The sequence below is a fragment of the Polynucleobacter sp. IMCC 29146 genome (genome assembly GCF_021395195.1).
GTDB lineage: Bacteria > Pseudomonadota > Gammaproteobacteria > Burkholderiales > Burkholderiaceae > Polynucleobacter.
The window spans coordinates 1-40,793 of the sequence record NZ_JAJVCR010000011.1; the positions used below are offsets into that span (position 1 = coordinate 1).

General features: G+C 42.0%; 42 protein-coding genes and 1 pseudogene. 33 read left to right on the forward strand and 10 right to left on the reverse strand.

Features of this window, described 5'->3' with window-relative positions; translation table 11 throughout:
• Positions 1-66 precede the first annotated feature (66 nt).
• Positions 67-231, forward strand: coding sequence for a hypothetical protein (locus LZT22_RS11170; protein ID WP_233925325.1), 165 nt, complete (start codon positions 67-69; stop codon positions 229-231).
• Between the two features lie 42 nt (positions 232-273).
• Here LZT22_RS11170 and LZT22_RS11175 read toward each other — a convergent pair whose 3' ends face one another.
• Positions 274-969 (reverse strand): SDR family NAD(P)-dependent oxidoreductase, encoded by a 696-nt coding sequence (locus LZT22_RS11175; RefSeq protein ID WP_233925326.1) that lies wholly within the window; start codon positions 967-969, stop codon positions 274-276.
• 91 nt (positions 970-1,060) lie between these two features.
• On the opposite strand from LZT22_RS11175, the gene LZT22_RS11180 reads away from it, so the two are divergent.
• From LZT22_RS11180 to LZT22_RS11205, 6 genes are all read left to right on the forward strand, one after another.
• Positions 1,061-1,465: a thiol-disulfide oxidoreductase DCC family protein gene (locus LZT22_RS11180; RefSeq protein WP_233925327.1), complete on the forward strand. Its 405-nt coding sequence runs from the start codon at positions 1,061-1,063 to the stop codon at positions 1,463-1,465.
• Positions 1,466-1,551: 86 nt separating this feature from the next.
• Entirely contained in the window at positions 1,552-1,836 is a 285-nt protein-coding gene (locus tag LZT22_RS11185; RefSeq protein WP_233925328.1) for a DUF427 domain-containing protein, read from the forward strand.
• 10 nt (positions 1,837-1,846) lie between these two features.
• Positions 1,847-2,419: an SRPBCC family protein gene (locus LZT22_RS11190; protein WP_233925367.1), complete on the forward strand. Its 573-nt coding sequence runs from the start codon at positions 1,847-1,849 to the stop codon at positions 2,417-2,419.
• Positions 2,420-2,539: 120 nt separating this feature from the next.
• Entirely contained in the window at positions 2,540-3,079 is a 540-nt protein-coding gene (locus LZT22_RS11195; protein WP_233925329.1) for an OmpA family protein, read from the forward strand.
• A 29-nt stretch (positions 3,080-3,108) separates the two neighbouring features.
• Positions 3,109-3,507 (forward strand): hypothetical protein, encoded by a 399-nt coding sequence (locus LZT22_RS11200; RefSeq protein ID WP_233925330.1) that lies wholly within the window; start codon positions 3,109-3,111, stop codon positions 3,505-3,507.
• An 88-nt stretch (positions 3,508-3,595) separates the two neighbouring features.
• On the forward strand, positions 3,596-4,663 hold the full coding sequence (locus tag LZT22_RS11205) for an asparaginase (RefSeq protein WP_233925331.1): 1,068 nt from the start codon (positions 3,596-3,598) through the stop codon (positions 4,661-4,663).
• Positions 4,664-4,841: 178 nt separating this feature from the next.
• On the opposite strand, the gene LZT22_RS11210 is transcribed toward LZT22_RS11205, so the two are convergent.
• Positions 4,842-5,504, reverse strand: coding sequence for a hypothetical protein (locus LZT22_RS11210; RefSeq protein WP_233925332.1), 663 nt, complete (start codon positions 5,502-5,504; stop codon positions 4,842-4,844).
• Entirely contained in the window at positions 5,501-5,842 is a 342-nt protein-coding gene (locus LZT22_RS11215) for an NIPSNAP family protein (RefSeq protein ID WP_233925333.1), read from the reverse strand. The genes LZT22_RS11210 and LZT22_RS11215 overlap by 4 nt, the downstream gene beginning before the upstream one ends.
• 222 nt (positions 5,843-6,064) lie before the next feature.
• Between LZT22_RS11215 and LZT22_RS11220 the strand changes: the two genes are divergently transcribed.
• Genes LZT22_RS11220 through LZT22_RS11230 form a run of 3 tightly spaced genes read left to right on the forward strand, consistent with a single transcriptional unit; the run spans position 6,065 to position 8,312 of the window.
• Positions 6,065-6,796 (forward strand): SDR family oxidoreductase, encoded by a 732-nt coding sequence (locus tag LZT22_RS11220; protein ID WP_233925334.1) that lies wholly within the window; start codon positions 6,065-6,067, stop codon positions 6,794-6,796.
• Positions 6,797-6,818: 22 nt separating this feature from the next.
• Positions 6,819-7,307 carry a heme-binding protein gene (locus tag LZT22_RS11225; protein WP_233925335.1) on the forward strand — a complete coding sequence of 163 codons (489 nt, stop codon included), beginning with the start codon at positions 6,819-6,821 and terminating at the stop codon, positions 7,305-7,307.
• A 12-nt stretch (positions 7,308-7,319) separates the two neighbouring features.
• Positions 7,320-8,312 carry a tripartite tricarboxylate transporter substrate binding protein gene (locus tag LZT22_RS11230; RefSeq protein ID WP_233925337.1) on the forward strand — a complete coding sequence of 331 codons (993 nt, stop codon included), beginning with the start codon at positions 7,320-7,322 and terminating at the stop codon, positions 8,310-8,312.
• Between the two features lie 18 nt (positions 8,313-8,330).
• Here the strand turns inward: LZT22_RS11230 and LZT22_RS11235 are convergent, their stop codons facing one another.
• On the reverse strand, positions 8,331-8,663 hold the full coding sequence (locus tag LZT22_RS11235) for a LysR substrate-binding domain-containing protein (protein ID WP_233925338.1): 333 nt from the start codon (positions 8,661-8,663) through the stop codon (positions 8,331-8,333).
• Between LZT22_RS11235 and LZT22_RS11240 the strand changes: the two genes are divergently transcribed.
• The 15 genes from LZT22_RS11240 (at position 8,644) to LZT22_RS11310 (ending at position 27,410) form a co-directional block, all read left to right on the forward strand.
• Complete coding sequence (locus tag LZT22_RS11240) at positions 8,644-8,892, forward strand: nitroreductase family protein (RefSeq protein ID WP_370635225.1); 249 nt, start codon at positions 8,644-8,646, stop codon at positions 8,890-8,892. The two genes, LZT22_RS11235 and LZT22_RS11240, sit on opposite strands and share 20 nt — an antisense overlap.
• Positions 8,893-8,991: 99 nt before the next feature.
• Positions 8,992-9,234, forward strand: a complete 243-nt coding sequence (locus tag LZT22_RS11245; RefSeq protein ID WP_233925340.1) for a nuclear transport factor 2 family protein — start codon at positions 8,992-8,994, stop codon at positions 9,232-9,234.
• Positions 9,235-9,481: 247 nt separating this feature from the next.
• The gene (locus LZT22_RS11250) at positions 9,482-10,636 is read left to right on the forward strand and encodes an NnrS family protein (protein WP_233925341.1); all 1,155 of its coding nucleotides are present in this window, start codon (positions 9,482-9,484) and stop codon (positions 10,634-10,636) included.
• Positions 10,633-11,853 (forward strand): nitronate monooxygenase family protein, encoded by a 1,221-nt coding sequence (locus LZT22_RS11255; protein WP_233925342.1) that lies wholly within the window; start codon positions 10,633-10,635, stop codon positions 11,851-11,853. Before LZT22_RS11250 ends, LZT22_RS11255 begins: the two co-directional genes overlap by 4 nt.
• Complete coding sequence (locus LZT22_RS11260) at positions 11,840-14,251, forward strand: adenosylcobalamin-dependent ribonucleoside-diphosphate reductase (protein ID WP_233925343.1); 2,412 nt, start codon at positions 11,840-11,842, stop codon at positions 14,249-14,251. Before LZT22_RS11255 ends, LZT22_RS11260 begins: the two co-directional genes overlap by 14 nt.
• Before the next feature lie 11 nt (positions 14,252-14,262).
• A complete protein-coding gene (locus tag LZT22_RS11265; RefSeq protein WP_233925344.1) occupies positions 14,263-16,128 on the forward strand; it encodes a type IV pili methyl-accepting chemotaxis transducer N-terminal domain-containing protein in 1,866 nt (621 codons plus the stop codon).
• A 15-nt stretch (positions 16,129-16,143) separates the two neighbouring features.
• On the forward strand, positions 16,144-16,806 hold the full coding sequence (locus LZT22_RS11270; RefSeq protein WP_233925345.1) for a response regulator: 663 nt from the start codon (positions 16,144-16,146) through the stop codon (positions 16,804-16,806).
• A 124-nt stretch (positions 16,807-16,930) separates the two neighbouring features.
• Positions 16,931-18,196, forward strand: a complete 1,266-nt coding sequence (locus tag LZT22_RS11275) for a nitrate/nitrite transporter (RefSeq protein ID WP_233925346.1) — start codon at positions 16,931-16,933, stop codon at positions 18,194-18,196.
• A gap of 22 nt (positions 18,197-18,218) precedes the next feature.
• Entirely contained in the window at positions 18,219-19,601 is a 1,383-nt protein-coding gene (locus LZT22_RS11280) for a NarK family nitrate/nitrite MFS transporter (protein WP_233925347.1), read from the forward strand.
• A gap of 20 nt (positions 19,602-19,621) precedes the next feature.
• Positions 19,622-23,395, forward strand: coding sequence for a nitrate reductase subunit alpha (locus tag LZT22_RS11285; RefSeq protein WP_233925348.1), 3,774 nt, complete (start codon positions 19,622-19,624; stop codon positions 23,393-23,395).
• A gap of 14 nt (positions 23,396-23,409) precedes the next feature.
• Positions 23,410-24,933, forward strand: a complete 1,524-nt coding sequence (gene narH / locus LZT22_RS11290) for a nitrate reductase subunit beta (RefSeq protein WP_233925349.1) — start codon at positions 23,410-23,412, stop codon at positions 24,931-24,933.
• Between the two features lie 10 nt (positions 24,934-24,943).
• Positions 24,944-25,621, forward strand: a complete 678-nt coding sequence (narJ, locus tag LZT22_RS11295) for a nitrate reductase molybdenum cofactor assembly chaperone (protein ID WP_233925350.1) — start codon at positions 24,944-24,946, stop codon at positions 25,619-25,621.
• Entirely contained in the window at positions 25,618-26,319 is a 702-nt protein-coding gene (narI, locus tag LZT22_RS11300) for a respiratory nitrate reductase subunit gamma (RefSeq protein ID WP_233925351.1), read from the forward strand. Before narJ ends, narI begins: the two co-directional genes overlap by 4 nt.
• 35 nt (positions 26,320-26,354) lie before the next feature.
• A complete protein-coding gene (locus tag LZT22_RS11305) occupies positions 26,355-26,942 on the forward strand; it encodes a nitroreductase (RefSeq protein ID WP_233925352.1) in 588 nt (195 codons plus the stop codon).
• A 99-nt stretch (positions 26,943-27,041) separates the two neighbouring features.
• Positions 27,042-27,410: a nuclear transport factor 2 family protein gene (locus LZT22_RS11310; RefSeq protein ID WP_233925353.1), complete on the forward strand. Its 369-nt coding sequence runs from the start codon at positions 27,042-27,044 to the stop codon at positions 27,408-27,410.
• Here the strand turns inward: LZT22_RS11310 and LZT22_RS11315 are convergent.
• From LZT22_RS11315 to LZT22_RS11325, 3 genes are read right to left on the reverse strand one after another with little or no spacing between them, the layout of a single operon-like run.
• Entirely contained in the window at positions 27,407-27,889 is a 483-nt protein-coding gene (locus LZT22_RS11315) for a cupin domain-containing protein (protein ID WP_233925354.1), read from the reverse strand. The genes LZT22_RS11310 and LZT22_RS11315 overlap by 4 nt on opposite strands.
• 35 nt (positions 27,890-27,924) lie before the next feature.
• Positions 27,925-29,127, reverse strand: coding sequence for an ammonium transporter (locus tag LZT22_RS11320; RefSeq protein ID WP_233925355.1), 1,203 nt, complete (start codon positions 29,125-29,127; stop codon positions 27,925-27,927).
• An 11-nt stretch (positions 29,128-29,138) separates the two neighbouring features.
• Positions 29,139-30,245 (reverse strand): alpha/beta fold hydrolase, encoded by a 1,107-nt coding sequence (locus tag LZT22_RS11325; protein ID WP_233925356.1) that lies wholly within the window; start codon positions 30,243-30,245, stop codon positions 29,139-29,141.
• Between the two features lie 152 nt (positions 30,246-30,397).
• Here LZT22_RS11325 and LZT22_RS11330 point away from each other — a divergent pair, with 152 nt between their 5' ends.
• From LZT22_RS11330 to LZT22_RS11350, 5 genes are read left to right on the forward strand one after another with little or no spacing between them, the layout of a single operon-like run.
• The gene (locus LZT22_RS11330) at positions 30,398-30,760 is read left to right on the forward strand and encodes a hypothetical protein (RefSeq protein WP_233925357.1); all 363 of its coding nucleotides are present in this window, start codon (positions 30,398-30,400) and stop codon (positions 30,758-30,760) included.
• A gap of 50 nt (positions 30,761-30,810) precedes the next feature.
• Positions 30,811-32,082 carry an MFS transporter gene (locus tag LZT22_RS11335; RefSeq protein ID WP_233925358.1) on the forward strand — a complete coding sequence of 424 codons (1,272 nt, stop codon included), beginning with the start codon at positions 30,811-30,813 and terminating at the stop codon, positions 32,080-32,082.
• A 2-nt stretch (positions 32,083-32,084) separates the two neighbouring features.
• Positions 32,085-33,266 carry a CaiB/BaiF CoA-transferase family protein gene (locus LZT22_RS11340; protein ID WP_233925359.1) on the forward strand — a complete coding sequence of 394 codons (1,182 nt, stop codon included), beginning with the start codon at positions 32,085-32,087 and terminating at the stop codon, positions 33,264-33,266.
• 15 nt (positions 33,267-33,281) lie between these two features.
• Positions 33,282-34,064 (forward strand): enoyl-CoA hydratase, encoded by a 783-nt coding sequence (locus LZT22_RS11345; RefSeq protein WP_233925360.1) that lies wholly within the window; start codon positions 33,282-33,284, stop codon positions 34,062-34,064.
• Positions 34,065-35,036: a tripartite tricarboxylate transporter substrate binding protein gene (locus LZT22_RS11350; RefSeq protein ID WP_233925361.1), complete on the forward strand. Its 972-nt coding sequence runs from the start codon at positions 34,065-34,067 to the stop codon at positions 35,034-35,036.
• On the opposite strand, the gene LZT22_RS11355 is transcribed toward LZT22_RS11350, so the two are convergent.
• Positions 35,037-36,734 (reverse strand): thiamine pyrophosphate-binding protein, encoded by a 1,698-nt coding sequence (locus LZT22_RS11355; protein ID WP_233925362.1) that lies wholly within the window; start codon positions 36,732-36,734, stop codon positions 35,037-35,039.
• A 1-nt stretch (position 36,735) separates the two neighbouring features.
• On the reverse strand, positions 36,736-37,728 hold the full coding sequence (locus LZT22_RS11360; protein WP_233925363.1) for a tripartite tricarboxylate transporter substrate binding protein: 993 nt from the start codon (positions 37,726-37,728) through the stop codon (positions 36,736-36,738).
• Positions 37,729-37,831: 103 nt separating this feature from the next.
• Between LZT22_RS11360 and LZT22_RS11365 the strand changes: the two genes are divergently transcribed.
• The 3 genes from LZT22_RS11365 (at position 37,832) to LZT22_RS11375 (ending at position 40,603) form a co-directional block, all read left to right on the forward strand.
• Complete coding sequence (locus tag LZT22_RS11365) at positions 37,832-38,767, forward strand: hypothetical protein (RefSeq protein ID WP_233925364.1); 936 nt, start codon at positions 37,832-37,834, stop codon at positions 38,765-38,767.
• Positions 38,768-38,839: 72 nt separating this feature from the next.
• A protein-coding gene (locus LZT22_RS11370; RefSeq protein ID WP_233925365.1) for an IS3 family transposase occupies positions 38,840-39,981 on the forward strand; the annotation gives its coding sequence in 2 pieces (ribosomal slippage) (positions 38,840-39,107 and positions 39,107-39,981; 1,143 coding nt in all).
• Positions 39,982-40,174: 193 nt separating this feature from the next.
• Positions 40,175-40,603, forward strand: a complete 429-nt coding sequence (locus LZT22_RS11375) for a CHRD domain-containing protein (RefSeq protein WP_233925366.1) — start codon at positions 40,175-40,177, stop codon at positions 40,601-40,603.
• Positions 40,604-40,668: 65 nt separating this feature from the next.
• On the opposite strand, the pseudogene LZT22_RS11380 reads toward LZT22_RS11375, so the two are convergent.
• Positions 40,669-40,793, reverse strand: a pseudogene (locus LZT22_RS11380) (IS30 family transposase); the annotation flags it as partial.

Here is a 40,793-nt window from a genome sequence, read left to right on the forward strand (position 1 = left end):
TCAGCCAAAAGTGGAGTATGCCCATCAGAGATTGGAAGGGTGCATTAAATCAGTTTAGTATTAAGTATGAGGAGAGAATCCCTCTGTAGTAAACGAACCCCGTTTACACAAAATATGGGACACCCTCGGCATTCTTGGAAATTAGTCGGCTCTGCACCATGGAAACGTGCCTATATTGTCCTTGCACCAGGCGCAGCGGTTGCCTTTAAAGCCAATAAAGCACAGCAGTAAAAAAAGATTTAGCAGGCTTGAATTTCCATCTTGCTTTACTATTTACCAGGGTAGCCTTTCTCCTGAATAAGAAAGAAAGCTGCCAGAGTCTTCTTTGGTAGCGCTTTCTAAGACATGAAACATATCCTTGACGGCATCATCTGCATTCCTGCCAATTTCTTGGCCACGAAATGGTTTCGATAGATTGGAATTGACAGTACCAGGATGTAAGACGATCATAGCAATATTTGGCTTTGTTCTTTTGAGTTCAATGGCCGCTGTTTTAATCAACATATTTAATGCTGCTTTAGAAGCACGATAGCTATACCAGCCCCCAAGCCGATTATCTTCAATACTGCCAACTTTAGCCGAGAGGGTAGCCATTACGCTATTTTGTGGATCCAACAGTTTTGAGAAGTTTTTGATGGTTAATGCTGGGCCAATGGCATTAATATTCATTAGCTCATTTAATTGAGCATGATTCAAGTCAGCCAATTTCTTTTCAGGCATCCATTTTTCAGAATGTAATAAGCCAATTGTATTAATAATGAGCTGAAATGGCCCTAGGGCAGCAAGACTGTGGGCAGAAGATTCAATCGTTTCTGGTAGACGATAGTCAATAGGGTAAATAGAGTGACGGCTGATGCCCTCCACCTTTGCACAAGCAGGATTATTTTCAAGCAGCCTCATAAAAGCAGAGCCGATAGTTCCAGATGAGCCAATGACTAAAGCGCGGAATGGTTTAGGCAGTAATCCCATGGCGTCCTATTGAGGGTATTGATTTATCTTCTAAAAATTAAGCATGATATGCCTGCAAGCAGCTTTAGTAAATTGGTCTTACACTTACTGAATGTCAAAAAAATTGCAAACACTTACCTTATTTTATGATGGTAAATGCCCCTTATGTCAGGCAGAAATTCGTTTTTTATCCAGCCGAAATGAAGCAGGCCTCTTAAATTTTATTGATATTCATTCCACTCGATATGATCCTCTTAGTATTGGCGTTACGTGCGAACAAGCATTGGCAGCAATGTACGCTCAATATGAAGATGGGTCAATCATTCATGGAGTTGCTGTTTTCCCCGAGGCTTATTGCCGGGCACGCTTATCTTTTTTAGCTTGGTTATTCTCCAGAAAAACACTTCAGCCCAGCCTAAAGGTAGCCTATCGGTTTTTTGCTAGAAATAGACATCAAATTTCTAAATTATTTGGACCAAGTGCATTGTGGCTGGTGAATTTGAAAATTAATAGATAGTCCTTGGGAAGCGGCTAAACAGACCAAGATAGGCAAATTCAACCAGCAATAGTAATTCGATTTATCCTCAATAAAAAAGGTAAGTGATGAAAGCAATTTGGAATAAGACAATCTTGGCAGACTCAAATCAGACTATTGTGGTGGAGGGTAATTATTACTTCCCATCTACGGCATTAAATATGGAATTTTTTAAGAAATCAGATAAAAAAACAGTTTGCTCTTGGAAAGGTACTGCTAGTTATTATGATATTGAGGCAAATGGCCAAGTCAATAAAGATGCTGCTTGGTATTATGCTGAGCCAAAGGCGGCGGCTAATAATATCGCAGGATATATTGCTTTTTGGAAGGGTGTTGAGGTACGAGATATTTAACTTGAAGTTAATGCACTTAAAATTATTTAGTTTCTTCGCAGCAACTTTTTTTTTAATATCAAGTCATGCTCAAGACAGCACTAATCCTTATGATGTAAAAGTGACAGTTACCTCCTTAGGAGGACGCTTGCAAATCAGCGCTACTTATGCAGTACCAATTAATATGTGTAGTGCTTACACATTCCTTACCGACTATGAAGCCTCAAAAAATATTCCTGGTATTGTTGATGCGCAGATCATTTCACGAACTGCCAATAAAGTTCGCGTATACAGGGCGATAGAGGAAGAGATTCTTTTTTTTCAGGTTGAGCTGAAATCCTTGGTTGAATATACCGAGACCCCATATCAATTAATTAGTTTCGAACAAATTAGTGGCGATGCTAAATTCTATAAAGGCACGTGGAGACTTGTATCTGAGAAAGATAAAACAGTCATCAAATACGATAGCTTAGTTGAGCTAGATTCAGTAGTGCCATCTTTTGTAATTGCTTATTTTATAAAAAATAACATTCGTAGCCGCCTTGAGGCAATGGCTAAGAAGGCAACTCAACATAAAATTGTCGATATGGCAAACTGTAAATAGCTTGATTTCATAATCTTAGCCAAGATACTGCAAATTTGACTTGCGCATTTGCTATACTCAAAAAGACAGTTATAAAGAATCAATTGACTTTATTTGAGTCATCAACAAAGAAAGAATGGTATGAATTTACTTCAAAAGTATTTACTTTTAATTTGTACAGCAAGCCTTGGATTATTGGCTGGCTGTGTAACTCAACAAAGTTATAACCAGCTTGACGGGGCTTATAGTCAATTACAGCAGGCGTTTCAAGGCGATGAAGTGGAAATTCGTAAGTTACAAGGTGAATTACGCATCACCATTAAAGATAAAATCCTCTTTCCAGAAGGCGGATATCGTTTGAATAGTAAGGCTGATGCAGTGTTAGCCAAAATGGCACCAACCTTATCGGGTTTTAAAAATACGAAAGTTGTTGTACGGGGATATACCGATAATGTGCCAATTGGGGCAGGCCTCAAAAAAGAAGGCATAGAAACAAATCTTGATCTCTCTTCAAGACGTGCCGACAATGTGGTTGATTACCTCATCAAAAAAGGCGTTAGCCCTGGTTTAATTTCTGCGCAAGGTATGGGTGAAGCTAGCCCTATGGCGCCAAATGATACCGCCGATGGTCGTGCACAAAACCGCCGTATTGAAGTTACCTTAGTTGGCCCAGGTACCTAATCTCCAGTTTTTTTAATTAAGGATTAAAAATGAGTTATCAATTTAAAGTAGTAGCTGCCGTAGTTACTGGTCTTCTTTTGGCTGCTTGCTCAGGGATGCCAGATGTTAAAACCCCATCAGCAGATTTTATTAAAATCAATAACGGTATCTTGACTAGTAGTTATGGCAAAACTATCTATACTTTTGATAAAGATCAGGCTAATTCAGGTAAATCTGAATGCGTAGCCACTTGCGCTGATAACTGGCCGCCTGTATACGTTGAGTCGGGCATTAAAGTTTCAGGAGATTTCTCCGTTATTACTCGTAGTGATGGACAAAAGCAGCTGGCCTACAAAGGGAAGCCTTTATACTTTTTTGCCAAAGATAAAAATCCTGGCGATAAAACAGGTGATGGAGTAAACAATATCTGGCATACAGTAAGCCCTTAAGGTTACTCTTGACCTAGAGCCCCCAACAGTTGGACCTCAAGTCTAACCAAGGGGGCGTTTTTATGTGCAATTTTTTTGCTAATGGCGTATGAACACTAAGCCTTTAAATGCCGAACAATCTCCCCATATTTTAGTTTTAGGAATGGGAGGGACGATTGCTGGGCTAGCACCAAACCCAGAAGTAAATCCGTTGGCTTATGAGGCGGGTCAAATTGAAATTGGTGATTTGTTAACAAAAATTGAGCAAATGTTCCCTCAAGGTCTTCGTATTATTTCTAGGCAGATTGCAAATATTAACAGTAGTAATTTAAGTGAATCCTTGTTAACGGAATTAGGTGAGCAGGTTAAAAAGGCGCTAGCAAGTTCTACGCTAATAGGCATAGTTATTACGCATGGCACAGATACAATCGAAGAAAGCGGTATATTTTTACAAGCTACTTGTGGCAAGTATGCTGAAAAGCTGGGAAAGCGGGTTGTCCTTACAGGGGCGATGTTGCCGTCGAATGCGGCTGGTGCAGATGGACCAGAAAATTTACTCAACGCAATTCAATGGGCATACACGGCGATTGATAACTGTCCAGGGGGTGTATTCGCAGTCTTTGCAGGTAAGGTCTGTATGGCGCGTGATTTAGCAAAACGACATAGTAGTGCCCTAGCTGCACCCTTGCTAGACTCGCCCTCTAGCTCCGTCTCGTTAATTAATCCTTCATGGCTATCCACAGTAAGAGCAGCACAAGCAGTATTAGTAGACGATTTACCTATCCCCCAAGTTCAGGAGTGGCCTTGGGTTGAGATTTTGACAAGCCATGCAGGCGCACGCGCCGACCTTGTTCAATTGTGTATTAATGCTGGGGTAAGAGGATTAGTTCTTGCAGGAACAGGTCAGGGTGGGTTTAATAAGGCATGGCAAGACTCGGTTAATCAAGCAATTGCCGCAGGGGTTGCGATCGTTCGAGCCACCAGAACTGGCGCTGGTATCATTCGGCCCAACATACCCGCACAAGATCCTGAGGGCTGCATTGCTGCTGGAAGCCTATCACCCCCAAAGGCGAGGATTGTTTTACAGCTAGCACTCAATGCGGCAAAAGTGAGTCAGGCTGAAGCAGAATCTTTTCGGCCAAGATGGCAAGATTACTTTGCACTACAGACATACTAGTGCACTGCAAATACCAAATTTAATAAGAGCTAAGAGAGTTACTGCCTGCATTCGGTATCTGATTTCTGAAGTCATCATCCATCCCGCCATCTTTACTGAAATTGCTCGCACACCCCGTGAACAAATTTGCAAAAAAAAGAGCAATGATTATTTTCCGCATATGCTTTTCCTTTAGAGTTTAATGTTGTATTAATTCGTCAATAAAAATCTGGTAACGCTGACTCTTGGGTTTATTCATATCTTCAGAATTCACATATTCAATGGATGTTTTTCCACCAATTAACCCTCTCGGCAAAATCATGACCCTTGCAAACGCTGAGGCTAAGGTCTTATCGGTGGCAGCATAAACTGCATCAGGGCCAGCCTCAAACCAGGCGCTCAAGGGTTGATGAGTATGGATATTGCCGAGGGTATGAATTTGGATAGAACCAAATAGTAAACAGCGAATACCCCCACCCAGATGTCGATGAGTCAGCGCCTCGCCTTCAGGAGGAAAATCGACTCTATCACAGCGAATAATGTACTGACTTAAATCACCTAACGCCATCTTGGCCGCTAAGAGTAGAGTACTTTGTGACGCTTGAATTTTATTAGAATTATCAACTTCATTAACCAGTTCCCAGCGCAACATGATTGCGTCAGCACTTCCACCACCCAAGGAAAATGATTCTGGAATAGAAAGGGCGCTATTCTGCGATAGAGTGAGCCTTGTAGAGACGCCATTTTTGATGGCTATACTTCCCTCAACTATATATATGGCTCGAGCATAGGTTGAGTTCAATTCGATCGATGCTGACTTTGCAGTTAGCTGATCAAGATAAAGTCGTAATTCGTAATTCATTTTGTAGCTTTTAATTGCTGCTCAAGCCACTGCGCAAAAAAGGGTGCTGGTTTTAAAATTCGGGTTTCTTGTACCAGCATCAGTGGCCTAATTTTAGGCAGATAAGCCTGCCAATGAGGGTCAAGCGCCAAAACGCCCCGTCTTTTTTCTCGATCTGCGGCGTCTTGGTATGCCCAGAGGTGAATTACCGTATTTTGCGGGCCAGTATCTACAGTGTAATAACCCACATTACAACCCAAAATATTTAATTGTATTGACCGACCTTCATCTTCATAAAGCTTAAGATACTCGGCAACTTTGCCGTGATGTAATGTATAGATTCGCTCTTCGACAATCATTTAGCTTCCTTTTATAATTAATACTTAATGAAATCCAACTTCTAGTTTTGACCGGAATCACGACACTAATCAGCAGAGTATATTAATTTTAGGTTGCAGATGGTAAATTTGAGTCAATTTAGCTGTAATCTATTAAAATTAAAGAATACTTAATTTTCACACTATTCTAGTGGTATGTACGGCATATCAATTTATTCTTATCTATAACCTATTTAGCATGAAATGAGCAAGACTAAAAATATCCTCATCTCGGGTGGAAGCGGCGGCATCGGCAGAGCTATTGCACGTAGAGTAATTGAGGATGGCTATAGCGTTATTAATTTAGATCAAGTACCCCCGAAAGAATTACTTGCTAGCGAAACATTTCATCGAGTCGACTTAACTGACGCCAAAGCAACTCAGGGGTTAATTGCAGACTTGCTGAAGACCACCAGCATATTACGCTTAGTAAATAACGCCGGTATTATTCGTCCCGGCGCCCTTGAGGATGTTAGTCTTGATGATTTTAATGCCGTGATGGACTTAAATCTGAAGGCACCGATGCTATTGGCTCAAAGTCTGATGCCGGCGATGCGCACTGCTCAATTTGGGCGAATTATTAACATTGCTAGTAGAGCGGCACTAGGCAAAGAAGAGCGCACGGCTTATGCTGCTAGCAAAGCTGGCCTGCTCGGAATGACGCGCACCTGGGCGCTTGAAATGGCCCACTTTGGTATTACGGTAAATGCCATTGGACCAGGGCCTATAGCTACTGAATTATTTACTTTGGGTAATCATCCTGACCATCCTAAAACAAAAAAAATTATTGCCAATATTCCAGTGAAGAGAATGGGTGAGCCAGAAGATGTTGCGCACGCTGTTGCACTATTTTTGGATGACCGCGCTAGCTTTATTACCGGACAAGTACTCTATGTTTGTGGTGGCATTACAGTTGGTCTTAGTAACGCAGCTTAATAATCCTTTATAAAGAACCATTATGGAAGAAAAACTGATTTCAATTTATTCAAGTCTAGACTTGGAAATAGCGGATAGCATTATTAATGCAGCAATTAAAATACGTGCAGCTAATGGAATTTTGCCGCAGGCGATTGCTGTCCTGGATTCGGGAGGGCAACTTGTGGCATTTAAACGTGAAAATGGCTGCGGTATCATGCGCTTCGATATTGCGCTTGGTAAAGCTTGGGCAGCTCTTGGCATGGGCATGTCAACTCGCCAAATTAGAGATCGCTTAGCGAATCGCCCCGTTTTTCTAAATGCTTTAGGAGGCGCGGCGGGTGGGCGGTTTATTCCAGTTCCAGGGGGTGTACTGATCTTAAATCAGCAGAGAATAGCCATAGGGGCTGTTGGCATTAGTGGCGATACCTCAGATAAAGACGAGTATTGCGCAATTGAAGCGATTAAATTATCTACGCTACTCGCTGAACCAGCCGAGCCGTCACCCGACTGGAATAGTAGTCAACTTTAATTGAGAAGCAAGATGAACTTAAGCAAAATATTTTTTTCAATAATGAGTTTATTTTTGTTTAGTACAAATTTTTTATCTGGTACTTCACAAGCACAAAATACCTACCCTACTAAGCCAATCCGTTTGGTTGTTCCATTTCCAGCTGGTGGACCAACCGACCAGTTTGCAAGGTTATATGCCCAATCGCTAGGGGTTCAGCTTGGGGTATCAGTAGTGGTTGATAACAAAAGTGGTGCTAGTGGTGCCATTGGTTCGCTTGAAGTAAAAAACAGCAATCCTGATGGCTATACCCTATTATTCGGCACTGCCTCTACGCATGTTCTTTATAGCCTGATCAATCCTAAGCCGCAATATGATTCGATCAAAGATTTTGTTGAAATTGCTGTGGTTGGTGATGCCCCCATTGTTTTTGCTGTAAGCCCCACCACTACTGGTACCTTCAAAGAGCTACTAGAATTTGCAAAACTGAATCCAGGTAAATTGCAATATGGCTCTGCAGGCGAGGGAACCTATCTACATATCGTTGGGGAGAGATTGAAATATGAATTGGGCGGCCTACAAATTCAACATATTCCATTCAGAGGAAGCGCGCAATCAATACCAGCATTGATGGGCAGCCAAATTAATATGACAGTCGATACATTGGGTTCTGTAATTAATCAACATCGAGCAGGAAAGCTAAGAATTGTCGCTATTGCAACTTCTAAGCGCTCGGCTTTATTGCCCGATGTGCCAACAGTGAGTGAGGCTACAGGCCTGAAAGATTTTCAAGCGGCTTTATGGAATATTGTCTCTGCACCGCATGGGCTTTCGCCTGAAATTACTAATAAATTAATCAATGCAAGTACGAAGGTACTTTCTGAGCCAGCCCTGATTGAAAAATTGACTACCCTTTCGATTCAGCCGATTAATAATATTACTGGGATAAAAGCGACTGCATTTATTGCGAAAGAGTTAGTGAGTTTGCGTCCAGTTGTGCAAGCGGCAAACCTGAAGAAAGAGTAATTGAACTACTGCATAGCTTTATAAGCAGATGCTATGAACTCCACAGGGTTTGATCATTGTCTCAGAGCCTACTGTTTGGCGTACGACCTCAGCCAATAATTGGGCTGCTGGCGAGGGCTCTTTCCCTTCAGGGAAAACAATGCCTAAACGCCGAGAGACTAGTGGGTTTTGAATGGGGCGCACTGCTAATGCAGTATTGCTTGGGCCAGGACAAAGCATTGACGGTAAAACGGTTACACCTAGCCCTGCTTCGACTAAACCTAATAAGGTGTGAACTTGCGTAGTTTCATAAACAATTTTTAAGTCAATACCAAGGGGCTCGGACCATTCAGTGCCCTTAAGTGAACGCATTATTTCTGCTGGATGTGCTATTCAAAATATCTTTCTAATGGCACATGCAATGGGCTTTGGAGCCAGTCCAACGAGTGGTAAGTCGATGTATATGCAGCCTATTCGTGATTTATTTGGCCTTAGTGTGGATGAAGATCCTTTATGTTTTATCAATATTGGCACACCGGATCGGTCGATGCCACAAAAACTACGAATGCAACCTACAGAGTTTGTCTCAATACTGAATTAGTCTTGCGCAAGAAATCATATTGGCGTAAGAAATAATTTATTTTTTAGTTTATAGTTATTATTCATCATGATTAATAATTTACCTTAAGGTAATGAGACTATGGAAATTAATATTGCTACAGAAGGCGAGCGCCTCTATCGTCAGTTATTAGCTGAAATTACCGCCTGCAACTGGCCAGCGGTGGAAGCAATGTTTGCCCCCGGATTTCAATCAGTTCATTCTGATGGAGCACGTGATAGAGCTACCGAAATTCAAATGATTAAAAACGAAAAGATTGGCAAGTGTACGGTAAGTGATTTCAAAGTAACTCAGGTAGCAAACCTGAAGAAAGACTCAGTGTAGTTTGGCTGGCCCAAGGATTTCAATTACTTTAGTGTTTTTAGCTTTACCATTACAAAAGAGTAATAAATCTAGCTAGTTATTTGATCTAGCGCAAAAAGATCGCTTTTTTTATAGGGTATAAACCCTATACTTAAGAATAGTTCTATAGAGCTATTTCATTTCTCCATTAATAAGTTGAGAATGCTGGCATTGCTTGTGATGCTGCAGCGCAGTAAGCCTATTTATAAAATTGATTGGAGTATATAAGGTGAGAAGCAGAACGCCCCCAATTTTTTCCTTGGGGTTTAGACCTTTTTATTTATTTGCCGCTTTATGGTCTGCGTTAGCGTTATTTGAGTGGCTTTTAGAATTAAATGGATATGGCATACGAAGGCAGCAATTAATTGTGGGCATGCAATGGCATGCTCATGAAATGCTGTTTGGCTTTGCCGCTACTGTCATTACTGGTTTTTCTTTAACAGCCGTTCGAGCCTGGACTGGTTTAGAAACCCCCACAGGCCTCTCTTTGGCTTTGCTAGTTCTTTTGTGGCTTTTAGGTCGCATTGGCCCTCTTTTAAACCCATTTTTTGCTATTTTTGATATCGCATTTCTTCCGGTAATTGCAATTGTAATTGGGCGGTTAATTTATCAACGTCGAATGCTTAGAAATCTTTTTCTACCGCTGACCATTTTAGTATTAGGTTTCTTGAATGGACTTTTTTATTTAGCGGCTTTAGGTTATATATCAATCGATCCAAACCCTTTACTTTTTACTGCCTTGTATTTAATTACCATGATTGAAGTCATGATTGGCGGCAGAGTAATACCAAGCTTTACTGCAAATACGGTTCCTGGAATTCAGCAATTTCGTCATCCCACTTTAGCCAAAGCAACATTATTATTTACCGCGATATCATTTTTAACTCTTGCATTTTTTACGCCAAATATTATTTCAGCTGCCTTATGTTTTATAACTGCTACGCTACATGCCATTTTACTGTGGGGCTGGCGACCACTTGAAACTAAAAATAAACCAATCTTGTGGATATTACATATCTCATATGCTTGGCTGGTGCTTGGCTTTTCTTTATTAGGCATTTACTCGCTTAAATTAGTCTCGATCTATCCGGCCTTGCATGCATTTGGGATTGGGGCTACTGGCGGTTTAATTATTGGCATGATTACGCGCACAGCACTTGGCCATACTGGCAGACCATTGGTTGCTGGCAAGATCGAACATGCATGTTACTTATTAGTGCCTTGTGCTGCTACTTTTTGGTTAATAGCTCATCTGGCACCAAGTTATTTATTTAATCCCTTACTGGCAATATCGGGTGCTTGTTGGTGTTTGGCTTTTTTGCTGTATTTGCATAAATACTCTCCAATAATGTTTTCTGCAGACTTTATTAAAGCTGCTAAATGAATCCTTTAATACCGCAATCATCTGATCATCTGCTTGCATCAAGTGGGCTTAAAAGCTTGACAATAAAAGGCAAAACTATTTTACCGATAGTACAGGGTGGCATGGGTGTTGGAGTTTCAGCTCATCGCTTAGCTGGCGCAGTTGCAAAATTAGGCGGCATGGGAACCATTTCTTCAATTGATCTACGCCGCTTACATCCAGATTTAATGGATCTGACCCAACATCTTCTCCCTTCAGCAATAAGTAAAAAGGCTATAAATCAAGCCAACCTTGAGGCCTTGAAAAGAGAAATTAAGATGGCTCAAGAGGGTTCGAGTAGTTTCGGACTTATCGCAGTTAATGTTATGCGCGCTGTTAATGAATATGAGGCTTATGTTGCTTGTGCTTTAGAGAGCGGTGTTGATGCGATTGTGGTTGGCGCGGGGTTGCCGCTTGACCTGCCAGATCTAGCCGCTGGTTATCCAGCCACAGCATTAATCCCAATCTTATCGGAGGCTAGGGGTGTGCAAATATTGGTAAAAAAATGGGAGAAAAAAGGGCGCTTGCCAGATGCAATTGTGATTGAAAACCCTAAATTAGCTGGAGGTCATCTGGGGGCCTCTTCAGTTGCCGATATTAATAATCCTAAATTTGATTTTGAACATGTTATTCCTCAGGTAATCAATTTTTTTAAAACGATGGGGATAGAGGGTCAAATTCCTTTAATTGCTGCAGGTGGAATCAGTAATTTACAGGACATTCAAAAACTACAGTCCATGGGAGTATCAGGCGTTCAGTTGGGCACAGCCTTTGCGGTAACGATAGAGGGAGATGCAGATCAAGCATTTAAAAAAGTATTGGCAGGGTCAAAGCCTGAAGAGCTGGTTGAGTTTTTAAGTGTTGCCGGCTTACCTGCACGTGCGGTAATGACGCCTTGGTTAAAAAATTATATGAAAGCCGAGGCCAAGTTAAAAAATAAGGCACGTAAAAAGCCAAGATGCACAATGATATTTGATTGTTTGCATGATTGCGGCTTAAGAGACGGTAATGCTGCTTGGGGACAATTTTGTATAGATAAAGTTCTTGGGAGTGCATTAACGGGAGATACCCAAAAAGGCTTATTTTTTAGAGGGGCTGGAATATTACCCTTCGGCGATCAAATTCGTTCAGTGGCTGATTTATTTAATTGGCTGTTATTAGAAGTAATGCCCAAGATAGATAACTATGCAACAAATTAGTATTGATGTTTTAAAGGAAAAATACCTTAAGCCTGGCGAAGAGGATGCTGAGGCTATTTTTAAAAGGGTAGCTATGGGTTTGGCTGCTGTTGAATTACCAGCATTACAAAAAAAAATAGAAGCCCTTTTTCTGAAAAATATGCTAGCGGGAGCAATCGGCGCTGGTCGAATTATGAGTGCTGGCGGAACCGGTATTCAATCAACCTTAATTAATTGTTTTGTGCAGCCAGTTGGTGATTGTATTCAGGATTTTGATGAAGATGGATTTCCAGGAATATATGAGGCATTAAAACAAGCCGCAGAAACTATGCGTCGTGGCGGTGGAGTTGGCTATGATTTTTCGCGCATTCGGCCAAAAGGTGCCGAGGTAAAAGGCACTGCATCATTTGCTTCTGGTCCTTGTAGTTATATCAATGTATTTGATCAATCTTGTTCTACTGTTGAAAGTGCAGGCTCGCGGCGGGGTGCACAAATGGGAGTTCTAAAAATAGATCATCCCGATATTTTTGAGTTTATTAATGCTAAGCGAACCCCTGGGCGCTGGAATAATTTTAATGTTTCTGTGGGTGTTTCTGATGAATTTATGCGCGCAGTTGAAAGAGACAGTTTATGGGATTTAGTTCATAAAGCTAAGCCAAGCGATAAAAATATTACCAAAGAATTTCATCAACGTGCAGATGGGCTTTGGGTTTATCAAACAATCAAGGCAAAAGAAATTTGGCACCTGGTGATGGAATCCGCATATGATTTTGCTGAACCTGGGATTTTATTTTTAGATAATATTAATAGTGATAATAATTTAAGTTATTGTGAATCTATTGAAGCTACGAATCCATGTGGCGAACAACCCTTACCACCATATGGATGTTGTGATTTAGGCCCAATAATTTTGCCTCGCTTCGTTATTAATCCATTTGGATTTGCTGGAACTGCATCGTTTGATTACCCTGGATTTATTGAGGCAGTAAAAATTCAAGTAAGAATGCTGGATAACGTACTAGACGTAACTTATTGGCCTCTAAAAGAACAAGCTATTGAGGCCCAATCAAAACGTCGGATTGGTGTTGGTTTTACGGGTCTTGGGGATGCCTTGATAATGCTTAAATTAGCTTATAACAGTAACACCGGTAGATCTGAGGCGGCAAATATCGCAAAACATTTACGCGACGCCGCATATCAAGCTTCAGTCGATTTGGCAAAAGAAAAAGGTGCTTTTCCTGCTTTAGATATTGAGCAGTATTTGGGCGGAGCAAATTTTGCTAACCGTTTAGATAGCAATTTAAAAACCGAGATTCGAAAATTTGGAATTCGGAACAGTCACCTGCTTTCAATTGCCCCAACCGGAACAGTCAGTCTGGCTTTTGCTGATAATGCTTCCAATGGAATTGAGCCACCATTTTCTTGGGCTTATCAGCGCAAAAAAAGAGAGGCTGATGGATCAACCAGGGAGTACTCAGTAGAAGATCATGCATGGCGAGTTTTTAAAGAAATGGGGGGAGATATAAATGCTTTACCAGACTACTTTATTACCGCCTTAACAATGTCTGCGGAAGATCATATTGCCATGATGGAGGTAGTGCAGCCCTATATTGATACAGCCATATCAAAAACAGTTAATGTGCCTGCCGATTATCCGTTCGCAAGCTTTGTAAATTTATATTTGAAGGCGTGGCAATCAAATTTAAAAGGCCTGGCAACCTACCGGCCAAATTCAATTTTAGGTTCAGTTTTGCATGTGAATGAAACTGAGCCAGAAGAGATACCAATAACAACTCAAGGTGTATCTAACTTGGGAGGTAATCCATCAAAAAAAGTAGTTGATCGCCGACCCAATGGCGAGTTACCAGCTGTAGCTGAAAAAATTAATTACTGGACTCAAGATGGTCAAAAAACGCTATATTTAATTATTTCATTTTTAAACGTACATGGGTTTGTTAATGGAGAAGAAGTTCAATCAGAGCGAGCTATTGAATTTTTTATGCCAGTAGGCCAAAGTGGTGAATCGCAACAATGGATTACTTCAAGTATGCGCCTTCTTTCATTGGCTGCACGCGGTGGATTTCTAGTAAGAGCGCTAGGAGATATGCGTAAAGTTGCATGGGATCGCGGACCAGTTCGCTTGGGAACTAGGAAAAAAGATGATGGTATCGAGGTGCCAATGTGGCATGACTCTGAAGTATCAGCAGTTGCATTTGCCATTGAAAACATTTTGATAAGGCGTGGTGTTGCACAATTTAATGCACATACTGATATTCAGATTAGTAATGAGACAGCTGAATTAAATACTTCAGGAATGATGAGGGGAAAAAAATGCCCTGAATGTGGGGCGCACGCATTAATTAAAAAAGATGGCTGTGAATATTGCACTAATTGTGGATTTATCGGAGCTTGTGGATAAGATAATTAAAAATGCAAAACGAATTTACCCTCAAACATAAATTAGTCATTATTGGCACAGCACTCTTAGTGCTAGCAATGATATCTATTAGCTTTACTTTGTGGGTAACTTGGAAGCTTGAAGGTGGGGCAGCGGCAATAAATGAGGCAGGTAGAATGCGAATGCAAACTTATCAGCTAACTCTCTTAATTAATGAAAATGAGTCAAAGCTAGCGGCGCAACTAGAGCAAAAATTTGACAATAGCATGCAAGTGTTGAGGTTGGGAGACCCATCTAGGCCTTTATTCGTACCTTGGAATCAGGCAAATACGGCAGTTTTTTTAAATATTCAAGCACAATGGAATGATATTAAACATGGCCTTGCTTTACAGCAGGCCAATGTACTTTCCGTCCAGAATATTGATCGCTTTATCTTTAGCATTGATCGCTTTGTAGGCCTGATCGAGGGAGAGGTTGATTACTGGACTGGGCTATTGCATTTATTTCAATTTGGGATGTTAGCCATTTCTTTGATGGCAACTCTAGTCATAATGTATGTTGGCTATTCTGTTATTTTAGATCCTGTAGCTAAGTTACGCATTGGGTTTGATGAAGTTAGGTCAGGCAAATTAAAAACCCATGTACAAATTGATGCCCAGGATGAATTTGGAGATTTGGCTAAAGGTTTTAATGCCATGACTGAAAATTTAAATGATCTATATGAAAGCCTGGAAGCAAAAGTACGCGAGAAAACTATGCACTTGCAAGAACGCCAAGAAAGATTAGCTGCCATATATGATTTAAGTTCTTTCGTTTCGAGTGAAAATAATTTAGAGAATCTGGCAAAAGGTTTTGCTGATCGTGTGTCATTAATTAGTCATGCAGCAGCAATTGCTATTCGGTGGACCGATGAAGCTAATAAGCGTTATTTTTTATTATCTGGAACAAATTTACCGGATTCAATTTTGGCTGGTGAGCAGTGCATGAATGCAGGTGAATGCCACTGTGGAAACTCTACAGGTATACAAGATATTAAGGTAATTAAATTTAACCTGAACGAGGAGAGGGATCGATTTTGCGTTAAAGCAGGCTTTCAATCTCTTATTACTGTGCCTATACTTTTTCAGCAAAAGTTATTGGGGGAAATTGATTTATTTTATGCTGAATCATGCATTATTGATCATGAGCAATATGCTTTACTTGAAACGCTGGCCAATCATTTGGCTGGGGCAATGGAAGCTCTTCGAATCAAGGCCTTAGAGAAGGAGGCTGCCATTTCTGATGAACGTAGTCTCTTAGCTAGAGAGCTTCATGATTCGATTGCACAATCATTAGCATTTTTAAAAATTCAAGCTAGTCTATTACGCGATGAAATATCAACATTGCAAATGCCAAATGTCAAAGCAATTTTGAATGAACTAGATGAGGGTTTGAGGGAAAGTTATAGTGATGTGCGCGAACTTTTATTGCACTATAGAACTAGAACAAATGTTGAAGATATTGAATCGGCTATTAAGACTACGTTGCAAAAATTTGAGCACCAATTTGGCATTCAAGTAAACCTTAAAATGTATGGTCAGGGATTACCCTTGGCGCCTGATGTGCAAATTCAAGTGCTACATATTATTCAAGAGGCTTTATCCAACATTAGAAAGCATGCTAAAGCGGAAACTGTTACCCTAACGGTAAGGCAAAATCCGATTTGGTCTTTTGAAGTTATAGATGATGGTATTGGTTTTTTAATTGATTTAGATAAATTGGATAGTACCCATGTAGGGATGAGTATCATGAGAGAACGGGCCAGTAAAATTAATGCCGAAGTAACTATTTCTTCTTCTCCAAATGGCGGCTCGAGGGTTTTTTTACGTTTACCTAACTTGGCTTCAATGAGTGCTTAATTAAATAATAATTAATTGGAAAAAATTAGCATACTTGTAGTTGATGACCATACTCTTTTTAGAAGGGGGTTAATTTCTTTACTTGCTCAAGCTCCTGATTTCGATGTAATTGGTGAGGCAGGTGATGCAGTTGGAGCTTTGCGAATTTGTGAGGCCTTGCATCCCGATGTGGTTTTGCTTGATAATCACTTGCCTGGTGCTAGCGGCATTCAATCTTTGCCGGATATTTTTCGCGCTGCTCCTGATGTCACGGTCATTATGCTTACAGTGAGCGAAGATGAGGCTGATTTAATTCAGGCTTTACAAAATGGTGCCCAAGGCTATTTGCTAAAGACGAGCGAAAAAGATGATTTACTTATTGGAATACGAAAAGCATTTAATGGTGAGTCTGTTATTAGTCAGGAAATGACCCATAAATTAGTTACTGCATTTAAATTTAGTAAAAAAAATAATTTAGATAAAAATACTAGTGGCGCCTTGGCTGCCAGTCTTTCACCTCGAGAGTTGCAAATCGTTTGTCAAATTGCCAAGGGATCGAGTAATAAAGTAATTGCTCGTGAACTTGGTATTGCTGATACTACTGTTAAGATTCATGTGCAGCATGTCTTGCGTAAATTAAATCTTTCCTCCCGAGTGCAGGTAGCCGTATTTGCAAACGTCGAGAGGCTCTGCCCTTAGAAGTAGCCCTAAAGGACTAGTAAAGATGAAAAGTCTAGTTCCTTTGCTATTCTTAAATATCCTTTTGGGGGATATTCCTAGAGCAATTTAGTTTTGATAATGACTCATGAAAAGGGAGATTTTCATGAGTGCCATTACTCAAACAAATTCTAAAGCATATTCAGTTCTAATTATTAGCACCTTTGCCTTTACGGTGTGCTTCATGGTCTGGATGATGTTTGGCGTAATTGGCATTCCTATTAAGAAAACACTGAATTTAAGCTCTACTCAATTTGGCCTTCTTACTGCAATGCCGATCTTAACGGGTTCTTTGGTTCGTGTGCCTTTAGGGATATGGACTGATCGCTATGGGGGAAGAATAGTCATGCTTTCTTTAATGTTAGCTTGCGTAATTCCAATCTGGCTGATGTCATATGCAACGCAATATTGGCATTTCTTAATGATCGGACTATTTGTCGGTTTGGCAGGTGGATCTTTCTCAGTAGGCACTCCCTATGTAGCGAGATGGTTCCCAAATAATCGCCAAGGTTTTGCCATGGGTGTTTTTGGCGCTGGAAATTCTGGCGCGGCAGTAAATAAATTTCTAGCACCTGCATTGGTAGTTGCTTTTGGTTGGTCAGTTGTGCCACAAGTTTACGCGGCTGTCATGCTTGGTGCCGCCATATTATTTTGGTTTATTAGTTATAGTGATTCCACGCATCTAGTGAGTACTAATACCTCATTTAAAGAGCAACTCAAGGCATTAAAAGATCCCAAAGTATTGCGCTATTGCCAGTATTACAGCATTGTTTTTGGCGGCTATGTAGGCCTTAGTTTATGGATGGTTCAGTATTACGTAGGCGAGTTTGGCCTAGAAATACGTACAGCAGCGCTATTGGCTGCATGTTTTTCATTACCAGGTGGAGTTTTACGCGCAATTGGTGGATGGTTTGCAGATAAGTATGGTGCCCACCAAATAACTTGGTGGGTAATGTGGGTTAGTTGGATATGCCTTTTCTTGCTTTCCTATCCTCCAACTGAATTCATCATTCAAACAATTAATGGACCAGAAACCTTTCATATTGGTTTAAATATTTATTTATTTACTGCGCTGATGTTTATTTTAGGAATTGCTTGGGCATTTGGCAAGGCGAGTGTCTTTAAATATATTGGCGACGACTACCCAAATAATATTGGCACCATTTCAGGAATTGTTGGCTTAGCAGGGGGGCTAGGGGGTTTTGTATTGCCTATCTTATTTGGAGCATTGTTAGATATCACCGGTATTCGGTCGAGTGCATTTATGTTGATGTATGGAGTGGTATGGGTATCACTCATTTGGATGTATTTCACTGAAGTCCGTCGTTCTGAACTAATGGGTGGTAAGGCCATTCCATCTGCAATTCAATAATTTACTATTAAAGGCGACTTATATGTCTTCTACTGTCATCACCCGCTGGGATCCTGAAAATAAACAATTTTGGGATGGAATCGGTAAGGCTATAGCAAAACGAAATTTATTAATTTCAATTCCGGCATTAACCTTAGCATTTTCAGTTTGGATGGTTTGGTCTGTAGTAGTAGTGAATTTACCAAACGTGGGCTTTAAATTCTCCACTAATCAATTATTTTGGCTCGCTTCTTTACCTGCGCTTTGTGGTGCAACCCTGCGTATTTTTTATTCTTTTGCAGTACCTATTTTTGGCGGTCGTCGTTGGACGGCAATTTCTACGGCTTCATTATTAATTCCAGCAACTGGGATTGGTTTGGCAGTCCAAAATACTGCTACGCCATATGAAATATTTATCTTGCTCGCATTGTTGTGTGGATTTGGAGGCGGTAATTTTGCATCATCTATGGCAAACATTAGCTTTTTTTATCCGAAGGCACAAAAAGGGACAGCCCTAGGATTAAACGCTGGATTAGGTAATTTGGGTGTATCAATTGTGCAATTAGTTGTACCGTTGGTCATTACCACAGGGATATTTGGAGTATTTGGTGGCGAACCTCAAACAGTGATTAAGGCAGGCAATACTTCTTTGCTTTGGTTGCAAAATGCGGGATTTATTTGGTTACCTTTTATAGCTGCAGCATCTATTGCTGCTTGGTTTGGCATGAATGATTTAGCTGAAGCAAAGGCATCTTTCGCAGATCAGGCAGTAATTTTTAAACGTAAACATAATTGGCTAATGTGCTGGCTGTATCTAGGCACATTTGGATCTTTTATTGGCTATTCTGCCGGGTTCCCCCTGCTTATTAAAAGTCAATTTCCTGGGGTAAATGCTTTGAGCTATGCCTGGTTAGGCCCCTTAGTTGGTGCGCTAGCTAGACCTATTGGCGGATGGTTATCTGACAAGTTAGGGGGAGCCAGAGTCACTTTTTGGAATTTTATTGCCATGAGTGGGGGTGTATTTGCTGTTTTAAATTATTTACCTAGCCATGGAACAGGTGGAAATTTCTTCGGTTTTTTAATTGCTTTTATGACTTTATTTGCTACCTCCGGTATTGGTAATGGCTCTACCTTTCGTATGATTCCCGTTATTTTTCTCACTGAACGTCAACGGGAAGCGAGCCAAACACAGTCAGGACAGGATCAGGCAATTCGTGATGCTAATAAGGAGGCTGCAGCTGTGCTGGGATTTAGTTCCGCAGTTGGTGCTTATGGTGGTTTCTTTATACCCAAAAGTTATGGCTCATCAATCGCCGCAACGGGCGGTCCAGAGGCCGCTTTATATGCATTTATTGTTTTTTATGTTACATGCACTGTGATCACTTGGCGGTATTACAGCCGTAAAAATGCCCCAATGCCTTGTTAAGAATTCATTAAAGGATAAATATGAGCCACTTTCTAGATCGCCTGAAATTTTTAACTGCTGATTCTGAGAAATTTTCGAATGGTCACGGTAAAACAGTTGCAGAAGACCGCACTTGGGAAGATGCCTATCGTTCTCGCTGGCAGCACGATAAGATTGTACGTTCGACCCATGGCACTAATTGCACTGGATCTTGTTCGTGGAAGATTTATGTAAAGGGTGGAATAGTTACTTGGGAAACCCAACAGACAGATTACCCAAGAACTCGGCCTGATTTACCCAATCATGAGCCACGAGGGTGCGCACGGGGGGCTAGTTATAGCTGGTACATGTATAGCGCAAATCGAGTGAAGTATCCAATGATACGAGGACGCTTGCTTAAACAATGGCGAGAAGCAAAATCAATTGCCAAAAGTCCTGTTGATGCGTGGGCCAATTTAGTAGAAAACCAAGAAAAACGTAAGGAGTGGCAGGCACAACGTGGAATGGGTGGATTTGTAAGGGCCTCATGGGATGAAGTAAATGAAATAATAGTGGCAGCAAATATTTACACCATTAAGCAGTATGGCCCAGATCGTATTATTGGCTTTTCACCCATCCCTGCAATGTCAATGGTAAGTTACGCCGCAGGCTCGAGATACCTGAGTCTAATTGGCGGTGTTTGTATGAGCTTCTATGATTGGTATTGTGATTTACCGCCTGCTAGCCCTCAGGTGTGGGGAGAGCAAACTGATGTTCCTGAGTCAGCCGATTGGTATAACTCAACTTTCATTATCGCTTGGGGATCAAACGTACCGCAAACGCGCACACCTGACGCACATTTTTTTACCGAAGTTCGATACAAAGGCGCCAAAACTGTAGCCATCACACCAGACTACGCAGAAGTTTCAAAGTTAGCTGATATTTGGATGCATCCGAAGCAAGGCACCGATGCTGCTATCGCTATGGCAATGGGGCACGTCATTCTTAAAGAGTTTTATTTTATTAAACGGACTGCGTATTTTGACGATTACGTGCGTCGTTATACCGATATGCCAATGTTAGTCATGCTAGAAGAAAAGGTCATTGAGGATGGCAGGACGATCCTTGTCCCTGGCCGTTATGTTCGTTCGAGTGATTTTGAGGGCAAGTTGGGGCAGACCAATGGCGCTGATTGGAAAACAGTAGCATTTGATATCGGTGGTAAACCAGTAGTGCCTAATGGATCGATTGGCTTTAGATGGGGTCCCGACGGGCGCAAAGATTTAGGCAAGTGGAATTTAGAATCAAAAGAAGCGCAATATGACCGAGAAATCAAATTAAAACTGTCTCTCATGGAAGATCAGTTGTTACATGAGATTGTGCCAGTTGGATTTCCCTATTTTGGTGGAATTGTTACGCCTCACTTTGATGTTAATAAACAAACCGATGTATTGGTTCGCAACATACCTGCAAAAAAAATTAGCTTAGGTGAAGTAGATAATAAAAAAGAAGTTTATGTTGCCACAGTCTTTGATTTATTGGCCGGAAATTATGGAATTAATCGAGGCCTAGGCGGCGAATGCGCAAAATCATACGAGGACAATGTGCCCTATACGCCCGCCTGGCAAGAATTAATTACTGGAGTCAAACAGGAGCAAGTAATTGCCGTTGCTCGCCAGTTTGCTGAAAACGCCGAAAAAACGCAAGGTAAGTCAATGGTGATTATTGGCGCCGCAATGAATCACTGGTATCACTGCGATATGAATTATCGCGGCATTATAAATATGCTAATGATGTGCGGCTGTATAGGACAAAGCGGCGGAGGATGGGCACATTATGTAGGTCAAGAAAAGTTGCGCCCGCAAACAGGATGGACTCCTTTGGCTTTTGCTTTAGATTGGATTCGTCCTCCGCGTCAACAAAATTCAACCAGTTTTTTTTATGCACATACTGATCAATGGCGTTATGAAAAGCTAGGGATGGAAGAAATTCTTTCACCCTTAGCTAATAAAGCTGACTATCAAGGCAGCATGATTGATTACAACGTTCGTGCTGAGAGAATGGGCTGGTTACCCTCAGCGCCACAGTTAAAAACAAATCCATTAGATGTTGCGAGAGATGCTCTCGCTGCAGGAATTGATCCCAAAGAATATGTGGTAAAGAATTTGCAGACTGGCTCATTAAAAATGAGCTGTGAGGACCCTGATCATCCCAATAATTGGCCGCGAAACATGTTTGTCTGGCGCTCAAACTTACTGGGGTCTTCTGGTAAAGGCCATGAATATTTTCTCAAGCACTTACTGGGTACGTCTCATGGAGTTCAGGGCAAAGACTTGGGTGTCGATGAGGCTAGACCTTCTGAGGTAGCTTGGCATGAGCAAGCACCCGAAGGAAAATTAGATTTATTGGTTACATTAGATTTTCGAATGAGTACAACCTGCTTATATTCTGACATTGTTTTACCTACGGCAACTTGGTATGAAAAGAATGATTTAAACACCAGCGATATGCACCCTTTTATTCACCCTTTATCAACCGCAGTAGATCCAGCGTGGGAAGCTCGAAGTGATTGGGATATTTATAAAGGATTTGCTAAGAAATTTTCCGAAGTTTGTGTTGGTCATTTAGGCGTAGAAAAGGATATTGTATTAACACCATTAATGCACGATACGCCTGCCGAGCTTGCTCAAGCGTTTGATGTGCATGATTGGAAAAAAGGCGAATGCGAGCTTATTCCCGGTAAAACTGCACCTCAAATTACTCTAGTCGAGCGAGATTATCCTAATACTTATCAGCTGTTCACGGCTTTAGGGCCGCTAATGGATAAAGTAGGGAATGGGGGTAAAGGTATTGCATGGGACACCAAAGATGAGGTTGAGCAGCTACGTGATTTAAATGGACGTGTTAAAGATGGAGCCATGAAGGGGATGGCTAACATTAATACTGATATAGACGCAGCAGAAGTAGTATTAATGCTAGCCCCAGAAACTAATGGTCATGTAGCTGTAAAGGCCTGGAATGCCTTATCGAAAATAACTGGTCTTGAGCATGCGCATTTAGCCTTACATCGTGAAGATGAAAAAATTCGCTTTAGAGATATTCAAGCGCAACCTAGAAAAATTATTAGTTCACCAACATGGTCAGGCCTAGAAAGTGAAAAAGTTTCTTACAACGCTGGATACACCAACGTGCATGAATATATTCCATGGCGAACCTTAAGTGGCCGGCAACAGTTTTATCAAGATCACAAATGGATGCGGGCATTTGGGGAGGGTTTAGTGTCGTATAGACCCCCAGTTGATTTAAAAACAATTAATGGCATTAAAGGGATTAAACCTAATGGCAATAAAGAAATTGTCCTGAATTTCATTACGCCACATCAAAAATGGGGAATCCATTCTACTTATAGCGATAACTTGATGATGTTGACCTTAAACCGCGGGGGCCCAGTGGTATGGCTCAGTGAAGATGATGCGGGTGATGCAGGAATTGTAGATAACGATTGGGTAGAACTTTATAACACTAATGGCGCTATAGCTGCGCGCGCAGTAGTTAGTCAACGCGTTAATCCTGGAATGGTGATGATGTACCACGCCCAAGAAAAAATAATAAATACACCTGGCTCCGAAATTACGGGTTTGCGTGGTGGTATTCATAACTCGGTAACCCGTATTGTATTAAAGCCAACCCACATGATTGGGGGTTATGCGCAATACAGTTACGGCTTTAATTATTACGGCACCATAGGCACTAATCGCGATGAATTTGTCACCATTCGAAAAATGCGCAAGATTGATTGGCTAGATAGTGAAAATAGGAACGCTATACAAGCGTAACAAGGAAAATTAAAATGAAAATTCGAGCGCAAATTGGCATGGTATTAAACCTTGATAAATGCATTGGTTGCCATACTTGCTCAGTAACCTGTAAACAAGTCTGGACTAATCGTCCGGGCATGGAATACGCTTGGTTTAATAACGTAGAAACGAAGCCTGGTATTGGTTATCCTAAAAATTGGGAAAACCAAGAAAAGTGGAAGGGCGGCTGGACTCGGAAAAGCAATGGCAAGCTTGAGCCCAAGCAAGGCGGTCGATCAAAAATTTGGATGAATTTATTTGGCAATCCTAATTTACCTGAAATTGATGATTACTACGAACCTTTTACCTTTGATTACGAGCACTTACAAAATGCTCCAGAGACTAAGGCAACCCCAACTGCGCGGCCTAAAAGCTTAATTACTGGGAAGCGAATGGAAAAAATTGAGTGGGGACCCAACTGGGAGGAAATTTTAGGTGGTGAATTTTCTAAACGGAGTAAAGATACCAACTTTGATCAGATGCAAAAAGATGTCTATGGGCAATTTGAAAATACCTTCATGATGTATATGCCAAGATTATGTGAACATTGCTTGAACCCTGCCTGTGTAGCCTCATGTCCGTCAGGGTCAATTTATAAGCGCGAAGAAGACGGCATCGTCTTAATTGATCAAGACAAGTGTCGCGGCTGGCGGATGTGTGTTTCAGCCTGCCCTTATAAAAAGATTTACTATAACTGGAAGAGTAGTAAGGCTGAAAAGTGTATTTTTTGCTACCCACGCATCGAGTCCGGACAGCCTACCGTATGCTCAGAAACTTGTGTAGGCAGAATTCGATATTTGGGCGTCATGTTATACGATGCTGATCAAATTGAACATGCTGCCAGCGTTGAGAGTGAACAGAATTTATATGAAGCCCAATTAAAGATTTTTCTGGATCCACATGATCCAGTAGTGCAAAGGCAAGCTTTACAAGATGGTGTGCCGCAAAATTGGTTAGATGCCGCTAAGAAAAGTCCAGTCTATAAAATGGCCATGGACTGGAAAATTGCATTGCCGCTGCACCCTGAATACAGAACCCTACCCATGGTTTGGTATGTGCCACCACTTTCTCCGATTACTGGCGCAGTTGAGGCCGGATATGTTGGTGTGAATGGCCATATTCCCGATGTTAGGCAATTACGCATTCCAATTCAATATTTGGCAAATATGTTAACGGCGGGAGACGAGGCTCCAGTAGTTGCTGCATTAGAAAAAATGCTTGCAATGCGAGCTTGGCAACGAGATAAACATGTCAATGGCACTGAAAATCATGCTGCTTTAAATCAAGCCGGAATTTCTGCTAGTCAAGTTGAAGATATGTATCAAATTATGGCAATTGCAAACTACGAAGATCGATTCGTGATTCCAACTACGCATCGTGAATATGCAGAAAACACATTTGAGATGAAAGGAAGTTGCGGGTTTACATTCGGCAACGGCTGTTCAGATGGAGATTCAGAAGCTAGCCTCTTTGGTGGAACTAAGCGCCGCACAATTCCAATAAACCTAAGTGCTTAAGGGGATACGGATGAAAGATTCATTACCACTACGCGCATTATCTAGATTACTTCAATATCCCGATGTCGAACTTCGGGAAAATTTATTAGAAATGAAGCCTATTGTTATGGCCTTGCCAAAAATAAGCAAGTCTGTAGGAATTGGATTAAATGAATTAATACAATATTTACACTCTACCGATCTTTATGTTCTGCAGGAGGAATATGTAGAGTATTTTGATCGGGGAAGGGCTACCTCCTTACATTTATTTGAGCATGTGCATGGCGACTCACGTGAACGTGGTCAAGCGATGGTTGATTTATTACAGACCTATAAAGCGGGTGGTTTGATACTTGCAACCAACGAACTACCAGATCAATTATCAATTGTGCTTGAGTTTGCTTCCACTTTAAGACTAGCTCAGTCAAGGCAATTTATCGCAGAAATGGCGCATGTTTTGAACGCAATTTATAGTGCATTAGTAGCCCGCCAAAGTAGGTATGCATGGGTTGTCGCTGCTGCAATTGAATATTCTAGAGAGAAAGTAAAAATTCTTGCTCTAAAGCTTAAAGAAGAATCAATTGACGAGACTTGGGCAGAACCTCCTGCATTTGGGGGATGCACTACTCAAGGTCAAGGTAAGCCAGGCGATGAACAGCCACTTCATTTTATTCAGCATGCTAAAGATAAACAAGGAGTTCAAATATGAACTATTTAGAGTTATTTATTTTTGGAATTTATCCCTATATATGCCTAACGATATTTTTTTTAGGCAGTTTAATTCGCTTTGATCGCGATCAATACACCTGGAAAAGTGATTCAAGCCAGCTATTGCGTAAAAAACAACTACGTTTAGGTAGTATGTTGTTTCATATTGGTGTGTTATTTTTGTTCTTTGGGCACTTCTTTGGGATGCTCACCCCCCATTTCTTTTATGAGTCATTTATTGCTGCTGGTGAAAAGCAGCTTGTTGCCATGATAACGGGTGGTATTGCAGGTATCTTTGGATTGGTTGGTATAAGTATTTTATTGTATCGGCGTTTAATGGATGATCGTATTCGGCTTACTAGTAAGCCTAGCGATATTTTAATATTGCTTATTTTATGGGTACAACTTGTACTTGGGTTAGCAACAATTCCATTATCTGCTGCTCACTTAGATGGTTCGATGATGTTGAAGCTGGCTGGTTGGGCGCAGCATATTATGACATTTCAGGGTAGTGCAGTTGAGTTATTAAGTGGAGTTAATTGGATCTTTCGCCTCCATATGTTTTTGGGTATGACGCTGTTTCTAATCTTTCCATTTACCCGGCTGGTGCATATTTGGAGTGGCTTTGCCTCTATCACCTATTTATTTCGCCCATACCAAATTGTGCGCAGCCGACGATTGGGTATTGGAAGAAAATAGTCAATACTTAGCAATGAATCACGGGAAATAAAAAAATGGTAAATAGTCAATTGTGCGAAACAATCCAAACTCTAATTTCAACTCGCCAATCCTTTTTGCCAAAACGTTTATTTCAGCCTGGCCCAACTCAGGGGCAGTTAGATACCCTATTTTCAATGGCGGCAACTGCGCCAGATCATGGGTTAATTCGTCCATGGCGTTTTGTGATATGCCCGCTCGAAAAAAGGGGGGAGTTAGCTCAAGCATTTGCTCAATCGCTATTAGATCGAGACTCTTCAGCCACCGACCAACAAGTTCAAGATGCGATGGTTAAGGCACATCGGGCGCCCTTTGTGATGCTGTTAGTCGTTAATGCAAGGGGCTCGGACCATTCAGTGCCCTTAAGTGAACGCATTATTTCTGCTGGATGTGCTATTCAAAATATCTTTCTAATGGCACATGCAATGGGCTTTGGAGCCAGTCCAACGAGTGGTAAGTCGATGTATATGCAGCCTATTCGTGATTTATTTGGCCTTAGTGTGGATGAAGATCCTTTATGTTTTATCAATATTGGCACACCGGATCGGTCGATGCCACAAAAACTACGAATGCAACCTACAGAGTTTGTCTCAATACTGAATTAGTCTTGCGCAAGAAATCATATTGGCGTAAGAAATAATTTATTTTTTAGTTTATAGTTATTATTCATCATGATTAATAATTTACCTTAAGGTAATGAGACTATGGAAATTAATATTGCTACAGAAGGCGAGCGCCTCTATCGTCAGTTATTAGCTAATATTACCGCCTGCAACTGGCCAGCGGTGGAAGCAATGTTTGCCCCCGGATTTCAATCAGTTCATTCTGATGGAGCACGTGATAGAGCTACCGAAATTCAAATGATTAAAAACGAAAAGATTGGCAAGTGTACGGTAAGTGATTTCAAAGTAACTCAGGTAGACGGTTGCCTAGTCGTGACTAATATGCTGGCAGTAGAGGAAACCATCGACGGCAAAAGACTTCCAGCTAAATCTTTTGCGCGCCTTAGTGTTTGGAAGCAAAATCAAGGCACTTGGCAGATGATTGCTATCGCGAATTTAAGGACACTTTAATTCGGTTTGGTGCAAACTTCTGGCTTAATTTGATCTGGTTTTTCTTGGCCCATATACACACCAATAATTTTTACCGGTTGATTACCCACGGCGTGAGCAATATGGCACCATTCAATCGCCTCAATATATGACGCGCCAGATTTGAAGGTGCGCTTACCTTTGCTGCCATAGTCAACGATTACTTCACCTGAAACCACGTATATAAATAACGGGACAGCATGTTTATGAAGTGAAGTTTTTTTACCTACAGGTATTTCAATGTTGTACGCATTAATTAAGGGTGTGCCAGTGGGATATTTAAATGATTGTCCTAAAATCGTTTTAGGGGCATCTATTAAAGGAATGACTGTCGCCTTGATATCCTCATAGGGTACATCGCCGCCTAAATGCGTGACGGCTAGGGTATGTCCAGACAGGGCAAATAAACTAAGCGTAATCAGGTGTTTCAGTAAATGGTGTGTATTGGAAAAGGGCTTCATTTCTTCTTTCTGGGTTGCGGGGAATTTCGTTGAGACTACCAAACCGACTCTTTGCCTGGCGTAGACGTAATTTGATGGATACTTAAATCGGCGCCAGCATGTTCTTCTTCGGGGCTGAGTTTTAGTCCCATCGCACGCTTTAGCACGCCATACACAATAAAGCCGCCAACTAGCGCAATTGCAACACCAAGGGCCGAGCCAATTAATTGCGCTGAAAAGGATATGCCGCCAATTCCTCCAAAAAATTTCTGCCCAAAGATTCCTGCCGCTAAGCCGCCCCATAGTCCACATAAACCATGTAACGGCCACACCCCTAATACGTCGTCAATACGCCAGCGATTTTGCTCTAAGGTAAATACTTTGACAAAGAGCGCGCCAGCGACCAGACCAACTACTAAGGCGCCTACGGGATGCATTAAATCTGAGCCTGCACAAACGGCAACTAAACCAGCTAATGGCCCGTTATAGGCAAAGCCAGGATCATTCTTACCAACCAGCCATGCTGCCAGAGTTCCGCCAACCATGGCCATTAGTGAATTCATAGCCACAAGGCCACTCATCTTATCAATGGTTTGTGCGCTCATGACATTAAAGCCAAACCAACCTACCGTTAGAATCCATGCCCCTAGCGCAAGGAATGGAATACTCGAGGGCGGATGAGCGGAGACTTTGCCATCTTTGTTGTACCGACCATAACGTGCGCCTAATAAAATAATTGCAGGCAAGGCAATCCAGCCGCCGACCGCATGAACCACAATTGAGCCTGCGAAGTCATGGAATTCCTCACCTGTAAGGTTTTTAATCCAAGCTTGAATACCATAGTTTTGATTCCAGACAATGCCTTCGAAAAAGGGGTAAAGAAAACCGACCAAAATAAAGGTAGCAATTAACTGAGGGTTAAATTTAGCGCGCTCGGCAATGCCGCCAGAAACAATAGCAGGAATTGCGGCAGCAAAGGTGAGTAAGAAGAAAAATTTAACTAACTCAAAACCACTTTTTTGCGCTAAGACGGTAGCCGAATCCCAAAACCCGATACCATAAGCCAGGCCATAACCAATAAAAAAATAGGCAATTGTTGAGACCGCAAAATCAATCAAAATTTTGACTAAGGCATTAACTTGATTTTTTTCGCGTACTGTACCAAGCTCTAAAAAAGCAAAGCCCGCATGCATGGCTAATACCATAACAGCACCCAACATAATAAAAAGTGCATCGAGAGCTGGCTTTAGATTTTCCATAGACCTAATTGTTATAGTTTAAGGGTGGCCAAGAAACTTTTAATGACCTGGTTTTGTAAATCATTTTCATCTTTAGTGGCGCCTGCCCCAGAGTAGTGCCCCATTGGCAAGCGCTCATTAATCGCAATATATTTAGCATTAGGAATGATCTTGGCAGTTTTTAGGGCATCTGCTTCTGGGTTCAGTAAGTCGCCAGTGCCTGCAAGAATCAGGGTTTTGGCTTTAATCGAGCGCAGTGCTGCGGCTGTGTCGCCATTAAAGCCAGCAGTTTGACCAACATCGTGGCGATCGTATGCTCGCGATTGCCAAATCCAATCGTTGGCATCCATTCTTTTCCAGCCTGCATCTTGTATCTTACGCAGGGCTTCGATTTCTGCTTCCGGCGAGGAAATCAATTGATTTTGGTAGGCGGGAGTACGAACAATCACACCGCTAAGCCAACCAGACCACAGTCGCATACCTGCTTCCAGTGGTTTGTCGTATTGACCATTCCGGTAATTGGGGTCGCTCATAATACTTTGGCGTAGCATTTCTAGAATCCCTGTAGTCCAGGCTGGTGTTTTTGCAAGCGGCACAATGGGAATAATGGCTTGCATGGCATAAGGGTAAGAAACACCCCATTGCAAGGCTTGCATACCCCCCATCGATGCGCCAATTACCGCTACTAATTTCGTAATACCAAAGTGATCGACCACCAGACGGTATTGCGAATTCACCATATCGCGAATATTAAATTCAGGAAAACTCGTATTGGGTTGTAATTTGCTGTTCGATGGCGAAGTAGTAAGACCATTGCCAATGGCATCGGTACAAATAATGAAATATTTATCAGGATCCAGTGCTTTGCCAGGGCCGATTAAATAATCAAGGCGATGATGATTGCCACCAATGGCCGTAACCATCAAAATTGCATTACTTTTATCTTTATTTAGCGTACCAAAGGTTGTATAGCTTAAGGAAAAAACCCGAATAAATGCACCATTTTCAAGGGGCAAATTGCCTTCATGGTATATCTGGTGTTCAGGTTCATTGGCGCGATGGGCAAAGGTTGCAAAAGAAATACAGCTCAGCATAAAGCTGATGCCATAGATGATTACTTGTAACCCTCTTAAATACATACTGCACCTCCAAAGGCTAATATAGCTGTATTTATAACAGGAATTGGCGACCTACCATTAATTGCTAGGCTGGTCACCATTGCTGAGGCTAATTAGGTGATAATTAAGCAATAATTAAGCAATAATTAAGCACTAATTTTAAAGGGTTAGAAATGAAGCTATCTATACTGTTATTAGGCATTCTTTTTTCTTTTAGTGTCCATGCTAAAGGGGTTCGGCTAATTTGCGCTGAGGCTAATTCAACATCCAATTTATTGATTCAAGTACATCATCAAAAAAACCAATGGGTCTACCAAATCGATGAGTTAGTGATGAAGAATGGTAAAACTGATGCTTTGGGTGGTGTTGCCCAGATATCCAAAAAGAGCGGTATTTACACCATCAATTACAAAAGCAATACTAGCGACTCAATTACCGTCATCAATCCAAAAGAAGGCACGATGACTGTTCAAGATCTTGCCGATGGCAATAAAACGACTGAATATCAATGTAAGCCTAGTAATTTCAAGAAGTAATCAATCAATCTTCGATAGCCTATTGGCCACGCACATAAAAGATATTATTAATGAGCTCACTGAGCCGTTCTGAATTAAAAATCTTAAGCCTTTCTGCGCTCGGCGGTGTGCTCGAATTTTATGACTTCATTATCTTTGTTTATTTTGCTACCTCAATTGGGGCATTATTTTTTCCAGCTAATATGCCCGACTGGTTGCGTCAATTACAAACCTTTGGTATTTTTGCGGCAGGATATTTAGTGCGTCCCATTGGTGGTATTGTGATGGCGCACTTTGGCGATACCCGTGGGCGCAAAAAAATGTTTACGCTTAGTATATTTTTAATGGCAATTCCCACTCTGGCTATTGGGCTGATGCCAACTTACGCTGATATCGGCATATTAGCACCGCTTATCTTATTATTATTTCGGATGATGCAAGGCGCAGCGATTGGTGGCGAGGTTCCGGGGGCATGGGTATTTGTCGCTGAGCATGTGGCCCCTCGCTATGTTAGTTTCGCATGTGCTGTTTTAACAGCTGGATTAACTGGCGGTATTTTATTAGGCGCAGTTGTAGCCGTGTTAATCAATACATTTTATTCACCAGAGCAAATTTTAAGCGGGGGTTGGCGTGTCCCCTTTATTCTGGGTGGCGTGTTTGGGGTTATTGCAGTTTTTCTGAGGCAATGGTTACATGAAACCCCAGTATTTCAAGCAATGCAACAGCAATTAAGTCGTCAAGAATTACCTTTAAAGGTCGTTTTGCGTGCGCATCGTCCAGCAATTGTGTTAACAGCATTAATGACTTGGATGTTATCTGCAGCAATTGTGACGATGATTTTAATGACACCAACCTTGTTGCAAACTTTATTTAAAGTGCCCGCTAGACTCGCACTTGAGGCTAATATTTTTGCAACCCTAAGCTTAACAGCAGGGTGTTTAGTTTTTGGCGCTTTAGCAGGAAAATTCAATGCAGGACGAGTCATGCTGATTGGCTCAACTGGGCTGGCAGCAACGTCAATTCTTTTTTACCAACAGTTGGCAATTTCATCTGAACATATTTTTCTGCTCTATGGTTTAAATGGTTTTTTTGTCGGCGTTATCGCCATTATTCCTGCGGTTGGGGTAATGGCGTTTCCTGCACCCGTTCGATTCTCCGGGCTTTCCTTTTCCTACAACGTGGCTTATGCGATTTTTGGTGGACTCACTCCAATTTTTATAAGCCTATTAATTCCTTTAAATATGATGTCGCCTGCCTATTATGTGGCTGCATTAGGGGCTTTGGGTTTTTGTATCGGCCTTTATCTGATAAGAAAAAAACCTGCACTTGAAATGATGCATTAAGTATGTCCAAAATAGTTGCTTCCAAAGCCTTATCCCGTTTTCGAGTGCTTGATTTAACCCGCGTTCGTGCTGGACCAGTATGCGTCAGGCACTTAGCCGATTTTGGTGCTGACGTAGTGAAGATTGAAAACCCGGGGCCTGAAGAATATGCTGGTCCACGCGATGCTGCCGACTTTCAAAATCTACATCGCAATAAACGCTCGATTACTTTAAATTTGAAAACCCCTGAAGGCAAAGCTATTTTTGAGCAATTAGCAAAAACTGCCGATGTCGTCGTAGAAAATTATCGACCAGATGTTAAGTATCGCTTAGGAATTGATTACGACTCATTAAAAAAAATCAATCCCAAAATTATTCTGGCGAGTATTTCGGGTTATGGTGAAGATGGCCCGTATAAAAATCGCCCTGGTTTTGATCAAATTACTCAAGGCTTATCTGGCTTAATGTCCGTGACAGGAGCCCCAGGAGATGGCCCGATGCGCGTAGGCGGCGCTGTAACCGATGTAACTGCTGGCCTGCTGGCAGCAATGGGGGTAATGACTGCCTTACTTGAACGGGATGAAAGTGGGCAAGGGCAGTGGGTACAAGCCAATCTCTTGCAAGCGGGTTTAACCTTATTAGATTTTCAAGCGGCGCGCTACACGATGAGTGGTGAGGTAGCCAAGCAAGTAGGTAATGATCATCCTACCTTCATGCCAACATCGGCTTATAAAACCCAGGATGGCTTTATTAATATCGCCGCCACTGGTTTAGGGGTTTGGGAAAAATTTGCTAGCGCGATTGAGCGTGATGATTTACTCCTCGATGAGCAATTTAAAAATGCTAAAGGTCGTTCTGCTGGTAGAGCAAGACTCAATGCTGAGTTAAGTAAAACTTTAATGCATAAAACTAGCGCTAAATGGGTAGAATTACTTCTAGAAAAAGGTATCCCGTGCGGCCCTATTTATACGATGGATCAAGTCTTTAGCGACCCACAGGTAATGCATTTGGAGGCTGTCGGTAAGGCTACGCACCCCACGCTAGGCGAGCTTGCTCTGTTAAACCAGTCGATTAAGTTAACTAGAACACCCTCTCAGATTGTCGCTAGCTCACCATTGCGTGGTCAGCATACTACTGAAATCTTGACTGAGTTAGGCTATGACAGTGCAACAATTGATTCTTTTACTAAAAACGCAATTATTTAAGCAAATAAAATACTTATGGCAGAACTCATTATTCGTAAAAATGGTGCAGTAGGCTTTATTATTTTTTCTAACCAAGAAAAAATGAATGCAATGACCTTCGAGATGTGGGCGAATTTACCCGCTGCGATGCAGAGCTTTGATGCTGATCCAACTGTAGGCGTCATAGTGGTTGCGGGTGATGGGGATAAAGCATTTATTTCAGGGGCAGATATTTCTCAATTTGATAAATTAAGAGGTACAGCTGAGGCTCAGGAGCAATACAACAATGCTGTCTTAGCAGCCTATGCTGCACCTATGGCCTGTTCGAAACCCGTGGTTGCGAGTATTCGGGGTTATTGCTTTGGTGGCGGCTTGGGGTTTGCTTCATCTTGCGATATTCGACTGTGTGCAGAAGACGCGCAGTTTAGGATGCCTGCCGCCCGTTTAGGTCTTGCTTATAGCCCAACAGGAATAGCGCGTTTTATTAGTATCATGGGGCCGGCTAACACTGCCGATATATTCTTTAGTGCCCGCCGTTTTAATTCTGCCGACGCATTGCAAATGGGGTTTGTGTCCAAAGTCCATAGTGTAAATACCTTAGACGCAGAGGTTTTGGCCTACGCAGAAGGGATCGCAGAAAATGCGCCGTTAACGATTGCGGCAAGTAAATTTGCGATTCAGCAGGCCTTAGCTGAGCAAAATCAACAAGACCATGCCCAAGCGATGGCAATGGTCGATGCCTGCTTTGCTAGTGAAGACTACAAAGAGGGCCGTAAAGCCTTTGCAGAAAAGCGGACCCCTATTTTTAAAGGTAAATAAATGATGTTAAGAAAGCCAAGTTTTGCCTTGATTATGGGTTTTCTTGTGTACAACACTGCGGTCATGGCCCAAGGTGTTTATCCTGAGCGGCCAATTAAATTAGTCATTGGCTATCCCCCAGGTGGCGCAGCTGATTTTGTTGCGCGAATTAGCGCCGATCAAATTTCTAAAGAAATTGGTGTGCCCGTCAATGTTGAGAATAGACCGGGAGTCGGAGGTGCGATCGCAGCCGATTTAGTAGCCAAAGCGGCGCCCGATGGCTATACGATTTCGATGTCAGGGCCGCATGCGCAAATTAAAGCGCTTTTTCCCAAAATGGCCTTGGATCAACAGACCGATTTTATTCCCGTGACTAATCTTGCTAGTGGCTCTATGATTATTTGCGTTAATCCCAATGAGCCTTATAAGAATTTACAAGACTTAATTAAATTTGGTAAAGCAAATCCGGGGATTATTTTTAATGCTTCGTCGGGCAATGGTTCCACACCCCATTTAGCCACTGCTTTGTTTGAGGGTGTTACGCAAGTGAAGTTCACTACTATTCAATTTAAAGGCGGTAGTCCGGCAGCAGTTTCCACCATTGCGGGCAATACACAAGTGATGATTGCAACGCCACCTACAGTAATGGGTTTTATCAAAAATGGCACCTTAAGGCCATTGTCGTTAACTTCAGCCAAACCCTCAGCAGCAATTCCAGGAATTCCAAGTGCGGAGGAGAGCGGTTTAATGGGATATAACTCCACGTTTTCTTATGGCCTTTATTTTCCCGCTGGCACGCCTGCAATCATCGTGAATAAAATGTTTGCAGCGGTCGCTAAAGGTATGACCCAAGCTGGCGTTAAACAAAAGTTAGCCTCACAGGGAATGGATTTGGTCTTATCGAAATCACCAGCCCAGTTTCAGGCCACCTTAACAGCAGAAGCACCAGCACTAGCTGAGGTAGTGAGGCTATCTGGTGCCAAGGTGGAATAGCTAACCCATCCATTGACTAACTGGCGCTTGCGCGTCTTGTAAGGGTTGGGAAATGATGTCGATAAGCGTTGGTTCATCACTAGCAATGGCCTCTTTCATGACGGCCTCTAATTTGAGTGGATCCTCTACCCGCCAGGATTTAATGCCATAGGCTGCAGCAACTTTAGCGTGATCAGTGCGATTGAAATCGACCGAAAAGTAGCGCTGGTCGTAGCCTGATTTTTGACTTGCTTTAATCCATCCATATACTGAATTGGAAATGACAATCATCAGCAAGGGCAGTTTATAGCGAGTAATAGTTTCTAATTCACCAACAGTAAAACCAAAACTACCATCACCCATTACCGCAACGCATTTTGAACTCGGTCGACCAATGACTGCACCAATGGCAGCGGACATGGCAAAACCAAGCGCCCCTTGCGCACGGTTGGTAATGAAATGACGGCCATCCACATCAGCTTGAAAATAAGCAGAAAAGTAGGGGCAAGGTGTGCCTGGGTCAGCGCACACGATCGCATCGCTGGGTAATAAGCGATTTAAGGTATGCACAATACGCTCTGGAAGAATTGGAGTTTCTTTAGCGCTAGCCAATTTTAAAAAAGGTAGCATTTTTTCTTCTTTGGCTTTGCTGACAACCGCCTTACCATCGACACAGCTTTGGCGCCGACTTGTGAGGTTTGCTTGAATAGATACAAACAACTGTTCTAGAGTTAATTTAGCATCACCTACCAAACCAACAGCAGTAGGGTAGTTAGCGCCAATGGTTTCAGGATCAACATCTAGGTGAATGATGGTTGTATTTTTATTGGGAAAGCGCCAATTTTCGGTGGTGGTGGAGCCTGCTCGGCAAGAGATAAAAAAAACTAAATCAGCAGCACTGACTACAGCGCGTGTGGCCATCACGCCTCCATTAGCACCAACCACACCAGCATTGAGGGGGTGCGTACCCGCTAAGCTACCTTGACCACTGACGGTAGTACAAAGAGGAATATTGAGAAGCTCAACAAGGCTTTGCAAAATTGCTTCTGCGCCAGAATTAATTACTCCGCCGCCGCAAATGATGACAGGATATTGTGCTTGGAGGATCAGTTCAGCGGCCCGCTCAAGATCGCTTGCATTGGCTACAAAACGTTGTGCCGGATAAATACTGTTTTCTGTTTGTGCCCAAATATCGCTAACTGAAACAGGATGTTTTTGTACATCATGCGGTAAACAAATATGAGCTGCCCCAGGTCGACCTGTTGTCATCGCACGAAAGGCATTACGTACGACCGAGGGAATTTGTTCTGCTAAGTCGATGGTGGCATTCCACTTTGTCAGCGGCTGATAAAGTGCTTGCTGATTGAGTTCTGTCAGTGGGTATTTGCCGCGCGAAGTCACCGGTACATCAGAGGTAATCCCCAAAATAGGAATTGATGATTCATTGGCCTCAAGTAAGGCTGGGAGTAGATAGGTTGCTCCGCCACCGCTGGGCCCTTCACAGACACCTACTTTACCTGTTACCCGCGCATAGGCGTCAGCCATATACCCAGCACTGCGTTCATCGCGGGTGAGAATATGTTCCATGCCATGATCAAGCCGCTGTAAGGCATCGTAAAAAGGTAACGACGTATCTCCACATAAGCCAAAAATATGTTTGACCTGATAGGCCTCAAGCATTCGTACTAAGGCTTCAGCACCAGTTAATTGATCAGCCATATTAGTCGTCGAGTTTTAACTGAGTTGTTTTAACAAATTGGCCCCAACGGTCAAATTCCGTTTTAGTGTAGCGATCTAAACTCGGCCCATCCGATGCCAAGACGTCAAAACCACCTTGAGTTAATTTGGCTTTAATTTCAGGGTCATTTAAAACTGCTTGAAAATCAGCCGTCAGTTTTTTTAGAATCGCTGGTGAAGTGTCAGCGGGGGCAAAAATACCAATCCAGGAATAGGCTTCAAAATTAGGGTAGCCTGATTCAGCAACGGTAGGCGTTTGGGGTAACTCAGGTAATCTGCGCGAACCAGTGACGGCCAAGGGCTTTAACTTGTCAGCCTGTATTTGCCCCTTCAGAGCTGCATAACTAAGTAAAGTAAGGCTAGCAGTATTACTGACTACAGCTTGAATAGCTGGTCCACCGCCGCCATAAGGAACATGTAAAACAAAAATACCAAATTTCCGTTTGATATCTTCCATGGCCAATTGATTTAATGAGCCAACTCCAGTTGAGGCATAACTATATGCACCCGGTTTTTTTCTAGCCGCTTCAATAAAACCCGCTAAATTATTTGCTGGTACTGATGGGTTAGCTGCAATGACCAATGGAAAGCGCACCAATAAACTCACCCCCACAAAATCTTTAAAGGTGTCATAAGGTAATTTAGGCTTAACAATGGGATTAATCGCATGATTATCAAAACTAACTAATAGCGTATTACCATCAGCGGGTGAGCGGGCCACATGTTGGGTCGCAATTTGGCTAGCAGCTCCTGCGCGATTTTCAATCACTACCGGTTTGCCAATCCGCTCGGATAATTTAGTTTGAATCGTACGTGCGGTAATATCAGTGCTACCACCAGGGGGGAATGGCACCACTAAGACCAAAGGTTTATCAACTTGGGCATAGGCGGCGCAGACTATCAATAAGGTGCTAGCAAAAATTGAAAATCGGTTTAATAAGCCCAAGGATGGTAGGTATTTAGATAAATGGATCATGACATAGCACTCAGAAAGGTGGTTAAAAAGGATTAGGCAATAGTATGCGCTATATTTAACCATTATTTCCACCAGCAAATGAGCCAAAAACTATAATTAAATAATGGAAATCGCTAATCAAATTTTCTTTCTGGTTTTTGCCCTATTAACTTTTACTTTTTTCCTTAGCTTTTTTTGGAAATTTAAATATAGTAAGGCTTATAGCGCTAACACCAACTTACTTATAAGCGTTGGACTGTATGGGCTTTGTTGTTTGGCCTTTGGTTTGGCCCCCTGGGTTAGTCACTTTTTATTAACTATTGCCAATACTTGTTATGTTGCCGCCAATATAGCGCTGGTAATTCTTTATACAAAATGGAATCAGAAAAAACTAACATGGCAAGCCATAATCGCATTGTGGTGTATTCCACTTATTATCGCGTGCTTTTACGAGCCATTACGGACGACGGTTAATAGTTTTTCTCAAAGAGTTGCCCTGATAACTATCTCTCAGGAAATATTGCTGTTATGGCAGTTGATTCTCTTATTTAAATTTTTTAAAAATGGGCGCGATAGGGTTATCCAGTTAGTTTTAGGACTAACCTCACTTAATTTCATTGTGAGTGTAACGAGAACGTATCGAACTCTCACTACAGAAGGGCAGCTTAATATTTTTCTTTACTCTGAAGATCCCATAGCCTTCGGAATTCGGTGGATTGGATTTACTAGTGTGTTATTAGTCTACATCGTGCTTAGTATTTATTATCTACAACAACAAATTGAGAAAGAGCAGGAATTGCAGGGCAAAATAAGCCTTGCAAAGGATGAAAATCAAGAAATACTAAGGCTATTGGATGAAAAAGAACTTTTAATAAGATCCTTACTAAAGGTAAATAAGACGGTTGAAACTGGCGCATTATCTGCATCTATTGCGCATGAGTTGAACCAGCCTCTAGGTGCATCAAGTATCAATATTGAATTTTTGCAGCAGAAATTAGCGCAGAATAAATTAAACCCCGAGTCTGCCCAAGAAATTTTAGGGCAACTCGCTAGCGATTGAACTGACCTGATTTTTAGTACCACTCCAAAAGAGAGGATTTTTGATAATCTTCACCCTAAAGGAGTGTTAAATATGGCTAAAGGTCAACGTCTTAAACCCGAACAAATTGTCACCTTATTGCGTCAAATCGATGTTTTAACCACCAATGGCAAAACCCTGGCTCAAGCCTGTAAAGAAGTAGGAACCGTAGAGCAAAGTTACTATCGCTGGCGCAAGATCTACGGCGGCATGAAGGTAGACCAGGCAAAGAAGTACAAGGATCTGGAACTAGAAAATACTCGGCTTAAGAAACTCGTAGCGGACCTATCCCTACGAGAAGTGATGCTCAAGGAAGTCATTAAGGGAAACTTCTAAGCCCTACTAGGCGTAAAAATGCAGCGCAGCTACTCATGGATAAGTATCTTATCTCTGAGCGGTCTGCCTGTAGTTTGGTAGGGCTCTCCAGAGCAGCTTATCGGTACATGCCGCTCCCTCGAGATGACGAGGGGCCGCTGCGAGCTGAGGTCATCCGTATGGCGAGCACCTATGGCAGGTACGGCTACCGATTTATTGCGGGCATGATGCGTAATAGCGGTTGGGGACAAGCGACTACAGCAAAGGTCGCTCGTATCTGGCGGCAAGAAGGCTTGAAGATCCCACAAAAACAACCCCCTAGAGGCAGGCTCTGGCTAAACGATGGAAGCTGCATGCGCCTGAGAGCTACCCACCCGAATCATGTTTGGAGCTACGATTTTGTCTTTATCAGAGATGCTTATGGTGGCAAGATCCGCATGCTCACCCTAATTGATGAGTTCAGTAGAAAATGCTTAACTATCCACTGCGCTAGAAAGATTGGATCAATCCAAGTCATTGAACAACTGGCTAATGCCATGATTGACAACGGTATCCCAGAGTACATCCGAAGTGATAATGGTCCAGAATTTATTGCCAAAGACCTACGTAGCTGGTTATCTGGTATTGGAGTAAAGACTGCTTACATTGAGCCCGGTAGTCCTTGGGAGAATGGTTTTTGTGAAAGCTTTAACGGCACCTTTAGAGACAACCTGCTTGATGGAGAAATCTTTTACAGCTTGAGGGAAGCACAGATCATCGTTAGGGAATGGGTCAAACACTATAACCATATCAGGCCCCATAGCGCTTTAGGTTACAGGCCACCAGCACCTCAAACCAAGGCGCCTCAAATAATCCTAAATCAACCCAGTTTGCTGCAATGATTTACTATAAGAAAACTCTCTTTGGTAGTGGACCTAAATTGACAGCAGTTCAAGGGCTATGCCAAGATTGAAAAATGCGTGAAGCAGGCGCTTGTTGCATTGCAATAATTTCTTCAATATTACTCAAGAGTTCAGCAGACATTTTTCCCTAAATGTAGCTATGATTGAGTATCAATTTATTTAAGGACTTACTATGAAAACGATTTCTAAAATTCTCGTTATTTGCACGTTACTTTTTGCAGGTTCCGCTTTTGCAGCAAATGAAGTAAAAATGACTGCAGATCTCAGTGGTGCGCAAACAGTACCTCCCGTCAAGACTGCGGGCAAAGGCGCGGCAACCGTGATGTTCAATAAAGATAACAACGAATTGTCTTGGACGGTAACTTATTCAGGTCTTTCTGGTCCTGCTACGATGGGCCACTTTCATGGTCCAGCCGCAGTAGGAGCGAATGCAGGTGTAGTAGTTCCCTTTCAAGGTAGTGTAGAAAGTCCAATTAAGGGGAAGGCTACGATTACTGCTGATCAGGCAAAAAATTTATTAGCCGGCATGTGGTACATCAATATTCACACCAAAGAAAACCCAGGCGGTGAAATTCGTGGACAGGTCACTGTAGCTAAATAAAGAATATCAAAAGAAATAAATAAAGCCTAAAAAAAGGAAATAGTGTGATTACATTAAACGTGGATTCAAACACGAAGTGCAACACGGTTTAAAGATTGCATAAAGACTTCACTCGGTGTTTTAAATCCTAATCGTTTTCTGGGTCGGTTGTTTAATCGGTCTTGGATCATTCTAAGCTCCTCGTCAGTCA

Bases quoted from the DNA above. Each gene is read 5' to 3' on its own strand.
- LZT22_RS11170 (WP_233925325.1), top strand. From the start codon at position 67: ATGAGGAGAGAATCCCTCTGTAGTAAACGAACCCCGTTTACACAAAAT.
- LZT22_RS11175 (WP_233925326.1), bottom strand. From the start codon at position 969: ATGGGATTACTGCCTAAACCATTCCGCGCTTTAGTCATTGGCTCATCT.
- LZT22_RS11180 (WP_233925327.1), top strand. From the start codon at position 1,061: ATGTCAAAAAAATTGCAAACACTTACCTTATTTTATGATGGTAAATGC.
- LZT22_RS11185 (WP_233925328.1), top strand. From the start codon at position 1,552: ATGAAAGCAATTTGGAATAAGACAATCTTGGCAGACTCAAATCAGACT.
- LZT22_RS11190 (WP_233925367.1), top strand. From the start codon at position 1,847: ATGCACTTAAAATTATTTAGTTTCTTCGCAGCAACTTTTTTTTTAATA.
- LZT22_RS11195 (WP_233925329.1), top strand. From the start codon at position 2,540: ATGAATTTACTTCAAAAGTATTTACTTTTAATTTGTACAGCAAGCCTT.
- LZT22_RS11200 (WP_233925330.1), top strand. From the start codon at position 3,109: ATGAGTTATCAATTTAAAGTAGTAGCTGCCGTAGTTACTGGTCTTCTT.
- LZT22_RS11205 (WP_233925331.1), top strand. From the start codon at position 3,596: ATGAACACTAAGCCTTTAAATGCCGAACAATCTCCCCATATTTTAGTT.
- LZT22_RS11210 (WP_233925332.1), bottom strand. From the start codon at position 5,504: ATGAATTACGAATTACGACTTTATCTTGATCAGCTAACTGCAAAGTCA.
- LZT22_RS11215 (WP_233925333.1), bottom strand. From the start codon at position 5,842: ATGATTGTCGAAGAGCGAATCTATACATTACATCACGGCAAAGTTGCC.
- LZT22_RS11220 (WP_233925334.1), top strand. From the start codon at position 6,065: ATGAGCAAGACTAAAAATATCCTCATCTCGGGTGGAAGCGGCGGCATC.
- LZT22_RS11225 (WP_233925335.1), top strand. From the start codon at position 6,819: ATGGAAGAAAAACTGATTTCAATTTATTCAAGTCTAGACTTGGAAATA.
- LZT22_RS11230 (WP_233925337.1), top strand. From the start codon at position 7,320: ATGAACTTAAGCAAAATATTTTTTTCAATAATGAGTTTATTTTTGTTT.
- LZT22_RS11235 (WP_233925338.1), bottom strand. From the start codon at position 8,663: ATGCGTTCACTTAAGGGCACTGAATGGTCCGAGCCCCTTGGTATTGAC.
- LZT22_RS11245 (WP_233925340.1), top strand. From the start codon at position 8,992: ATGGAAATTAATATTGCTACAGAAGGCGAGCGCCTCTATCGTCAGTTA.
- LZT22_RS11255 (WP_233925342.1), top strand. From the start codon at position 10,633: ATGAATCCTTTAATACCGCAATCATCTGATCATCTGCTTGCATCAAGT.
- LZT22_RS11260 (WP_233925343.1), top strand. From the start codon at position 11,840: ATGCAACAAATTAGTATTGATGTTTTAAAGGAAAAATACCTTAAGCCT.
- LZT22_RS11265 (WP_233925344.1), top strand. From the start codon at position 14,263: ATGCAAAACGAATTTACCCTCAAACATAAATTAGTCATTATTGGCACA.
- LZT22_RS11275 (WP_233925346.1), top strand. From the start codon at position 16,931: ATGAGTGCCATTACTCAAACAAATTCTAAAGCATATTCAGTTCTAATT.
- LZT22_RS11280 (WP_233925347.1), top strand. From the start codon at position 18,219: ATGTCTTCTACTGTCATCACCCGCTGGGATCCTGAAAATAAACAATTT.
- LZT22_RS11285 (WP_233925348.1), top strand. From the start codon at position 19,622: ATGAGCCACTTTCTAGATCGCCTGAAATTTTTAACTGCTGATTCTGAG.
- narH (WP_233925349.1), top strand. From the start codon at position 23,410: ATGAAAATTCGAGCGCAAATTGGCATGGTATTAAACCTTGATAAATGC.
- narJ (WP_233925350.1), top strand. From the start codon at position 24,944: ATGAAAGATTCATTACCACTACGCGCATTATCTAGATTACTTCAATAT.
- narI (WP_233925351.1), top strand. From the start codon at position 25,618: ATGAACTATTTAGAGTTATTTATTTTTGGAATTTATCCCTATATATGC.
- LZT22_RS11305 (WP_233925352.1), top strand. From the start codon at position 26,355: ATGGTAAATAGTCAATTGTGCGAAACAATCCAAACTCTAATTTCAACT.
- LZT22_RS11310 (WP_233925353.1), top strand. From the start codon at position 27,042: ATGGAAATTAATATTGCTACAGAAGGCGAGCGCCTCTATCGTCAGTTA.
- LZT22_RS11315 (WP_233925354.1), bottom strand. From the start codon at position 27,889: ATGAAGCCCTTTTCCAATACACACCATTTACTGAAACACCTGATTACG.
- LZT22_RS11320 (WP_233925355.1), bottom strand. From the start codon at position 29,127: ATGGAAAATCTAAAGCCAGCTCTCGATGCACTTTTTATTATGTTGGGT.
- LZT22_RS11325 (WP_233925356.1), bottom strand. From the start codon at position 30,245: ATGTATTTAAGAGGGTTACAAGTAATCATCTATGGCATCAGCTTTATG.
- LZT22_RS11330 (WP_233925357.1), top strand. From the start codon at position 30,398: ATGAAGCTATCTATACTGTTATTAGGCATTCTTTTTTCTTTTAGTGTC.
- LZT22_RS11335 (WP_233925358.1), top strand. From the start codon at position 30,811: ATGAGCTCACTGAGCCGTTCTGAATTAAAAATCTTAAGCCTTTCTGCG.
- LZT22_RS11340 (WP_233925359.1), top strand. From the start codon at position 32,085: ATGTCCAAAATAGTTGCTTCCAAAGCCTTATCCCGTTTTCGAGTGCTT.
- LZT22_RS11345 (WP_233925360.1), top strand. From the start codon at position 33,282: ATGGCAGAACTCATTATTCGTAAAAATGGTGCAGTAGGCTTTATTATT.
- LZT22_RS11350 (WP_233925361.1), top strand. From the start codon at position 34,065: ATGATGTTAAGAAAGCCAAGTTTTGCCTTGATTATGGGTTTTCTTGTG.
- LZT22_RS11355 (WP_233925362.1), bottom strand. From the start codon at position 36,734: ATGGCTGATCAATTAACTGGTGCTGAAGCCTTAGTACGAATGCTTGAG.
- LZT22_RS11360 (WP_233925363.1), bottom strand. From the start codon at position 37,728: ATGATCCATTTATCTAAATACCTACCATCCTTGGGCTTATTAAACCGA.
- LZT22_RS11365 (WP_233925364.1), top strand. From the start codon at position 37,832: ATGGAAATCGCTAATCAAATTTTCTTTCTGGTTTTTGCCCTATTAACT.
- LZT22_RS11375 (WP_233925366.1), top strand. From the start codon at position 40,175: ATGAAAACGATTTCTAAAATTCTCGTTATTTGCACGTTACTTTTTGCA.